The following is a 57671-nucleotide window of genomic DNA, read 5'->3' as shown; positions in this document are numbered from 1 at the left end:
CGACCACCGGCCGCTCCTTGGCGAAATAGAGCGGCACGACGGGGATTTTCTCGGCGAGGATGTAGTGCCACACGTCCCGCTCGGTCCAGTTGGACAGGGGAAAGACGCGCATCGACTCGCCCGGGTTGATGCGGGTGTTGAAGAGGTTCCACAGCTCCGGCCGCTGGCTGCGCGGCTCCCAGCCGTGCTGCGCGTTGCGGTGGGAGAAGATGCGCTCCTTGGCGCGGCTCTTCTCCTCGTCGCGGCGCGCCCCGCCGAAGGCGGCGTCGAAGCCATACTTATCGAGCGCCTGCTTCAGGCTTTCCGTCTTCATGACCTGGGTGTGCAGGGACGAGCCGGAGCGGAACGGGTCGATACCACGCGCCTTGCCCTCCGGATTGATGTGGACGATGAGCTCCCAGCCGAGCTCACGCGCCGTCTGGTCGCGGAAGGCGATCATCTCGCGGAACTTCCACGTCGTGTCCACATGCAGGAGCGGAAATGGCGGCTTGCCCGGGAAGAAGGCTTTGCGGGCGATGTGCAGCATCACCGACGAGTCCTTGCCGATGGAATAGAGCATCACCGGATTGCGGAACTCGGCCGCCACCTCCCGCATGATATGGATCGCCTCCGCCTCGAGGCGGGCAAGATGCGGCGTGAGGCCGGCGTGGGCCGCCTCGGCCCGGGCCGGTTCGAGGATGGAGAGAGCGGCGGCGTCGGAGCGATACATGGTCGTTGGCGTCCTTCGCGAAATCAGAGACGGCCGGCGGAGCTGCGGCGCCAGGGATGCCCGCCGGCAGTGGGCGGGGCAGCCTCGTCGCGGCTCGCGGGCTGATAGTGCAGGGAGACGAGGTTGATGCGGCCGTCGCGAAGCGCCGCAATCGTGCCCTCGTGCGTGATCTCGAGCGCATCGAAGCCACAGCGCAGCATGAAGCGTAGCTGGTCGCGCAGCACGTTGCCGATGGCCCGCAATTCGCCGCGATAGCCGAAGCGCTCACGCAGGATGCGCGCCGTCGAATAGTTGCGCCCGTCGGTGTACTTCGGGAAGGTCAGGACGACGAGCGACAGGCGGTTGATGTCGTCCTCCAGCCCGTCGAGCCCCTCCCCCGCCTCGATGACGACGCCGAGCGGCGCATTGCGCCCGGCGAGCCCGTCACGCTCGGCGATGAAGCGCGCCTTGGGCAGCGCCACCGGCCCCTCGGCCGGCAAGGCCTCGTCCGCGCCGAGGATGCGCCAGGGATCGTCCGCGACGAAGGAACCGTTCCTGTAGAGAGCCATCAGGCGCTCCTCCTCTCGACACCCGCCCTGGAGACGTGGATGCCGCATTCGATCTTGGCCGAACCGCGCCAGCGCCCGGCGCGCGGGTCCTCGCCAGCCACAACCGGCGTGGTGCAGGGCGCGCAGCCGATCGAAGGATAGCCGCGGCTGACGAGCGGATGGACCGGCAGGTCATGCGCGCGGAGATAGGCGCGCACCTCCTCCATGCCCCACGCGGCGAGTGGCGTGACCTTGATATGCGTCGCATCGGCCTCGAAGACCGGCATCGCCGTTCGCGTCGCGGCCTGGTAGCGCTTACGGCCCGTGATCCAGGCCTCGAACGGCGCGATCGCGCGCGCCAGAGGCTCGACCTTGCGCAGCCGGCAGCACTCATCGGCGTCGATGGCGAACATGGCGCCATAGGGGTCGAGCCGCTCCGTCGCCGCAGCATCGGGCCCGACGGTGCGCACATCGGTGAGGCCGAGCAGATCGACGAGTTCGTCGCGATAGGCGAGCGTCTCCGGGAACAGTCGGCCGGTATCGACGAAGGTCACTGGCAGGTCGCGGTCGATGGTCGCGGCCATGTGCAGCAGTACCGCCGATTCGGCGCCGAAACTCGACACGAGCGTGATGCTCCCGGGAAAGAGCTTGCGGATGGCGAGGCGCATGATGGCGAGCGCGCCGAGGTCGCCATGAGCGGCCTCGAGTTCGCTCGCCCGTGCAGCGAGCGCAGGCGCGGCGCTGCCGGGCGTCAACTCCTCAAGCGTCGGCATAGAGCGCCTCCCGGAACGGCGCTTCGCCGAGCCTGCGGAAGGCGGAGAGGAAGGTCTCCTGCGGCCCTTCGCGCAGCCTGAGATAGGTCTCGACGATGGTTTCCACCGCGCCGACGACCTCGTCCGACGAGAACCCCTTGCCGACGATCTCGCCGATCGAGCAGGTCTCGTCGCCCGAGCCGCCGAGCGTGATCTGGTAGAACTCCTCGCCCTTGCGGTCGACGCCGAGGATGCCGATGTGGCCGACGTGGTGATGGCCGCAGGCGTTGATGCAGCCGGAGATTTTGATCTTGAGCTCGCCAATCTCCTTCTGCCGCTCGATGTCGGCGAAGCGCTCCGCGATGCGCTGCGCGACGGGAATGGAGCGGGCGTTCGCCAGCGAGCAGTAGTCGAGCCCGGGGCAGGCGATGATGTCGGTGACGAGCCCGGCGTTCGGCGTCGCAAGGTCGGCCTCGGCGAGCGCCGCGTGGACGGCCGGGATGTCGTCGAGCCTGACGTGCGGCAGCACGAGGTTCTGCTCGTGGCTGACGCGCACCTCGTCGAAGCTGTAGCGCTCCGCGAGGTCGGCGATCAGTTCCATCTGCTCCGCCGTCGCATCCCCGGGCGGGGCACCGATGGCCTTCAGCGAAATGGTGACGATGCCGTAGCCCGGCACCCTGTGCGGAGCCACGTTGCGCTCGACGAAACGGGCGAAGCTGCGGCTGTCGGCTTTGGCCGCCTCGAAGGCGGAGGAGCGTGCGGGCAGCTCCGCGAAGGCCGGCGGCGCGAAATAGGCGCGGATGCGCGCGATCTCCTCCTGCGGCATCGTCAGGGCGCCGCGGGCGCGGATGTCCTCGTATTCGGCCTCGATATCGCGCGCGATCTCGTCGACGCCCGTCTCGTGCACGAGGATCTTGAGACGCGCCTTGTACTTGTTGTCGCGCCGGCCGTGCATGTTGTAGACGCGCAGGATCGCCTCGCAATAGCTGAGCAGTTCCGCCTCGGGCAGGAAGTCGCGCACCTTGCGGCCGATCATCGGCGTGCGACCGAGGCCACCGCCGACCCAGACGGCAAAGCCGGTCTCGCCGGCCTCGTTCCGCTTCACCTGCAGGCCGATGTCGTGCACCTGGATGGCAGCGCGGTCCGCCTCCGCCGCCACGACGGCGATCTTGAACTTGCGCGGCAGGAAGGTGAACTCCGGGTGCAGCGACGACCACTGCCGGAGGATCTCGGCATAGACGCGCGGATCGGCGATCTCGTCCGCGGCCGCGCCGGCGAAATGGTCCGCCGAGACGTTGCGAATGCAATTGCCCGAGGTCTGGATGGCGTGCATCTCGACCTCCGCGAGCTCCTTGAGGATCTCCGGCACCTCTTCGAGCTTGATCCAGTTGAACTGCAGGTTCTGACGCGTCGTGAAATGGCCGAAGCCGCGGTCGTAGCGCCGCGCGATATGGGCGAGCCGCCGGAGCTTGCGGGAATTCAGCGTGCCGTAGGGAATGGCGATGCGCAGCATGTAGGCGTGCAACTGCAGATAGACGCCGTTCATCAGCCGGAGCGGCTTGAACTCGTCTTCCGTCAGCTCGCCCGAGAGGCGGCGCGCCACCTGATCACGGAATTCCTCCACGCGCTCGGCCACGAACTGCCGGTCGAATTCGTCGTAGCGGTACATGGGACTGTCGTCTCCGGATGCGCAGGTTCAGGCGGCGATGACGGACGGATCTTCGCCCGGCATGACGATGGTGGGGCGCCGCGCGGCGCGGATGGCCTCGCGCAGCAGCACCGGCACGAGCCGACCGTCGTCGCTCTCGGTCATGGCAACGAGATAGACGTCGACCACGAGATTGCGGGCGCTGTCCGCCTCGCCTTGGGCGAGCAGGGCCTCGGCTGCCTCCTTCGTCTCGGCCACCTCGGCTTCGGCGATGTCGGTGGACCAGCGCCCGTCCACCGTGCGGAAGACCACGAGGCCGCTGTCGAGGGCATTGGCGGTCACGACCTTGGGACCGGCGCCCTTCGCATCCTTCTTCATCAGGCGCTCCTTCAGGCGGCGCCGGCGAGCGCCGGCTGCCTGCGGGGGATCGGTTCGGCGATGGGTTCGGCCCCCTTGAGTTCGCCATGGGCGAGCGTGGGGCCGACGAGAATGAGAACGGGACCGTCGACATCGGCCCGCGCAGAGAGCGCCGGCAGGTCGGCGAGCGTGCCGGCGAACAGCCGGCGCGTCATCCGCCCGGCGTTTTCCACGGCGACCACCGGCGTATCCGGCGCGACGCCGGCGGCGATGAAGCGCGCCTGCGTCTCCTCAGCCACCGTGCGTCCCATGTAGACGGCGACGGTGCCGCCGGCAGCGGCGATGGCCGGCCAGCCGGCCGGCTCGCCGCCCTCGGCGCCGTGGCCGGTGGCGAAGGTGAGCGAGGAGGCGACGCCGCGCAGCGTCAGCGAGACCTGCGCATCGGCGGCGGCCGCGAGCGCGGCGGTGACGCCGGGCACCACCTCGGCGCGGATGCCGGCGGCTCTGAGCGCGGCGAGCTCCTCGCCGGCCCGGCCGAAGACGAGCGGATCGCCCGCCTTGAGGCGCGCCACGCGCTTGCCCTGTCGGGCGAGGCGCACCATGAGAGCATCAATGTCCGACTGAGAAACGGAATGTCGCCCCTTGGCCTTTCCGACAGCGATGCGTTCGGCATCGCGCCGCCCCATGTCGACCACCTCCTGCGGCACGAGCCCGTCATGGACGATGACGTCGGCCTCGAGCAGCAAGCGCTGCGCCCGGAGGGTCAGCAGATCGGACGAACCGGGGCCGGCGCCGATGAGCCAGACGACGCCGTCTTCTGCAGCGCCGGCGGACAGGGCGCTGAGCGCGGCCCGGCGCGCCGCACCGAGATCGCCGGCGAGCGCGAGGCGCCCCGCCGGGCCGTCGAACAGGCGATTCCAGAACCTGAGGCGCGCGCTGTTGGTGGGAATGGCCGCCGTCACGGCCGCGCGCAACGCGCGGGCAAGCTCGCCCAGCCGGCCGAATTCCGGCGCCAGCATCGATTCGACGGCGGCGCGGATCCGCTGGGCGAGAACCGGCGCGAGCCCGTCCGTTGAGATGGCGACGGCCACGGGAGCGCGGTCGACGATGGCCGGCACGGCGAAATCCGACAGGTGCGGCCGGTCGACCACATTGACGGGCACGCCGGCGGCGCGGGCACGCGCGGCGAGGCGCGCATCCTCGCCCTCGTCTCCCGTGCCGATGAAGACGAGCGCCGCCTCAGCGAGATCGTCGGCAGCGAGAGTGCGGGCGCGGTGATCGATGCCATTCGTTTCGACGAACGCCGCAAGGGCCTGTTCCAGTGCCGGCGCGACGAGTCGCAGCCGCGCCTGCGACCGTCCGAGCAGCCGCAGCTTGGCAAAAGCCTCGTCTCCACCGCCGACAATCACGACCAGCCGGTCGCCGACATCGTAGGAGATCGGGAAGTAGCGCAGGCCGCCCACGAATTCACCGTTCTTTTGCGTGAATTTGATCTTTAAACACAATACCACGCGAAAATTGGATTAAAAATACAAATCTAACTTGTTATTTATCCCACTGCGAGGTCGTCGGAGCCGCGCCCGCCGCGCCGAGGCGCATGGCGGCAGGACCATCGCTGCCCGGCCGCGGCGCCCCATAGGCGAGCAGCAGGAAGACGAGCCAGGCACCGAGGATGATGACCGCATGGCGGAGCAACGAGAGCTGTTCGGGCGTGAGCACGATATTCCACATCCCAGTCTGATATTTGCCCGATCGTACAATTCTTTGCACTGTATGTGAATAGGACAATTTTACGTCAGAGATGAGTAGTATGTTTCTTAGAAAGGCACAAATCGTCCGGTTTAGCGGAATTTTTCGATTGACAGGCCGGTTGGCCGGATCGATAGTGCGCCCCGTGTCGGCTGCCCGTGCGGCCGCACCGCGGTGATTTGACCCATGCAGCTTGCGCCGCGTCACCAAACGCTAAAGCGCCACGAACGGTCTTCGTGGCTCGAGGATCGGAGATGACGATGACGCCTCTGGCGAAGTTCCATGACGAAGCGACACCCCGGCCCCGCCGGCGAATGTGTTGTCGCGCCATGATGGGCTGACGGACCCTTCCGCAGCCGGCCCGGTGCGGCCGTTTTCTGAAGCTACCTTTCTTTCATCAGCCGGAATCGCGCCTTCTCAGCCGATCCGCTCATCCGTGACCTTCCGGGTGCCTCGCCGGCTTGGCGGGACCGGCACGGACAACGCACGAGGACATCATGATCCGTTTCGCTCTCGACCGCCGCGCCTTCGGGGCGCTCGTCGCAGCCGGCCTCCTCCTTGGCTCCACGGCCCTCGCCGCCGCCGAGACCATCAAGCTCGGCGTCATCGGCGGCGACGAGGAGGAGATCGCGGAGGTCGCCAGGAAGGTCGCGGCCAAGGACGGCCTGACCATCGAGATCATCGCCTTCTCGGACTACACGCTGCCCAACGAGGCGCTCGACCGCGGCGACATCGACGCCAACGCCTTCCAGCACAAGCCCTATCTAGATGCACAGATCGCCGCCCGCGGCTACAAGATCGTGCCGGTCGGCTACACTATCGTCGAGCCGATCGGCTTCTATTCCGCAAAGCACAAGGACTTCGCCGCCCTGCCCGAGGGCGCCAAGATCGGCATCCCCAACGATCCGAGCAACGGCGGCCGTGCGCTGCACCTCCTCGCCGGCAACGGCCTCATCAAGCTCAAGGACGGCACGGGCCTGACGGCGACGCCGCTCGACATCGCCGAGAACCCGAAGAAGGTGAGCTTCGTCGAGACCGACGCCGCCCTCCTGCCGAAGCAGCTGCCGGATCTCGACGGCGCGGTCATCAACACCAACTACGCGCTCGGCGCCGGCTTGAACCCCACCGACGACGCGCTGGTGCAGGAGAGCCGGACCGACAATCCTTACGGCAATTTCGTCGCCGTGCGCGCCGCCGACAAGGACAAGCCCTTCGTCGCCAAGCTGGTCGCCGCCTACCAGTCCAAGGAGGTGGCCGACTTCCTCGCCGAGCGCTTCAAGGGCGCGGTGCTGCCGGCCTGGTGAGGCCGGGCGATCCTCGCCGAGCCGGACCGTCCCTCTCCGCGCAACGTTGGGAGAGGGGCTGCGGTCCCGCCGCTCGCATGCACCACGCCCCGGGAGAACGCCATGTTCCACGCCTACATCATCGAGGTGGGCGGCGAGGCGGCCGGCATCCTGGCGCGCGAGGGGGAGCGGTTCCGCTTTCACGCCACGGCGCGCGCCTACGCGCCGCTCAACGGCCGCATCTTCGCCGACCCGTGGACGGCCCAGCGCGCCGCCCGCCTCGCGCTGAAGGATGATCAACGGGGGGCTCGCGCCCGCGGCCGAATGACGGCATAAGGCGGCAAGGCTACCGCACGCCCCCGGAAAAGAGAATGACCGTGAACGCCCATGCCCCCATCACCGCCGACGCAGCGATCCCCCCGAGCGACGAGACGGAAGATGCCATCATCCGCTTCGAGGGGGTCGCCAAGTCCTTCCCGGCGCGCAAGAGTTCGGCCGCCGTACATGCGCTCGCCGGCATCGACCTTGCCGTGCCGCGCAGCTCCGTCGTCGGCGTCATCGGCCGCTCCGGCGCCGGCAAGTCGACGCTGATCCGCCTCGTCAACGGGCTCGAGAAGCCCACCGCCGGGCGCGTCATCGTCGACGGCACGGACGTTGCCGGGCTCGGCGAGGGCGCGCTGCGCTCCGTGCGCCGCTCGATCGGGATGGTGTTCCAGCACTTCAACCTCCTGTCGTCGCGCACGGTCTTCGACAACGTCGCCCTGCCGCTCGAGATCGCGGGCACCGACGCCGCGACGATCAAGGCGCGGGTCACGCCGCTGCTCGATCTCGTCGGCCTCGCCGACAAGCGCGGGCGCTATCCGGCCGAGCTCTCCGGCGGGCAGAAACAGCGCGTCGGCATCGCCCGCGCGCTCGCCACGCAGCCCAAGGTGCTCCTGTCCGACGAGGCGACCTCCGCGCTCGACCCCGAGACGACGCGCTCGATCCTCGACCTCCTCGGCACCATCAACCGCGAGCTCGGCCTCACCATCCTGCTCATCACCCACGAGATGGCGGTGATCCGCGCGATCGCGCAGCGCGTCGCGGTGCTCGACGCCGGCCGCATCGTCGAACAGGGCGACGTCTTCGACCTGTTCACCCGGCCGCAGCACGAGACGACGCGGAGCTTCCTCGCCGCCGAATCCGGCCGCGAGCTGCCGGCCTTCGTCGCCGACCAGATCCGGGACGAGCCGATCCCCGGCGGACAGGTGGTCGTGCGCATCGTCTTCCGCGGCCCCTTCGCCACCCATCCCGTGCTGTCGCAGGTGACGCGCGAGCTCGGCATCGACGTCAACATCCTCGGCGGCGCGGTCGATTCCATTGCCGGCCGTCCGTTCGGCACGCTCATCGTCGGGCTGCCGAACGACGGCACGTCGCTCGACAAGGCGCTCGCCTTCCTCAAGGAGCGCGATCTCGATACGGAGGTGCTCGGCCATGTCGCCTGAAATCGCCCGCCTCATCCTGCAGGCGACCGCCGATACGCTCTACATGGTGCTCGTCGCGACGGCGCTCGGCACGCTCTTCGGCCTGCCGCTCGGCGTCTTTCTCGCCACGAGCCGCCGCGGCGAGCTCCTGTCGGCGCCGTGGCTCAACGGGGCGCTCGGCTTCATCGTCAACGCCACGCGCTCGACGCCCTTCATCATCCTCGTCGTCGCCATCATTCCCTTCACGCGCCTCGTCGCCGGCACCTCAATCGGCACCACGGCGGCCATCGTGCCGCTGACGGTGGCGGCGACGCCCTTCATCGCCCGCCTGATCGAGGCGGCGGTGCGCGAGGTCGACCAAGGGCTTATCGAGGCGGCCCGCGCCATGGGTGCCTCGCCCCTGCAGATCGTCGCCAAGGTGCTCGTGCCCGAGGCACTGCCCGGCATCGTGCTGGGCCTCACCCTCGCCATCGTCAGCCTCATCGGCTACTCGGCCATCGTCGGCGTCGTCGGCGGCGGCGGGCTGGGCGACCTTGGCATCCGCTACGGCTACCAGCGCTTCATGCCCGAGGTGATGGCCTCCGTCGTCATCGTGCTCATCGTCCTCGTGCAGGGCGTGCAGAGCCTCGGTGATCGCCTGGCGCTCAGGCTCAACAAGCGCCTGCGCCACGCCTGATCTCGTTTCCGCAGTTCCACACCACTGGGGGTTATTCCTTATGTCCATCCGCATTCTCACCGCCGCCCTTGCCGCCGCCATCGGCCTCGGCGCGGCCTCCGCCCAGGCGGAGACGATCAAGATCGGCGTGACGCCCGGCCCGCACGCCCAGATCCTCGAGGCGGTGAAGCCCGTCGCCGCCAAGAAGGGCCTCGACATCGAGATCATCGAGTTCTCGGACTATGTCGTGCCTAACACCGCGCTCGACGCCGGCGAGCTGCAGGCCAACTCGTTCCAGAACCAGCCCTATCTCGACAACCAGGTGGCCGACCGCGGCTTCAAGATCGAGAGCGTCGGCCTCACGGTGAACTTCCCGCTCGGCATCTACTCGAAGAGGCACAAGTCGTGGGACGAGGTGCCGGACGGCGCCACCATCGCCATCCAGAACGACCCGACGAACGGCGGGCGCTCGCTCCTCCTCCTGCAGGACAAGGGCGTCATCAAGCTGAAGGACGGCGTCGGCTTCAAGCCCACCGTCGCCGACATCGTCGAGAATCCGAAGAAGCTGAAGTTCCTCGAGGTCGACGCCGCCCAGACGCCGCGCTCGCTCGACGACGTCGCCGCCGCGGCGGTCAACACGAACTATGCCGTCTCGGCGGGCCTCAAGCCGCAGGATGCCATCCTGCGCGAGGACGCCAAGGGTCCCTATGTCAACCTGATCGCCGTGCGCAGTGCCGACAAGGACAAGCCCTGGGTGAAGACGCTGCTCGAATCGTACCACTCACCGGAGGTGAAGGCCTTCGTCGAGGAGACCTTCAAGGGCGCCGTCCTGCCGAGCTGGTAAGCGCTGTCTTTTCCTCCCGAGCCTTGCCCCGGCCCCTGGCCGGGGCTTTTTTGTCCGGCGCCCTCGAAGGCGCAGGCGTTGCACCGTGCGCCGGGGGCTCTATCCTGCCGCGGGAAGGCAATGGGGAGGCAACACTTGTCGATCGCGCGGGTCCTGGCCTGGTCGCTCGCCTATTTCGTGCTGGCGTACTACGCGCAGATGTTCGCCGGCGGCGCCGACGGCATCGTGCCGGTCTGGCCGGCCATCGGCATCGCACTGTTCCTCGTCCTCCGGCACGGGCCGGCCGGCCTCCTGCCGGTGGCCATCGGCGGCGCGGCAACGGTCGCCAACGCCTATGCGGAGCCGCTGCGCCTCGCCGCCGAGCTCCTCCTTGTCGGGGCGACGATCGTCGGCGCCCTCGCCGCCCGCCATGCCTGCCGCCTGGCCGGCGGTGCCGACGACATGTTCGGCCGCACGCGGGACATGGTCGTCTTCCTCATTGCCGGCTGCCTCGTCATCTCCGCCGTCGCGGCCCTGATCGGCGTTCTCGTCCTCTACCTGACCGGCGCCTTCCCGGGCACAGAGCGCCTCGTCGACCTGCCGCCGCGCTTCATGACCTGGTTCATCTCGGACCTTGCCGGGACCGTGCTCGTCACGCCGCTGCTGATGGCCTGGAACGGCCGCGAGGAGTTCGGCCGGCCGTCACTCGTCAGCCTCGCCTGCTGGCTGGCGCTGATCGTCGCTGCCGTCGCCGCCTGGCTTGTCGACTTCACGCCCGATGTCGAGAATGCGGCCATGCTGCTCCTGTTCGGGCCGACGCTCGCCGCAGCGGCACTGACCACAAAGCCGCGCGCCTTCACGGCCATCGTCCTGTCCGGCGCGTTCATCGCCGTGACCGTGGTGGCGGACAATATCTACGCCGCGCAGCAGGGCCTGCGCCGGGAGACCGTGGCGCTGCTTCTCGTGCAGCTCTACCTCGTCTCCATCGTGGAGACGCATCTCGTGCTCTATGCCGCGATCACGGAGAGCCGCCGCTCCATTGCCGAGCGGGTCAACCTTTCCAAGCACTTCTCGCCCAACATGGTCGATCTCATCGCCCGACTCGGCCGCCCCTTCGAGAAGCCACACCGCCAGCCGGCAACCGTCCTGTTCTGTGACCTGCGCAAATTCACCCTCCTGTCGGAGGCGGAGGGCCCCGAGGCGACCATCGCCCTCCTCAGGGATTTCCACGCCACCATGACGGATATCGTCTTCCGCCACGAGGGGACGCTTGACCGCTATCTCGGCGACGGCCTCATGGCAGTGTTCGGCATGCCCGAGCCATCGCCCGACGATGCGCTGCGCGCGATCGCCTGCGCGCGCGAGATGCAGGACGGGCTCGCCGGCATCAACGAGCGGCGGCGCGCGCGCGGCGAGGCGCCGCTCGACATGGGCATCGGCCTGCATACGGGCGAGGTGATGCTCGGCGACATCGGCTCGGAGACGACACGGTCGGTGACCGTCATCGGCGACACGGTGAACGTGGCGAGCCGGCTGCAGAGCCTGAGCAAGGAAATCGATGCCGCCATCGTGCTGAGCACGGAGACGCGGGCGGCGGCGCTGAAGGCCTGCGATGGCGATGCGGACCCGCTGTCCGGCCTCGTCCATGTGGGCATCATGACGCTGCGCGGGCACAGCCGGCCCACCGATACCTGGTCGCTGCCGCGCTTGCGCCCGGCGGTGCCCGCCGCCTGAGGCGGCAGGCCCAATTGCCGGATCTCGCGCCCGTCAGTCCTTGGCGCGTTCCACGTAGGAGCCGTCCGCCGTCATGATGACGATGCGGGTGCCGGTGCCGATGTGCGGGGGCACCATGGTGCGCACGCCGTTCGACAGGATGGCCGGCTTGTAGGACGACGAGGCGGTCTGGCCCTTCACCGTCGGCTCCGTCTCGACGACCTCGAGTATCACGCGCTGCGGCAGGTCGATGGCAACGGCATTGCCTTCGTAGATGGAGATCATGCAGGCCATGCCCTCCTGCAGGTAGACGGCCTGATCGCCAACGACGTCCGCCGGCACGGGCAGCTGGTCGTACGTCTCGGGGTTCATGAAGATGTAGTTGTCGCCATCCTGATAGAGATAGGTGTGCTCGCGATCCTCGACATAAGCGCGCTCGACCTGCTCGGTCGTCTTGTAGCGCTGGCTCGTCTTGGTGCCGTCGGACAGGCGGCGCATGTCGATCTGCGTGGTCGGCGTGCCCTTGCCGGGAAAGAAGCTCTCGGCCGAAAGGACGACGTAGAGCTGACCGTCCACCTCAAGAATGTTGCCCTTGCGCACGGAACTGGCGATGACCTTCACTGAAGTAACCTCTGTTGTCGCTTGTCCTTGGGCAGCCCCGGTTCGAATATCCGACCAGCCCGCGAAACGTCGGCGCGCACCATAGAGCATCGGAGCGGAAAGTGGGAACCGCTTTTCGCTTCCCCCACGTCGCGCGGCTTCTCACGCTCGCCCGACCGCGCTAGAAGTCCCGCCATGCTCGACACGACCGCCTGGTGGCGCCCCCATTTCCATGCCGATCGCCGGCCGCTGCTGCTCACGCGCGGCCGCGTGAAAGAGGCCCTGCGCCGCCTGTTCGCCGACGAGGGCTTCACCGAGGTCGAAAGCGGCATCCTGCAGGTCTCACCGGGCAACGAGACGCACCTGCACGCCTTCGCCAGCGCCCTTCTCGGCGCCGATGGCGCGCCGCGCCCGCTCTACCTGCACACCTCGCCGGAATTCGGCTGCAAGAAGCTGCTGGCGGCGGGGGAGACGCGGATCTTCGATTTCGCCCGCGTCTTCCGCAACCGCGAGCGCAGCGACCTGCACCATCCCGAGTTCACCATGCTCGAATGGTACAGGGCCGAAACCGACTATCGCGCCATGATGGCGGACTGCGCCCGCCTCCTGCCGCGCGCCGCCGAGGCGGCGGGCGCCACGCGCCTCGCCTTCCGCGGCCGCGAGGCGGACCCCTTCGCCGAGCCGGAGGAACTCACCGTCGTCGAGGCCTTCGCGCGCCATGCCGACATCGATCTTGCCCCGACCCTCGGGCCGGACGGGGCGGACAACGACCGCGACCGGCTCGCCACGCTCGCCGGCGAGCGTGGCATCCGCGCCGCCGCCGACGACACCTGGTCGGACATCTTCAGCCGCATCCTGTCCGAGCGCATCGAGCCCGGGCTCGGCTGCGGCCGGCCGACCCTCCTCACCGACTATCCGGCAAGCGAGGCGGCCCTTGCCCGCCGCAAGCCGGATGACCCGCGCCTCGCCGAGCGCTTCGAGCTCTATGCCTGCGGCGTCGAGCTCGCCAATGCCTTCAGCGAGCTGACGGACCCACACGAGCAGCGCCGGCGCTTCGAGGCCGACATGGCCGAGAAGGAGCGCATCTACGGCGAGCGCTACCCCATCGACGAGGAGTTCCTTGCCGCGCTTGCCCTGATGCCGGCAGCGAGCGGCTGCGCGCTCGGCTTCGACCGGCTGGTGATGCTGCTCGCCGGCGCCCGGCGCATCGAGGACGTCATCTGGACACCGATGCCGCGCGAAGAGGAGAGCCGGCCATGACCGCTCCGTTCAGGCGCCCGCTCACGCGGGCCCGGCAACTCGTCGACGCCGGTCTTGCGCCCCCGGAGAAGCTCGAAGCGCTCGAGGCCGTCGCCGCGCGCTATGCCGTCTCCATCACACCGACCATGGCGGAACTGATCGACGCGGACGACCCCGACGATCCCATCGCGCGCCAATTCTTGCCCGATGCGGCCGAACTCGTCACAAGCCCCGAGGAGAGGGCCGATCCCATCGGTGACGAAGCCCACAGCCCCGTCGAGGGCATCGTCCACCGCTATCCCGACCGGGTGCTCCTGAAGCTCGTGCACGTCTGCCCGGTCTATTGCCGCTTCTGCTTCCGCCGCGAGATGGTGGGCCCCTCCGGCCACGGCACGCTCTCGGGCGACGCGCTCGCCGCGGCCCTCGCCTATATCCGCGACACCGAGGCGATCTGGGAGGTCATCCTGACCGGCGGCGACCCGCTCGTCGCCTCACCCCGCCGCCTGGGCGAGGTGATGCAGGCGCTGGCGGGCATCGATCATGTCAAGGTGGTGCGCTTCCACAGCCGGGTGCCCGTGGTGGAGCCCGGCCGCATCGACGATGCGCTGGTTGAAGCCCTCAAGGCGTCGGGCAAGGCGACCTATGTCGTCGTCCACGCCAACCACCCGCGCGAACTGGGTGATGAGGCATGCCGGGCCCTCGCCCGGCTGGTGGATGCCGGCATCGTGCTGCTCAGCCAGACGGTGCTGCTCGCGGGCGTCAACGACAATCCCGCCGTGCTCGGGGCCCTGATGCGCCGTTTGGTCGAGAACCGCATCAAGCCCTACTACCTGCACCACGGCGATCTCGCCCCGGGCACCAGCCATTTCCGGACGGGCATTGGCGAGGGGCAGGCCCTGATGCGGACCCTGCGCGGACGCTGGTCGGGCCTGTGCCAGCCCACCTATGTGCTCGACATTCCCGGCGGCCATGGCAAGGTGCCGATTGGCCCGTCCTATATCGAGACATCCCCTGACACAGAACGGCTCACCATCCGCGACACCGATGGTGGCAGGCACAGCTACCCGCCCGGAACGGATCAGGACGGGTAGAGCGGCAGGCCGGAAATCGCTGCGCCGTCTTCGCTCAGAACCACGTAGCGGAAGCCGGCCTGCCGTGCATGAGCAAGCACGAGCGCGAGGTCCGGAGCCGCTGCACACAGGTCGGCATCCTCGAGCGCTGTCACGGGAAGGGCATGCCCGTCCTTGACCGAAATGACGGACCACAGGCGCGGATCATAGTCGGCGATGCGCCGTCTCGTCTCGCCGCACAGGTGCAGGATGGAACAGACCAGCGTGCCCTTGCGGACCCGCTTGCGCCGGCCGGCCGGCCGGCTGCGTTCGTAGGCCGAAGTTGACGCAGAACCCATCATCGGCACCTCCCCTCATGAAACATCGAGAGGAAGCTCAGCACGCGCCGTGCCAGGCCGCCTGTGCGAGACCGCACCGGCATCCGGGTGGACGACGATGAAGGGGCCCGCCGTGTGCGGGCGATCACGCGCGCCGGCGGCGACCCATCCAGCCGACGATCATCGGCAGCGCGATGCCGATACCGAGGAAGCGGGCGAGGTGGTGCGACCCGACGAAGATCGGATCAAGCCCCATGATGAGCGCGAGCACCGTCATCGCCTCGAGCCCGCCGGGCGCGAAGGCGACCAGTGCCGTGCCGAAGGGCACATGGGCAAGGCCCGCCGCCGCGAAGGCGAAGACCGAGGCGACGATGATGGACAGGACGAAGGAGGCGAAGGCGGCCGGCATGCTGGCGACGAGCGCGTGCCGGTCGACCGAGCGGAAGCGCGCACCGATGAAACAGCCGAGCAGCACGAGGCCGAAGGTGGTGATGCTGGGCGGCATCAGCCCATCGACGATGGAGAGCGCATGCGCCGTGCCGCTGACCAGCGTGGCGCCGAGCAGCAGCGGCGCGGCCATGCGCAGCCGGCGCAGGACCTCGCCGACGCCCCAGCCGAGGAGGAGCACCGCGCCGAGCGACAGGGCGCTCATCGCCACGCCGCCGAAGACGATGCCGCCCTGCCCGCCCTCGAGCGCGAAGAGCACGCTCGGCAGGACGACGACGAGGACGGCGAGGCGGAAGGACTGGACGACCGCGATGGGGCCGACGCTGGCGTTCCTGTCGGCCGCGACGGCCATGACGGTGGACAATGCACCCGGCATGGAGGCGAGCAGCGCATCGAGCCGGTTCCACCGCGACAGCCGCACCAGCCACAGGCCGGATGTGATGACGACGGCCGCGACGCTCAGCGCCAGCAGCATGAGGCTCGCCGGATAGCGGGCGAAGGCGGCCATCGCTTCCGGCGTCGCGGCTGCCCCCATGGAGGTGCCCGCGAGCAGCATGGCCGCATCGGCGAGGCCGGGCGCCATCGGCACCGCGCGGCGGGCGGCGCACAGCAGTCCGACCGCGACGACGGAGCCGGACAGCCAGGCGGCCGGAACGTCGAGGAGATGGAAAACGAAGCCGCCGGCCGCCGCAACGAGGATCTGGCCAACCTGCCGAAGGCCGTTTCGCACCGTCTCGCGATCGCGCAGCATTCGCCCGTCCGTCTCCCTGTCTTCGGCGATGTCCCTTCAATGCACCGCCCGAACGGCTTCGCCAAGGGCGCCCGGCGCAGGGCGGCCCTGCCGGGGGCGAAGGACGCTCAGGTCAACGCGCGGGCGAGGCGGGCGACAGCCTCCTCGAGATCCTCCGCCTTGCGGGCGAAGCACAGGCGCAGGAAGCGCTCGCCGCCGGCGCCGAAGGCCGTGCCGGGCGCAAGGCCGACATTCGCCTCGTCGACGAGGCGGATGGCGAGGCGGCGCGTATCGTCCTCGCCGTCGACGCTGAAGAAGAGATAGAAGGCCCCGGTCGGCTCCGCGAAGCGCACGCGGCCCGTCGCGGAAAGGCCCCGGCAGACGATGTCGCGCCCGGCCCTCGCCCGCGCGATCTGGTGGGCGATGAAGCCCTCGCCCTGGTCGAGCGCGGCGATGCAGGCGCGCTGGATGAAAACGGCAACGCCGGAGGTCGCATATTGAATGAGATTCTCGATCACGTCGCCGAGGGCGGGCGGGGCCTCGAGCCAGCCGACGCGCCAGCCGGTCATCGCCCAGTTCTTCGAGAAGGTCTGCACGAAGACGATGCGGTCTTCCGCATCCATCACGTCACGGAAGGACGGCGCGCGCTCCGAGCCGTCATAGACGAAGCGGCCGTAGATCTCGTCGGCGATGATCCACAAGCCGTGCCGGCGTGCGAGCGCCAGGATGGCGGCGAGTTCCTCGCGGCTCGCGGTCCAGCCGGTCGGGTTGGCGGGGGAATTGACGCAGATGACCCGCGTCGCCGGTGTGATTGCGCCCGCCAGCCGGTCGAGATCCAGCGTCCAGCCGGCATTGCTGAGCTGCATCGGCACGGGGACAGGCGTCGCGCCGGCGATGCCGATGGCTGCCCCGAAATTCGGCCAGGCCGGCGTCGGCACGACAACCTCGTCGCCGCTGCCGACCAGCATGCGCACGGCGATCTGCAGCGCCTGCATGCCGGAGCCGGTGACATAGAAGCGCTCAGCCTCATAGGTCTTGCCGTAGAGGCGCGAGATGTAGCGTGCGAGAGCCTCGCGCAGCTCCGGAATGCCGCGCTGCCAGGTGTAGAAGGTCTCGCCCGCCACGAGCGAGCGTGTCGCCGCCTCGGCTATGAAGGCCGGCGTCGACATGTCGCCCTCGCCGACCCACAGGGGGATGAGGCCGGGGCGCGTGCGGCCGTGGTTGACGACGTCGACGATGCCGCTGGCGGGGGCCTCGCGGGCTTCGCGACGCAGGCTGGACAACAGGGAAAGATCAGTCACGAGGGTATGCTCGCCGGCAGTTTGGACTGCCGCGCTCCTACACCATCGCAGAGCCACGAGCCATGACTTGTGGCGATGAACCGATCAAACTTCATGAAGGATGCGCGGGCGACGGCCGCCGCACGCGCTCTCAGACACTCCGGCTCCTGAGAAGGTCGCGGATCTCGGTGAGCAGCTTGACGTCCGCCGGCGGCTCGGGGGCCGTCTCCGGCGCCTTCTCCTGCTGGCGCTTCAGCCGATTCATCGCCTTGACGACCATGAAGAGCACCCAGGCAATGATGACGAACTTGAGCGCGATGGTGAGAAAATTGCCCCAGGCGAGCACTGCTCCCTGCCTCCGCGCCTCCTCCAGCGAATTGGCCGTCACCTCGGATGCAAGCGGCAGGAAGTAGTTGGAGAAATCGAGCCCGCCGGTGATGGCGCCGACGATCGGCATGATGATATCGTCGACCATCGACGATACGATCGCGCCGAAGGCCGCGCCGATGATGACGCCTATGGCAAGGTCGACGACATTGCCCTTGAGCGCGAATTCCCTGAATTCCTTCAGCATCCTGCCCCTCCCTGCCGAAAGCGACGTGGTGTCGTGACGCGCCGCAGGTTACTCCAAGCACGGAGGCGATACACGGGCAAATTGCACATGCCGCCTCGTCGTCGACCCTGGCGGCTGCGCTTTAGTTCAATGGCCATCGCCGCGCGGCGGCGGTAGGCTTCCTGAAGGTCGCGCGGCGCGACCGGGTGTCGTTGGAGGCGTTGTCGGACATGCTCGCCGGCTGGGTGGTCGTTCTCGCAGCCCTCGTCTATCTGTGCGGTCTCTTCGCCGTCGCCCATGCGGGCGACACCTTCGCCCGAGGCGTGATGGACGGGCGTATGCGCGCCACCATCTACGCGCTCGCCCTCGCCGTCTATTGCACGAGCTGGACCTTCTTCGGTTCGGTCGGCCTCGCCGAGCGCTCGGGGCTCGATTTTCTCACCATCTATGTCGGGCCGATCCTCGTCATAGGGCTCGGCCATCGCCTTGTCGGACGCATCGTGCAACTCGCCAAGGCGCAGAACATCACCTCGATCGCCGACTTCGTGGCCGCGCGTTACGGCAAGAGCGACCGCGTTGCCGCGCTTGTCGCCGTCATCGCGGTGGTCGGGGCCGTGCCCTACATCGCCCTGCAGCTCAAGGCGGTGTCGTCCTCGCTCGAGGTCTTCCTCGCGGCGACGGAGGATCATGGGCTCGGCCGCTCGATCTTCGGCGACCTCGCCCTCCTCGTCGCCGGCGTGCTCGCCGCCTTTGCCGTCGCCTTCGGCACGCGCCAGATCGATGCGACGGAGCATCACGACGGCCTCGTCCTCGCCATCTCGCTCGAGAGTGTCGTCAAGCTATTCGCCTTCCTCGCCGTCGGTTTCTTCGTCACCTTCTGGATGTTCGACGGCCTCGGCGACCTGTGGCGGCGGGCGGGCGAGGCTGCCGACCCCGGCATTGTCGCGCGCACGTCCGAGCCGGTGAGCTTCCTCACGCTCACGCTGCTCGCCGCCGGCGCCGCCATCCTGCTGCCGCGCCAGTTCCACATGATGATCGTCGAGAACCGACATCCGGCCGACATCCGGCGTGCAGCCTGGATGTTCCCGCTCTATCTCGTGCTCATCAACCTCTTCGTCATTCCCATCGCGCTCGCCGGCGAGGTGATCTTCCCGCGCGGTTCCATCGACTACGACATGACGGTTCTGGCCCTGCCGCTGCACGACGGCGCGGTGCTGATGGCGCTCGTCGCCTTCATCGGCGGCCTCTCGGCCGCCACCGCCATGGTCATCGTCGATTCGGTAGCGCTCGCCATCATGATCTCGAACGATCTCGTCATGCCCCTCGTGCTGCGCCGGCGGGGCCGCCGCGGCGAGGACGAACGGACGGATGCCGGCGACCTCGGCCGCTTCGTCGTCATGGTCCGGCGCATCGCCATCGTCGCCGTCATCCTCTTCGCCTATGTCTATTATCGCGCCTCCGGCGAGGCGGCGCTTGCCGCCATCGGCCTCCTGTCCTTCGCCGCGGTGGCCCAGATCGGCCCGGCCTTCTTCGGTGGCCTCGTCTGGCGGCGCGGCACAGCGCTCGGCGCGAGCGCCGGCCTCGCCGCCGGCTTTGCCATCTGGGCCTATACGCTGCTGCTGCCGAGCCTCTCCGGCAGCGAGGGTTTCTGGCACGACGTCGTCCGCAACGGGCCCTTCGGGCTCGCCGCCCTGAAGCCCACGGCCCTTCTCGGCACCGACCTGCCGCAGCTGACACACGGCGTCGTCTGGAGCCTCGCCGTGAACCTCGCCGCCTATGTCGGCTTCTCGCTCATGCGCCCGGCCAATCCCATGGAGCGGCTGCAGGCCAACGTCTTCATCGCCCGCGACAGCGCCCCCATGGCCCAGGCCTTCCGCCTGCGCCGCTCGGCCGTTACCGTCGACGACCTGCGCTCCACCGTCGGACGCTATCTCGGCACGGAACGGACGGACGCTGCTTTCATGAGTTTCGCCGCCAGCCGTGGCGTCACTCCAAACGGCAACGCCGAGGCGGACATCCACCTCCTGCGCTTTGCCGAGCATTTGCTCGCCTCGGCCATCGGCGCGGCCTCCTCGCGCCTTGTGCTGTCGCTGCTGCTGCGCCGGCGCAACGTCTCCACCAAGGCGGCTCTCAAGCTGCTCGACGACGCCTCGGCGGCCATCCAGTACAATCGCGACCTGCTGCAGCATGCCCTCGACCACGCGCGCCAGGGCATCACGGTGCTCGACAAGGACCTGCGCCTGATGTGCTGGAACCGGGCCTTCCGCGAGCTCTACGACCTTCCGGAGGAACTCGTGCATGTGGGCGTCGGTCTCGAGGAGATCGTGCGCTTCAATGCCGAGCGCGGCTCCTACGGCAAGGGCAACCCCGATGACCTCATCGCCGCGCGCCTCGAGAGCTTCGTCAACGACACCGAGCCGGTCCGGCTGAGGCTCTATCCCTCCGGCAAGGTCATCGAGATCCGCTCCAACCACCTGCCCGACGGCGGCCTCGTCACTACCTACGCCGACATTACCGAAACCGTCGGCGCCGAGGAGGCGCTCGAGCGCGCCAACGAGACGCTGGAGCGGCGCGTGCGCGAGCGGACGGAAGAGCTCATGCGCCTCAATGAGGAGTTGCGCGGCGCCAAGGCCGCTGCCGACGAGGCCAATGCCTCCAAGACCCGCTTCCTCGCCGCCGCCAGCCACGATATCCTGCAGCCGCTCAACGCGGCGCGCCTCTATGCCACCTCGCTGGTCGAGCGCGACCGCAAGTCCGGAGACGCGGCGCTCGCCGAGAACATCGACGGCGCCCTCGACGCGGTGGAGGAGATCCTCACCGCCCTTCTCGACATCTCGCGCCTCGACACTGGCGCGCTCAAGGCCGAGCCGTCGCTCTTCCGCCTGGACGACATGTTCCGCGCCCTCCGGCGCGAGTTCGGCCCGATGGCGCGCGAGAAGGGCCTTGAACTTGCCTTCGTCGATACCTCGGGCACGGTCAGGACCGATCGGCGGCTTCTGCGCCGCCTCCTGCAGAACCTGATCTCCAACGCCATCAAATATACGCCGACCGGCAAGGTACTTGTCGGCTGCCGCCGGCGCGGCAACAGGCTGCGTATCGAGGTGTGGGATACGGGTCTTGGTATACCGGCCTCGAAACAGAAGGTCGTCTTTCGTGAGTTCCTGCGGCTCGAACAGGGCGCGCGCGAGGCGCGCGGCCTCGGTCTCGGCCTCTCCATCGTCGAGCGCATCGCCCGCGTGCTTGACCATCCGCTGTCGCTGCGCTCGATCCCTGGCCGCGGCTCCGTCTTCGCTGTCGAGGTCCCTCTCGTCACGGCCCTGCCGGCGGGTCAGGTCGCCACCGAGGTGGAGCCCGCGCCGGCCGCCCCGCTCGATGGCCTCGTCGTCCTTACCATCGACAACGAAAAGCAGATCACGCAGGGTATGCAGGTGCTGCTCGGCGGCTGGGGTTGCACCGTCCTGGCCGCGTCCGGCCTGAAGCAGGCCCAGGACGTGCTGCGTCGCAAGGGAGCCCGGCCGGACGTCATCATCGCCGACTACCACCTCGATGAGGGCGACGGCATCGAGGCGATCGTCGCCCTGCGCTGGAAGCTTGCGCGCGAGCTGCCGGCGGTACTGCTCACCGCCGACCGCTCGCCCTCCGTGCGCGCCGAGGCCGCCGCCAAGGACATCCACGTGCTGCACAAGCCGCTGAAGCCGGCGGCCCTGCGCGCACTGCTAACGCGCTGGAAGGCGCTCAGGATCGCCGCGGAATAGGGCTCAGACGTCGCTCGAGTAGGCCGGCCGCCCGCTCGCCAGCATGTCGGCGAGAAGGTCGAGCCGGTCTTGACCCCAGAACACCTCGCCGTCGATGACGTAGGACGGAGAACCGAAGACCTCCGCTGCGATGGCGTCCGCAATGTTGCCGGCATAGGTGGCCTTGGCCGACTCACCGTGGGCGCCCGCGAGCATCATCCCGGCATCGACGCCGACCTCCGTCGCGATCGCCGCCAGCACCGCCTCGTCGGCAAGATTCTCGTCTCGCGCCCACACACCGGCGAAGGCGCGCGCGGTGAAGGCGGCCGGATCGATGCCCGCCGCCTGCAGGGCGATGACGCAGCGGTCGGCGAGCGACACCTCGAAGGGCCAGAATGCCGGCTGGAGATTGAGCGGCACGCCCCGCTTCTCGCGCCAGCGCTGCAGCTCGACGAGCCGGTACCGCTGGCGCACGGGATGGCGCCTGGCGAGCGGCAGCCCGCCCGTCTCGGAAAAGACCTCGCCGAGGAAGACAGGCTTGTAGGTGACGGTGCATCCGTGCCGTTGAGCGGTGGCGAGAAAGGGCGCGTGGCCGAAATAGGCCCAGGGGCTGACGAGCGAGAAATAATAATCGATCTGGCGCATGCGGCGGGGCCTCCCGATTCCATTAGGGGACAGGTTAGCCGCCCGGCGCCTCGGTGCCAGCCCGCTTCGGCGCATCCCTGGCTGTGTGTTTCATCGCCGCCTCCGCAGCGAGGAAGGCCCGGACCTCCTCCGGCGGTTCGGGTGAGGCGGCATTGACGCCCACCGTTGCAAGCAACTGCGCCACGGGCACGAAGGCCTTGGCGCGGCGATCGTAGAGCCCGCCGCGCAGCAGCGCGACGGCCGCCACCATCTCCTCGCCGCGGCGGTTGCGCGCGATGAAGCGCTGCTCCATCACGAACCAGCTGTCGCCCCACGCAACGATGCGGCTGTCGAGCCGGAAGCGGCGGAACAGCCGCAGCTCGCGCCGGTAGCGGATGCTCGCCGCCGACAATACGGGCGTCCATTTGTTGGCGAGCACCGCCCGCCACAGCCCGCTGCGCAGGATGAGGTCCATGCGCCCGAGATCCATGAGCGTGAGATAGCGGCCGTTGTTCATGTGGCCGTTGGTGTCGAGATCAAGGAGCCCGACGTGAAACCACAGACGCGAGACGCCGTCGGGCACGGCGAGCCGGTCGCGGAACGGCGTCGCGAGGAGGAGCCAGAGAAGGCGCAACCAGAGGTTCATGGAAAATAGCCGCCGGGCTATGACACCTGCATCGCGGCGTCATGCCCGCGCTTGTCGCGGGCATCCACGCCTTTGCGGGTTGAGCAACGACGAGGCGTGGATGGCCGGAACACGCCCGGCATGACACGCCTACGACGCCTTCTCTTACGCTGCCTTCTTCCGGTCTGGCTTCTCGGCGGGTGCCGCATAGAAGCTCGTGCGCTCGCGGGCCATACGCATCAGGAGGCGGCAGGGTTTGAAGCGCTCACCGTGCTTCTTCGCCAGTGACTTGGCGAGATCGACGAAGGCCGCGACGCCCATGCCGTCGATGTAGGACAGCGTGCCGCCGGTGAACGGCGCGAAGCCGAAGCCGAGGATGGAGCCGACGTCCGCCTCGCGCGGATCGGTGATGACCTTCTCCTCGACCGCCCGCGCCGCCTCCAGCGCCTGCGCCACGAGGAAGCGCTGCTTCAGCTCCTCGATGTCGATGGCGTCGGGGTCGAGCTTCGTCTCCTGCAACTCGGCAAGGCCGGGCCACAGCCGCTTTTTGCCGCCTTCGGGATAGTCGTAGAAGCCCTTGCCGTTCTTGCGGCCGAGGCGGCCGCGCTTCTCTACCATCTCGACGAGAAGCTGCTCCTGCGCCGGGTCGATAGCCTCGGGCCCCACCTGCGCCTTCGTCGCCTTGAGGATCTTGAGCGCAAGATCGAGCGCCACCTCGTCGTTGAGCGACAGCGGGCCGACGGGCATGCCTGCCATGCGCGCCACGTTTTCGATCATGGCCGGCGGCACGCCCTCGACGAGCATCTGGTGTCCCTCGCGCACATAGGCCATGACGCAGCGGTTGGCGTAAAAGCCGCGCGCATCGTTGACGACGATGGGCGTCTTCCTGATGGCGCGCACGTAGTCGAGCGCCACGGCGAGCGCCCGGTCGCCCGTCTTCTTGCCGAGGATGACCTCCACCAGCATCATCTTCTCGACCGGCGAGAAGAAGTGGATGCCGACGAACTGCTTCGGCCGCTCCGAATTGGCGGCAAGCCCAGTAATGGGCAAGGTCGAGGTGTTGGAGGCGAAGATGGCGCGCGGGCGCATCGCCGCCTCCGCCTTGGCGATGACCTCGGCCTTGACCTTCGGGTCCTCGAATACCGCCTCGATGACGAGGTCGCAGTCCTTCAGGAGCCCGTAGTCGTCGCTCGCCGTGATGCGGGCGAGCAATGCCTCGCGGTCGGCCGTCTTGGCACGCCCCTTCATGATCTGGTCGGTCATCAGCTTGTGCGAATGGGCCTTGCCCCTCTCGGCGGCCTCCACGCTCTGGTCGATGAGCACGACCTCCATGCCGGCGAGCGCGGTGACATAGGCGATGCTTGCGCCCATGAAGCCGGCTCCTATGACGCCGACGCGGCGCAGCTTCGCCTGAGGCACGTCCGCCGGCCGACGCGCACCCTTGTTGAGCTCCTGCATGGAGACGAAGAGCGTGCGGATCATCGCCGCCGCCTCCTTCGAGCGCAGGATCTTAGCGAAATAGCGGCTCTCCACCTCGAGCGCGAGGTCCATCGGCAGTTGCAGGCCCTCGTAGACCGCCTGCAGGATCGCCTTCGCCGCCGGATAATTGTCGTGCGTCTCGCGCCGGTAGATGGCGTTGGCCGCCGGCCACACCTGCATGCCGGCGGGCGAATAGACGCGGCCGGAGGGGTTCTTGAAGCCCTTCTCGTCCCACGGCGCAACGGCGCTGCCGCCGGCACGCAGCCATTCCTTGGCTGTCTCGACGATCTTGTCGCGCGGCGCCACGGCGTGGACGAGGCCCATGTTGCGCGCCATCAGCGGGCGGATCTGCTCGCCCTTGAAGAGCATCTGCAGGGCATCGCCCGTCTGCATCAGCCGCGCCACGCGCTGCGTGCCGCCGGCACCGGGGAAGAGGCCGACCTTGACCTCCGGCAGGCCGACCCGCGTCGCGTCGACATCCGAGACCACGCGGAAGTGGCAGGCGAGCGCGAGCTCAAAGGCGCCGCCCAGGCACACGCCGTGGATCGCGGCCGCGAACGGCTTGCCGCAAGTCTCCAGCCGCCGATAGAGCTGCGAGAGCTTGCGCGATTCCGCAAAGAAATGGGCGATCGCCGCCTCTTCGCCTTTCGTCCTCGCGAGCTTCGCATATTCGGCGCCGAGACCTTGCAGCATGGTCAGGTCCGCGCCGCCGGAGAACGCTTCCTTGCCGGAGGTGATGATGCAGCCCTTGATGGCGGCATCGGCCGCCACCGTGTCGATGATGGCGGCGAGTTCCTCCATCACCTGAGGCGTGATGACGTTCATCGAGCGGCCGGGCATGTCCCAGGTCGCGACCGCGATGCCCTCGGCGTCGGTCTCGAAGCGGAAGTTCTCGAACTTCATCTTGTCCTCACACCCGTTCGATGATGGTGGCGGTGCCCATGCCGGCGCCGATGCACAGCGTCACCAGGGCAGTCTCCTTGCCGGTGCGCTCCAGTTCGTCGAGCACCGTGCCGAGGATCATGGCACCCGTGGCGCCGAGCGGGTGGCCCATGGCGATGGCGCCGCCGTTGACATTGACCTTGGCCGGATCGAGCGCAAAGGCCTGCATGTAGCGCAACACGACGGAGGCGAAGGCCTCGTTGATCTCGAAGAGGTCGATGTCGGCAATGGTCATGCCGGCACGCTTCAACACCTTCTTCGTCACATCCACCGGCCCGGTGAGCATCAACGCCGGCTCCGAGCCGATGTTGGCGAAGGCGCGGATACGCGCCCGCGGCTTCAGGCCGGCCGAGCGGCCCGCCTTGCGCGAACCGACGAGCACGGCCGCTGCCCCATCGACGATGCCGGACGAATTGCCGGCGTGGTGCACATGGTCGAGCGCCTCGACCTCGGGATGGGCATCGATGGCGACGGCTGAAAAGCCGCCCATGTCGGCCATCTGGACGAAGGAGGGCTTGAGCTGGCCGAGCGTCTGCATGTCCGTGCCCGGCCGCATGTGCTCGTCCTTGTCGAGGAGGACGATGCCGTTGACGTCGGTGACCGGCGCGACGGACTTCTTGAAATAACCCCTCTCCCAGGCCTTGGCAGCGCGCTTCTGGCTTTCCACCGCATAGGCGTCGCAATCGTCGCGGGTGAAGCCGTATTTGGTGGCGATGAGATCGGCCGAAACGCCCTGCGGCATGAAATAGGACTTCACGGCGATCTCCGGCTCGACCGGCCAGGCCCCGCCCGAGGCGCCGATACCGACGCGGCTCATGGATTCGACGCCGCCGCCCACCACAAGGTCGTGCTGGCCGGACATGACCTGCGCCGCGGCGAAGTTCACCGCATCAAGGCCGGAGGCGCAGAAGCGGTTGATCTGCACGCCCGGCACGTGGTGGCCGTAATCGGCATTGAGCGCCGCCGCGCGGGCGACGTCGCCGCCCGCCTCGCCGACGGGATCGACGCAGCCGAGCACCACGTCGTCGACGAGGCGCGTGTCGAGGTCGTTGCGCTCGCGCAGCGCCCTGAGCGCCGTCGTCGCGAGCTGCAGCGTCGTCACCTGGTGCAGCGCGCCGTCCGCCTTGCCGCGGCCGCGCGGCGTACGCAAATGGTCATAGATGTAAGCGTCAGGCATGAAGGCCTCCCGGCATTGGGCTCCCCTCCCCTTGGGGAGGAGCAGGGCTTGGGGTGGGACCGGCAGAGCCCGGCCTTCCCACCCCGCTCGCTTGGCTCACTGCGCCTCTCCGCGATGGGAGAGGCCGAACTCAGAACATCTCCGCCGGCATCGCCATCATCGTGTCGGCGCCGGAGGAGATCCGGGCAAGATGCACGGCGCTCTCCGGCATCGTCCGCTCCATGAAGAAGCGGCCGGCGAGCAGCTTCGCCTCCATGTCCGCCGCATCGCCGCCGTTCGCCTTCTTCGCGAGCGCAGTCCTGGCGATCTGCGCCCACATGTAGCCGAGGGCCACGAGCCCGAAGAGATGCATGTAGTCGTAGGACCCGGCGCCCGCATTGTCCGGCTTGGCCATGGCGTTGTTCATGAACCACATGGTCGCCTGCTGCAGGTGGCCGAGCGCGGCCTCGAGCGGCTTCACGTAGGGCGCCATGGCCTCGTCGCCGGCGTGCTGCTTCACGAAGCCGCCAACCTCATTGAAGAAGGCCATGACGGCCCGCCCGCCGTCGCGCGGCAGCTTGCGGCCGACGAGGTCGAGCGCCTGGATGCCGTTGGCACCCTCGTAGATCATGGCGATACGGGCATCGCGCACGAACTGCTCCATGCCCCATTCGGCGATGTAGCCGTGGCCGCCGAACATCTGCTGCGCCTTCACCGCATTGTCGAAACCGACATCGGTGAGGACGCCCTTGAGGACCGGCGTGAGCAGGCCGAGCTGGTCGTCCGCCGCCTGCTTCTCCGCCGCATCGCCAGAGCGATGCGCGACGTCGCTCTTAAGGGCCGTCCATAGCACGAGCGCCCGCGCCGCCTCGTTGAAGGCACGGATGGAGAGAAGGTTCCGCCGCACGTCCGGGTGGACGAGGATGGGGTCGGCCGGCTTGTCCGGATCCTTGGCGCCGGTGAGCGAGCGGCCCTGCAGGCGCTCGCGCGCATAGGCGACGGCGTTCTGGTAGGCGACCTCCGACTGGGCGAGGCCCTGGATGGCGACGCCGAGCCGCGCCTCGTTCATCATCACGAACATGGCGTTGAGGCCCTTGTTCTCGGTCCCGACGAGCCAGCCCCTGGCCCCATCGTAGTTCATGACGCAGGTGGCATTGCCGTGAATGCCCATCTTGTGCTCGATGGAGCCGCAGGACACGCCATTCGCCGCGCCGAGCGAGCCGTCACCTTTGACGAGCCGCTTCGGCACCACGAAGAGCGAGATGCCCTTGGTGCCCTCCGGCGCCCCCTCGATGCGGGCGAGCACCAGGTGGACGATATTTTCGGTGAGATCATGCTCGCCGGCCGAGATGAAGATCTTGGTGCCGGTGATGGCATAGGAGCCGTCGCCGTTCGGCACGGCCTTTGTCTTGATGAGCCCTAGGTCGGTGCCGCAATGCGGCTCGGTGAGGTTCATGGTGCCGGACCAGGCGCCGGCGATCATCTTGGGCAGATAGGTCTTCTTCTGTTCCTCTGTGCCGTGGGTCATCAGCGCCGCGATGGCGCCCATGGTCAGGCCCGGATACATGGCGAGCGCCATGTTGGCCGAGGAGGCGAATTCGTTCATCACCGCCGCGAGCGTATAGGGCAGGCCCTGGCCGCCGTAGTCCGGATCGGCCGCGAGCCCGATCCAGCCGCCCTCGGCGAAGGCGTCATAGGCCGCCTTGAAGCCCTTCGGCGTCGTCACGCGCCCGTCGTCGTGGCGGGTGCAGCCTTCGAGATCCCCGGTACGGTTGAGCGGCTGTAGCACCTCCTCGCAGAGCTTCGCGCCTTCCTGGAGAATGGCCGCGATCAGGTCCGGGCTCGCCTCGGCGAAACCCGGCAGATTGTTGTAGCGCTCGATCCCGAAGACGTCCTCGAGCAGGAAACGGACATTCTCGACTGGTGCCTTGTAGCTCGGCATTCCGTGGCTCCTCCCGCATTGCGCCCGCCCAGCATCCGCCAGCAGAGCGGGGGGCGGGGCACATCATGGTTCATATATAAACCATATCGGCGCCTGTCGAAAGGGCGTGCGTCGGGCCGCCTTCATTGCGCTGCCGTCCCGGCGCCCCACGCGCCCCGCGGACAGGCCGTACGCGCAATCCTGTCTGTTATGGTTAACGGCTTCTTTACCATAATCAGGAGAACTTGACCCACCGGCAGCATCGCGCAGGACGTGCCTGCGGCAGCGCAGTGGGATCACGATGGCACAGACCGCCCCCTGGAGTGTGAAGGGCATCGACCCGCAGGCGCGGGATGCGGCCAAGGAGGCGGCGCGCAAGGCGGGAATGACGCTCGGCGCATGGCTCAGCACCGTCATCGCCGACCAGGCGGCCGACGGCGACACCCGCGTGGCCGCATCGGGACACGATTCGCTCGCCGAGGTCAGCGAGCGGCTTGCCCGGTTTGCCCGCGAACGCATGCAAACCGCCGCCGCCCCGCGTCGTCCCGAGGCTGGCGCCGGCCTCGACATGCCGAGCCTCGACGAGATCGTGGCGCGCGTCAGTGAGCGCACCCTCGCCGAGACGCGGGGCGCCGCAGCCCGCACGGCCAGCGCACTCGACTCGATTGCCCGCTGGATGGAGCGCACTGAATCGCATGTCGCGCAAAGCACCCGCTCGATGGCCGAGCGGCAGGACGAGACGACCGGCGCCATTGGTAAGGCCCTTCTGGCCATCGGCCGGCGGCTCGACGACATCGAGCGGCATCTCACTGCCGACAGGACACCTGCTGCCGTCTCGCGCTGGTACGAAGACGCCGCCGCGCTCCGCGACGCGCTCGACGACGTCGGGGACCGGCTTGAGGCCGTCGCCGCCGGGGCGGGAAACGACGCTGGCGAAGAAGAGACCGTCGGCCCGCTGATAACCGAGGAGCAAACGGCCCGTCGGCGGCTCGAGGCGGCCGTCGCCGAGATCCGTCGTCGGCAGCGCGAACTCGACGACAGCCCAACCCTTGGCGAGCGCTTTGCCGCCATGAACCGGCGGCTCGACGAGCGGCCGCGCCGCAACCAGACGCCGATTGCACGGGAGGTCGGAACGCCTGGCCACGCCGCCCCCCGCCTCGAACAGGAGGCCGTTGTCGCCCGCCTGGAGGCGCTGTCGCGCAAGATCGACGAGGCCCTGCGACCAGTGGCGGCGATGCCGATCGGCGACGTCCTCGCCCGGCTCGACCGTCTGAACGAGCACCTGGAGCGCCCGAGCCCGGCTCCCGATCTCGCGCGCATCGAGGGCATGATCCACGCCTTGACGGCACGCATCGAGGAGGTGCGCGCAACCGAGACCGATAGCGCTGGCCTCGACGCACTCGAACGGCAGATCGGTCAGCTGGCCGAGCGGATCGATGCGGTGGGCGCGGCCCCGGCACTCGCCGAGCGGGAGCGCATCGCGCACGGCATGTCCTCGCTCGAAAGGACGATGGCCGACCTCCTCGCCGACCTGCGCCATCAGCTGCGTGAGGAGATGCGCGAGTTGCAGGACGGCACGGCCGAAGCCATCGAGCAGGTAGCTCGCCGCGCCGCCGAAGCGGCCCGCAGCGCCCTTCCCGATGCCTACGAGACCATGCCCGCCGAGATCGGCCAGCTCAAACGCGACTTGGCCGCACTGAGGACGACCCAGGCGAGCACCGACCTGAGGACACAAGATACGCTGGAAGCCGTGCACCAGACGCTGGAGCGGATCGTCGACCGCCTCGCCCTGCTGGAGGAAGACATGGCCGAGGGGCGGCCGGCGCCGGGCACCCTGCCGCGCCTGCCCGACGACGATCCGGCCGATTCGGCCGAGTTCGAAGACCTGCGCACCAGCCTCGACGCTTTGCTGAGGGCAAACCAGCCTTCCCACGGCCGGGAAGACGAGACCGATCGGCCGGCACCGCCGCCTACTCTCGATGCCGCCACGCCATCGGCCGCGTTTCTCGCGGCGCAGCCGACCCTGACGGCCGTGCCTTCGGAGAAGGAGACAGCGGCTGCCGCTCCGGCTTTCGACGAGGCGCCCACCGCGGCGGTCAAAGCAAGCTTCATCGCGGCCGCCCGGCGGGCCGCGCAGGCTGCGGCGGCGGAGACCGCCGCCGCGCTGCCCGATCCGGCCTTGCACGCCAACAAGGTCGAGGTCCTGTCCCGGTCCGAGGACGACCCCGCGCCCGCGCTCAGGGCCGAGCCGCGGCCGACGGCGGCTACGCGCCGTCAGACCGTCGCCTCCCCGGTCGCGCGGCTCAGGAACGGCGTCGCCGCCCGGCGCAAGCCCCTGCTGATCGGTCTCGCCGCCATCGTCATCGCCGTCGGCGCGGCGCAGGTGCTGGGTGGCCTCGCCGGCAAGCCCCACCCCGCTGGCGATGCGGAACCCGCCGCGGCCCGTGACGCCACGGCGCCCGCTGCCCGCGAGGAGGCCGAGGCGCGATCATCACCACCGGCACAGGCGGATGCTCCCTCCCCCGACGTCTTGAACCCCTTCGCCGCGAACCCGTTCGTCACCGACAGCGGCCCCGCGACGACGGGTTCCCTACCGGTAATTCCGGCCGTCCCTGACAGCGCCTCGCCGGCCCCCGCCCCGGACCGGAATTCGCGCCTCGAGGAGAGCCCACGGGCCCCCCTTTCCATCCCGCCGAGCAAGGTCGCCGACCTGCCGGCGGAGGGCCTGCCCGCCCCGTTGCGCAAGGCGGCGGCCGCGGGCGACGCCGCCGCCGTCTACGAGGTCGCCAGCCGCCTCGCGGAGGGTCGCGGAGTGCCGCGCGACATGGCCCAAGCCGCCCGGCTGTTCGAGGCGACGGCGACTGCCGGTCTCGTGCCGGCGCAATATCGTATCGCCAGCCACTACGAAAAGGGTATCGGCGTCCCGCGCGACGTCGGCACGGCGCGCATGTGGTACGAGAAGGCGGCTGCGGCCGGCAATGCACGGGCGATGCACAATCTCGGCGTGCTCTATGCCGAGGGCATCACCGGCAAACCGGATTACGAGACGGCCGTGCAATGGTTCCGCAAGGCAGCGGAGTTCGGCGTGCGCGACAGCCAGTTCAATCTCGCCGTTCTCCTGGCGCGCGGTCTCGGCACCGAGCGCGACCTCGTCGCCTCCTATACGTGGCTGTCGGTCCTCGCCCGCGACGGCGACAAGGATGCGGCCGCCAAGCGGGACGAACTCGCCCGCAGCTTGACGGCGAGCGAACTGGCCATCGGCAAGGAGGCTTTCGCGCGCTGGCAGGTCAAGGTGCCCGACCGCATCGCCAATGAAGTGCCCGCGGGCGGCTGGGAGCTGAGCACCGCTGCCCCCTCGCCGGGGGCGCCGAAACCGCCCGGGACGGTGTCACAACTCTGACGGCCCGTACGCGCTCACGGCAGCCTCCGGGCTGTGGCGACGGGACGGCACACGGGCTTGTGCATAACCGTGGCTGTCATGCCTTGGTTTTGACCCCACGTTAAGGGACGCTCCCTAGACTGACGAAGCAGCCGCGTGCCGACGGCCCGCGGCCGCTGTCGCATTCGACCGAGCGTCCGAGTACCGTGCCGTGCACATCTACCTGCCCATCGCCGAAATGTCCGTCAACATGTTCACCCTCCTCGCCATGGGCGCGGCGGTGGGCTTCATCTCGGGCATGTTCGGCGTCGGCGGCGGTTTCCTGATGACGCCGCTTCTGATCTTCCTCGGCATCCCGCCGGCGATCGCGGTCGCCACCCAGGCCTCGCAGATCACGGCTTCCTCGGTCACCGGTGCGCTCGGCTACTGGCGGCGCAAGGCGCTCGACTTCAAGCTCGGCGGCGTGCTGGTCGCGGGTGGCTTCGTCGGCACGCTGCTCGGGGTGTGGTTCTTCAACGTGATGAGCCGCCTCGGCCAGCTCGAATTCGTCATTGTCGTCAGCTACGTGACGCTCTTCGGCATCATCGGCTCGCTGATGCTGGCCGAAAGCCTCAAGACCATGTGGGCGACGCGCCGCGGCGTCGTCCCCCTCTCGCGTCGCTCGGGCGAGCATCCGTGGTATCTCGGCCTACCGTGGAAGATGCGTTTCCACCGCTCCAAGCTTTATGGCAGCGTCATCCCCATCGTCACGCTCGCCATACTCATCGGCTTCGCCGGAGCGGTGCTCGGCATTGGCGGCGGCTTCATTCTCGTTCCTGCGCTCATCTATCTCTTCCGCATCCCCGCCGCCGTGGTGGTCGGCACATCCCTCTTCCAGATCCTCTTCACGATGATGGCGGCGACGCTGCTGCACGCCTTCACCAACCAGTCGGTGGACGTGGTGCTGGCGATGCTGCTCATCATCGGCGGTGTCATGGGAGCGCAATTCGGCGCCCGCGCCGGCCAGAATCTCAAGGGCGAGTCCTTCCGCCTGCTCCTTGCCATTCTCGTCCTCGGGGTCGGTATCCGCTTTGCCATCGATCTCGTGGTGAGACCGCAGGAGCCCTTCTCGCTCGTCACCGTGGGGGCACGGCCATGACGGCGACGAGGTGGGCAAGAACGGCGATGCCCCGGCTGCTGTTCGCCGCGGCCGCTCTCGCAGCGGTCTGCGCATCGCTCGCGCCGGCGGCTGCCGAGACACTGATCCTGTCCCTGTCGACACACAGGGTCGCGATCACGTCCACCTACACGGGTTCGTCCATCGTTGTCTTCGGCGCCATCGAACGTGATGAGCGCACGGTGGCACGGGCCGCACCTTATGACGTCGTCATCACCGTGCGCGGCCCCCGGCGCACGACCATCGTGCGCGAGAAGGAGCGGGTCGGGCCGCTCTGGCTCAACACATCGCAGCGCCGCTTCGTCGACCTTCCGACTTATCTCGCCGTTCTCTCGTCGCGGCCGATCGACGAGATCGCGGGCGGGGCTTTTCTCACGCGCTACCGGCTCGGCCTCGATATGCAGATCGCGACGCCAGGCATGGAACATCTGGCGAGCGAGGAGCCGTTCCGGGAGGCCCTGCTGCGGCTCAAGAACGACCAGGGGCTGTTCACCGAGGAGCCGCGCGGCGTCACCTTCCTGACGCCGTCAATCTTCCGCGCGCCCATCACCCTGCCCGCTGTCGCCCCCACCGGCAATTACGACGTCGAGGTGGCTCTCTTCGTCGACGGGGCGCAACTCGCCCGGCAGACCACCAATTTCGAGGTGGTGAAAACCGGCTTCGAACAGGCGACGGTCACCCTCGCCCACGATCACGCCATATTCTACGGCCTCGGCGTCGTCGCCATGGCGGTGCTCTTCGGCTGGCTCGCGACGATCATCTTCCGGCGGGACTGACGAAGCTCAATCCGGCAGCAGCAGCGGCCAGCCGATGGCGTAGAGCCGTTGGCCGAGCACGTGGGCCGTGACGCCTTGGGGAAAGAGCGGCCGGAAGGCGGCATCGCGCAGGTTGAGCCCGCCCGTCAGAGCACCGAAAGCCGGCATGACGATGCGCCGCGCCCCCACAGCGAAGCAGCGGCGACGCAGGGAGCGGCCGGTGAGCCGCACCTTGGCCGCCGGATGCATGTGCCCGACGATCTCCGCCGTGCCGTCTTCGGCAGGCTCGTGCCGCAGCACCACGTCGGCGAGGCGCAGCTCCGCAGCGCTCTCGCCGCCAGCCGTGCGCGGCATCCGCGGATCGTGATTGCCTGTCACCCACAGCCAGTCGCGGCCGCGCTGCAGGGCGGCGAGCGCTTTGCGGTCGCGTGGATCGAGACGCGCGTGCGCATCCGCATCGTGGAAGCTGTCGCCGAGCGCGACGACGGCCCGAGGCGCATAGCGGGCGACGAGGCGCGCCACCGCGGCGAGCGTGGCGCGCGTGTCGTACGGCGGCAGGAAGATGCCATGGCTGGCGAAGGATGACGCCTTCTCGAGATGGAGGTCGGCGACGACGAGCAGCCCCTGGTCCGCGACGAAGAGCGCACCGGCGGGATCGGCGACAAGATCGAGCCGCCCGAGGCGCAGAACCTGCGCCGCGCCCGCTGTGCCGGTCTCGCCATCCATCGCGTTCACTGCATCGCCTCGTCCATCATCGCCGCCTCGGCCTCCGCCAGCATGTGCTCGGCGGCCTCGCCATAGACCATCTCGCGGCCGATCTCGAGCATCACCGCCACCGATAGCGGCGAGAGATGATCGAGCGGCGCATGCACGATTCGCCCCGCGACGCGCACCAGCATATCGCCGAGCCGGCGCACGTCGAGCAGCCCCGTTGCGGCATCGGCGCGCGCCGCGCGCAGGAGGACGTGGTCCGGCTCGTGCCGGCGCAGCACGTCATAGACGAGGTCGGTCGACATGGTGACTTGGCGGCCGGTCTTCTCCTGCCCAGGAAAGCGCCGTTCGATCATGCCGGCGATGATCGCGCAATGGCGGAAGGTGCGCTTCATCAGCGCCGATTCCGCCAGCCAGTCCTCGAGGTCGTCGCCCAGCATGTCCGGCGCGAAGAGATCGGCCAGCGACAGGCGCTGCTGTGTGACCGCGAGGCCGATGTCGGCAATGCCCCAGGTAGCGAGGCCGTAGTCGTTGGCGACGAAGCCGAGCGGCTTGAGGCGCGCCCGCTCCAGGCGCCGCGTCAGCAACATGCCGAGCGTCTGATGCGCGAGCCGCCCCTCGAAGGGATAGGCGACGAGATAGTGGCGCCCGGCGCGCGGGAAGGTCTCGACGAGCAGTTGCCCCGGCCGCGGCAGACGCGACTTCATCTTCTGTGCCCTCAGCCAGTTTGCCACTGGCCTCGGCAGGCGGTGCCAGTTGTCCGGGCTTGCGATCATCGTGCGCACGCGGCTCGCCAGGAAGCTCGACAGCGGGAACTTGCCGCCGGCATAGGACGGCACCTTCGGGTCCGTGCCCGCCGCCGTGCGCGAGGCGGTGACCTCGTTTTCATAGATGCCCTCGAAGCGCAGCACCTCGCCGGCGAAGACGAAGGTGTCGCCCGGCGTCAGCCCCTCCGCGAAATATTCCTCCACCTCGCCGAGCACCCGCCCGCCGCGCACGACGGTCATGCCGCCCGCCCGGCGCGGGCGGGCGAGGCGCACGCGCAGCATCGGCTCTTCGACGATGGTCCCGACGTTGAGCCGATACTGCTGGGCAACGCGCGGGGTGGTGACGCGCCACAGCCCGTCCTTACCCTTGACGATCCGCGCGAAGCGCTCGTAGCTCCTCAGCGCATAGCCGCCGGTGGCGACGAAGGCGAGGACATCGTCGAAATCCCGGCGCGGCAGGTCGGCATAGGGCGCAGCGCCGCGCACCTCCTCGTATAACGCATCGGCATCGAAGGGCCCGGCGCAGGCCCGGCCCAGCACGTGCTGGGCGAGTACGTCGAGGGCGCCGGTGCGCGCGTCCGGCGTATCCTGCGCCGCCTCCGCAACGGCGTCGAGCGCGGCCCGGCATTCCAGCACCTCAAAGCGATTGGCTGGCACCAGGAACGCCTTCGACGGCTCGTCGAGGCGATGGTTGGCGCGGCCGATCCGCTGCATCAGCCGGCTCGCGCCCTTCGGCGCGCCGACATTAATGACGAGATCGACGTCGCCCCAGTCGATGCCGAGGTCGAGCGTCGAGGTGCAGACCACTGCCTTGAGCCGCCCTTCGGCCATCGCCGCTTCGACGCGCCGGCGCTGGCCGGCGTCGAGCGAGCCGTGATGCAGCGCGATGGCGAGGCCATCGTCGTTCATCCGCCACAGCTCCTGGAAGACGAACTCGGCCTGCATGCGCGTGTTGACGAAGACGAGCGACAGGCGATGCTCCCGGATCGCCCGGTAGATCTCCTCCATGGCATGCAGCGCCGTGTGGCCCGCAAGCGGCGGCGCGAGCCGGCTCTCGAGGATGCCGATATGCGGCCGCGCGCCCTCCTTCACCGTGATGATGTCGGGTGAAGCCACCCCCTCGCGCTGCGGCACGAGATAGCGGGCGAGCACTTCCGGCTCGCGCACCGTCGCCGAGAGGCCGACCGTCGTCACCTGCGGCGCGAGCGCGAGCAGCCGCACGAGGCCAAGCGACAGGAGGTCGCCCCGCTTCGACGTCACGAGCGCGTGCAGTTCGTCGAGCACGATGCGCCGCAGGCCCGCGAAGAACGCCTCGGCCTCGCGATGCGCGATGAGCAGCGCGAGTTGCTCGGGCGTGGTGAGGAGGATATGCGCCGGGCGCTCGATCTGCCGCGCGCGCTTGTGGGCCGGCGTATCGCCGGTGCGCGTCTCGACCTTGACCGGCAGCCCCATCTCCGTGACCGGCGCCTCGAGGTTGCGCGCGATGTCGACGGCGAGCGCCTTGAGCGGCGAGATGTAGAGCGTGTGGAGGCCGGCCCGGTCCGGCGCCTCCGCGAGCTCGACCAGACTCGGCAGGAAGCCGGCGAGCGTCTTGCCGGCCCCCGTCGGGGCAACGAGCAGGGCCGAGCGCCCGGCCCGCGCGCTCGCGAGGAGATCGAGCTGGTGCGCACGCACGTGCCATCCGCGCCTGGCGAACCAGGCGGAGAAGGCAGGCGGCAGAGCAGCCGCGGCGGGCGACGGAAGATGCGGCGTCACCCCCAAGAGGTAGCGCCTCGTGCGCGATCCGTCATCCCGCGCCCACTGTCAAAGGGGCCGGACCGGCTTCTGCGCCGCGACGACGAAACCAGGCACCGGCCGGCCGCCGTCATGGCGCAGGACAGCGGGATCGCACGCCACGCCATCGAGTCCGACCGCGGCGAGCAGCGTCTCGACATGGCCGGTGCTGTGGGCGAAGCGCATGTCCTCGCCGAGCACGAAGCCAAGCGGCGCGTCACCGACGTCCTGCACGGTGAACAGGAAGAGACCGCCGTCGGCGAGCGCCCGGGCAGTCGCTTCGAAAACGGGTGCGAGGTCGCCGACATAGATGAACACGTCGGCCGCGAGCACGAGGTCGGCGCTGCCCGGTGCCTCGCCGTCGAGGAACGCGGTCAGTTCGGCGACCGCGAGCCGGTCGTAGCAGCCGCGCCGGCGCGCCCGCTCCACCATGCGCGGGGCGATATCGCAGCCGGCAAGCGTGACGGCATAAGGACGCACGGCCTCGCCCATAAGCCCCGTGCCGCAGCCGAGGTCGAGCGCCAGGCGGAAATGAGGCGGCCGGCCGGTCGCTCCGCAGATGCCACACAGCGTCTCGAGGATGAGATCGGGGCCGCGATAGGCCAGCTTCTCGACGAGATGACGGTCGAAATGCCCCGCATACTCGTCAAAGAGCGCCCGCACATAGCCGGCCGACATGGCGCCGGTCGGGGGCAGCGCACCGAGGCGGGCGAGGCGCAGCCCAGCACCGAGCTCGTCTTCAGGCGACAACCTGAGCGCCGTCGTGAAGGCATCGCGCGCCTCGTCCTTCCGGCCGAGCGCCGCCAGCGTTTCGCCGAGGCTGATCCAGGCCGGCGCCCAGTGCGGCGCAAGGCGCACAATCTCGCCGATGAGTTCGGCGGCCGCCTCCCAGTCCTTTTCCCGCATCAGGCTCTCGGCAAAGGTGTAGCGTCGATCGACGAGAAGGTCGCCGGAGGTCATCAGCTTCGTGGGCCGCATGGGGGTGGGGGTCATGAGGTTGGAGGCGGCGGAAAGAACGTCAGGCGGTCGTCTTCGTCAAGCCGAAAGTGACGGCACCCGGGACTCGCGGGCTTAACCGGTCCGGAGGAAGCACCTATCTTGCGTCCATGCAGGCGCGCGACATTCTTTCGCTCACTCCGGCCGGGCTCTATTGCCCCCTTGCGGACGTCCATATCGACCCGCTGCGGCCGGTGCCGCGCGCGCTGATCACCCACGGTCATTCCGACCACGCCCGCGCCGGCCACGGCGCCGTGCTCGCGACGGCGCAGACGCTCGCCATCATGGCGGCGCGCTATGGCGAGGGCTTCTGCGGCACCGCCCAGGCGGTGCGCTACGGCGAGGCGGTGACGCTCGGGCCCGTGCGCGTCACCTTCCTGCCGGCGGGTCACGTGCTCGGCTCGGCGCAGATCCTCATCGAGGCGAACGGCCTGCGCATTGTCATCTCCGGCGACTACAAGCGCGTGGGCGACCCCACCTGCGCACCCTTCGAGCCCGTGCGCTGCGACGTCTTCATCACGGAGGCGACCTTCGGCCTGCCGGTCTTCCGTCATCCCGATGTCGTCGGCGAGATCGACAAGCTGCTGCACTCCCTGACGCTCTTTCCCGAGCGGGCGCACCTCCTCGGCGCCTATCCTCTCGGCAAGGCGCAGCGGCTCATCGCCCTCCTGCGCCAGCGCGGCTACGACCGGCCCGTCTACCTGCACGGCGCCATGGAGCGGCTGATGCAGCTCTACGGCGAGCTCGGCATCGCCCTCGGCGACCTGCGCAAGGTCGAGCCCGGCAGTCGCGAGAGCCTCGGCGGCGCGGTCGTGCTGTGCCCGCCGGGCGCCCTACAGGACCTGTGGGCGCGGCGCTTCCCCGATCCGGTCGCCGCCTTCGCCTCGGGCTGGATGCGGGTGCGCGCTCGCGCCCGCCAGCGCGGCGTCGAGCTGCCGCTCGTCGTCTCCGACCATGCCGGCTGGGACGAATTGTGCGCCACGATCCGCGAGACCGGCGCCGGCGAGGTCTGGGTGACGCACGGCGAGGAGGAGGCGCTGGTGCACTGGTGCACGCGCGAGGGGCTCGCGGCACGTCCCCTCAACATGCTTGGCTACGGCGACGACGAGGCGGAGGCGGAAGCCGTCGCGGAGCCTTCGGCATGAACGACTTCGCAGAGTTGCTCGACCGCCTCGCCTTCGAGCCGCGCCGCAACGCCAAGCTGCGGCTGATGGAGGACTTCTTCCGCACGACGCCGGATCCCGAGCGCGGCTATGCCCTCGCCGCCCTCACGGGCGGGCTCTCCTTCCGCAACGCCAAGCCCGGTCTCGTGCGCGCGCTCATTGCCGAGCGCACCGATCCGGTGCTCTTCGCCCTCTCCTACGACTATGTCGGCGACCTGTCCGAAACCGTCGCTCTCATGTGGCCGCCGCCATCGCAGGCGGGCACTGGCCACAACGCCCCGCCGCCGCGCCTCGCCGACGTGGTCGAGGGCCTCTCGATGGCGGCGAAGACCGAACTGCCCGGCCTTCTCGCGCGCTGGCTCGATGCGCTCGACGAGACCGGGCGCTGGGCGCTGCTCAAGCTCATCACCGGGGCGCTGCGCATCGGCGTCTCCGCCCGCCTCGCCAAGACGGCCGTCGCCGGGCTCGGCAGGGTCGATCCCAATGCGGTCGAGGAATTGTGGCACGGCCTGACGCCGCCCTACGAGCCGCTCTTCGCCTGGCTCGAAGGTCGTGCGGATCGGCCGGAGGGGCTTGTGGTCGCCCCCTTCCGCCCGCCGATGCTGTCGCACCCGCTCGACGAGGAGGAGCTTTCGCGCCTCGACCCGGCCGAATTCTGCGCCGAATGGAAATGGGACGGCATCCGCATCGAGGCCGTGCGCGAGCTGACGCCGGAGGGCCGGCGCATCGTCCGGCTTTATTCCCGCACCGGCGAGGATATCACCGGCTCTTTTCCCGACCTGTGCGAGGCCCTCATCGCGGAGAACGCCTTCGTCGGAGCGCTCGACGGTGAGCTTCTCGTCCTGCGCGGGGGGCGCGTCGAGAGCTTCAATGTCCTGCAGCAGCGCCTCAACCGCAAGGCGATCACACCGCGCCTGATGCAGGAATTCCCCGCCCATATCCGCGCCTATGACCTGCTCGGCGAGGGCGAGGAGGATCTGCGCCCCCTGCCCTTCGCGGAGCGGCGCCGGCGGCTCGAGGCGCTCGTCGCGCGGCTCGCGGGCGGGCGCGTCGACCTCTCCCCCCTAGTACCCTTCGTTAGCTGGGAGGAACTGGTCGCGGCGCGTGCCCGGCCAGGCGAAGCCGGCGCCGGCATCGACGCCGAGGCCGTCGAGGGCGTCATGCTCAAACGCCGTGACAGCCCCTATGTCCCCGGCCGGCCCAAGGGCCTGTGGTACAAGTGGAAGCACGACCCGCACCTCGTCGACGCGGTGCTGATGTATGCCCAGCGCGGCCACGGCAAGCGCTCCTCCTACTATTCCGACTACACTTTCGGCCTCTGGCGCAGCGGGCCCGAGGGCGAGGAGCTCGTGCCCGTCGGCAAGGCCTATTTCGGCTTCACCGACGAGGAGCTGAAGGAACTCGACCGCTTCGTGCGGCGGGAGACGGTCAACCGCTTCGGCCCGGTGCGCGAGGTCGTCCACACGGGCGAGCGCGGCCTCGTGCTCGAGGTCGCCTTCGAGGGCGTCCAGCAGTCGACGCGCCACAAGTCCGGCGTCGCCATGCGCTTTCCGCGCATCAGCCGCATCCGCTGGGACAAGCCGCCGCGCGAGGCCGACCGGCTCGACTATCTCGCCGGTCTCCTGCCGCGCGGGGAAACGATGAAGACGAGGGCGGGGAAGACATGACGCAACGCGACGCCATCGAGACGACGCCCCTCGGCGCCGGGCCCGTGACGCGCCAGGCGAGCGCGCGCCTCGTGGTGCGCACGCGCGGGCCCGGCTTCACCGATATCACCCATGCCATCCGGCGGTGGCTCGCGACGAGCGGCATCGCCGACGGGCTCCTCACGGTCTTCTGCCGGCACACCTCCGCCTCGCTGACCATCCAGGAGAATGCCGACCCGGACGTGCGCACGGATCTCGCGACGGCCCTCGACCATCTCGCCCCGCGCGACCGGGCCTATGTGCACGCCATCGAGGGGCCGGACGACATGCCGGCCCATATCCGCACCATGCTGACCGACGCCTCGCTCGCCGTGCCCGTCGTCGCCGGGCGGCTGGCGCTCGGCACCTGGCAGGGCATCTATCTCATCGAGCACCGCGACCGTCCGCACGCGCGGGAGGTGCTCGTCACGGCGATCGGTGCCGCTCAGGACGATGCGAGCGCCTGACCGGCGGTGCCGCCCCGCCAGCGCGACAGCGCGAGGCCGAGCATCAGTAGGAGGACGGCCCAGGCCGCCGCCCACAGGGGCGCCGCTTCCCCGAGCCGCGCGGCGGGCCAGGCGAGTGCCGGCGTGCCGGCGATGAGGGCCGGCGCCAGCGCGGGCAGCTCGGCCGAGGCGACGATCGCCGCACCGCCGAGGATGGCGAGCGCGGCCGCCCAGCCCCGCCCGCCGGGCAGCAGCGCGAAGAGGAGCGCCGGCAGGAGAGCGCCGGCCGAGACACCGAGGACGAGGTTCACCGCCACCGCCGGCGCGACGTTGCCCGCGAGCGGAACGGCTGCCGCGGCGCCCCCCAACGCCGCGAGCACGGCGAGCCGCGCGATCACGGTCTTGCGGGCGGTGGAGGCCCGCGGCGCGCTGACCCGATAGACGTCGCGCGACAGGATGAGGCCGAGAAGGAAACCGAGGGCGGCGACGCCCGCCAGCATCGTCGACAGATGCGCGACGGCCGACATCTGCCTGAGCAGCCAGGAGCCTTCGAGCAGCGCCCCCGGAAGATAGACCGCGGCGGCGTCGGCGACGAGGACGACCGCCGCAAGCACCACCGCCGCCCGCAGCGAGACGCGGCCGGCAAGGCCCCTGCCCGGCAGGGCCCCGGAAAGGCAGGTCACGATGGGCAAAGCCGCGACGCCCAGCATCGCGACGAGGAAGGGCGCCAGCACGATCTCCTCCCCCGGCCCGGCCGCGAGCCAGGTCAGAAGCGGCGCGCCCGCCCGGGTAAAGGGCATCACGGTGTCCATCCCCGAGCGCAGGCTTGCGACGAAGGTGTGCCACCACGCCGCGGCAAGGGCCGCGGCCAGCAGTCCGGCAAAGCCCGCCACCAGCCCACCCTGGACGGCCAGCGTCGCGGCGACGGCCCTCAGCCCGCCCACCATGGCGACCACCGCGGCGAGGACGAAGAGAAGGCGCAAGGCGGCGGGATAGCCGACGGCGAGCGATTGCGCGAGGACGACGGCCGCATCCTGCAGCATCAGGGTGAGCGCGATGAAGGTGACGGGCACGAGGACGACGACAACGGCGAAGCGCGCCGGCGCGCCGAAGCGCCCGGCGAGGGTGCCGGCGGGCGTCGGGGCGGCGACATCGTGGAGGAAGGGAGCGAGGACCGCATGCAGCACGAGCCCGGCGACGGCGCCCCAGCGCAGGGCGGGTGCGTTGCCGGCGAGCACGAGGAGTGCCAGCACGACGACCGGCAGGGCGAGGGTCGCCACCGCCGCCGGCAGGCTGCGGTCGGCGGCATCGAAGGTGGCGAGGCTCATCGTCCGCGCCCCCAGACCGACGAGGAGGAACAGCATCAGCGGCAGGCTGAGCAGCACGGGGGTCAGGAGCGATTCGGGCACGCCGACCCGCTCGAGCAGCCACATCAGCCCGATCACGGACGCCATCGCCGCCGCGAGCAGAAGGCGCTGCGCCTGACCCACCGGCCTGCCGCCAGCCATCATGCCCCGAGCCTCCCGCTCCCGCTATTGTCCGCAGTATCTTGGTGTGACATGACGCACCGCTCATGGCAAACTCGTGCTCGGCTCAGTCCCGCAAGGTTCGGCGATTGTGCGGATTTTGCCTGACGGGTGCGGGACCGACGAACGCGGGGCTTGCCGTCTCGTCGCCCCGGGGCGAAAAATAGCACGGCAGAGCATGGGGTGGGCCGTGAGCGATTCCGCAGCACGCATCATCATAGCGGACGACCATCCGCTGTTCCGCGGCGCCTTGCGCCAGGCGCTGGCGGGGGTGGTCGCCGACGCGAGCATCGTCGAGGCCGGCTCCTTCGCCGACATGTGCGCCGCGCTCAATGCGGACGCCTCCGCCGATCTCGTGCTGCTCGACCTCGCCATGCCCGGCGTGCAGGGGTTCTCCGGGCTGATGTACCTGCGCGCCCAGCATCCGGACATCCCGGTCGTCATCGTCTCGGCCAACGACGAACCCTCGGTCATCCGCCGCTGCATCGATTTCGGCGCCGCCGGCTTCATCCCCAAGGCGCTCGACGCCGAGGACATGCGCACGGCCATCCGCACCGTGCTCGCCGGCGGCAACTGGACGCCAGCCGACATCGACCTCGCCGCCCCCGTCGACCGCGAGACGGGCGAGCTCGTCAAGCGCCTCGCCAGCCTCACGCCGCAGCAGGTGCGCGTGCTGATGATGCTGTCGGAGGGCCTGCTCAACAAGCAGATCGCCTATGAGCTCTCCGTGTCCGAGGCGACCGTCAAGGCCCATGTCTCGGCCATCCTGCAGAAGCTCGGCGTCGAGAGCCGCACGCAGGCGGTGATCGCCGCGGCCAAGATCGCCGCCGCCGGGCAGGTGCCCGCGCCGAGCGCGGCCTGATCTAGAGCGACGCCACAAAACCTTCCATCCGCGCCAGCGCCTCGCGCGTCAGGCCGATGTCGAAGCGCGTGAAGACATGGCAGCCGCCCGGCCAGACGGCGAGTTCGCTGCGGTTGCCGGCCGCCGCCCAGCGCCCTGCCATGAAGAGCGAATCGTCGATGAGCGGATCGCGCGTGCCGATGGTGAAGAGCGCCGGCGGCAGGCCGGAAAGATCGGCATGGATCGGCGAGACGTCGGGAGCGCGCACGTCCCCCTCCCGGCGCAGGAAGCTTTGCACGAAGAGGAAGATGTCGCGCGTGTTGAGGATGAGCTTCTCCTCCCCCCAGCGCCGGACGCTCGGCGTCAGCGCGAGGTCGTAGACGCCCGCGATGAGATTGGCGCCGGCAAAGGGCGTGAGGCCGTGCCGCTCCCTCAGGCGCAGCATCGTCACCACCGACAGGTGCGCCCCGGCGGAATCGCCGCCGATGATGAAGCGCTCGGTGCCGAAGCGCTCGCGCCCCTCGCGCACCAGCCACAGCGCCGCCGCCTCGCAATCGTCCGGCCCGGCCGGGTAGGGATGCTCGGGCGCGAGGCGATAGTCGACAGATACGGCGGCGAAGCCGAGCCGCTCGGCGAAAAATTCGAGGAAGGGGTCCTGCTCGTCGGCCGCGCCCAGCATCCACCCGCCGCCGTGGATGTGGAGGAAGACGCCCCGCGGCGTCTCGGGCGCGATGACGCGCAGGTGAAGCGGCCCGCTTGGCCCGTCGATGGTGACGACCTTCGCCCGCGGGCTCTTCGGCAGCGGCGGAAAGGGCCCGAGCCCCTTGGCGCGGTTCTCGCGCACCACGGCCGCGGGTGCGCTCCACTGGTCGGGCGCGCCGGTGAGTCGGGCGAGGATGTCCGCGTTGAGGGCGGCGGTTTCGGCATCGACGGCATCGGGATGGAAGAGGCGGGGATCGAGCATCGGGACCTTGCGCGCGAGGAAGGGATCGTCCATGTCACGTTGCATGCGACATGCGCGGCGGCCGGCAGGCGCCGATGCGAGGAAACCATGCGAGGCCAGCCCGGTCCAGAGCGAAGGGCCGGCCGCAGCACACAGGGGATTGGACGATGGCGAACGGCTCGCTTCAGCGTTTTCTCGGCGGCTCGCCCCTGTCGGTCCTGATCAAGCTCATTTTCCTGTCGGTTCTCGTCGGCGCCATCATGGCCTTCCTCGGCATCACGCCGCTCGGCCTCATCGACGGCATCGTCGACTTCATCCGCCGCGTCGTCGGCCGCGGCTTCGCCGCTCTCCATGAGGTTGGCCAATGGCTGCTGTACGGCGCCATCATCGTCGTGCCGGTCTGGCTGATCGTGCGACTGTTCGGCCGCCGCTAGGGGTGCGCCGGCCGTGAGCGGAGTCCGCGCCGTTCCCGCCATCGCCGCGCGCCGGTTCGAGGCCACCCATCGACACTTGGTGTTGCTGGCGCCGCCAACACGCAGGCACATGTGACGACGCAACCGCTCGGTCTCGCAACGGCGCTCGTCGGCGCCAGCAGCGTCGTGGCCGCAGCATCGGCCAGGGGCTCCCTCCCCTCACCTTGCCCGCGCGGCCCTCTCCTCCGGTGGCTGGCTGAACCGCTCAGGCCTTCAGGGCGAGGTCGGCCGCGTTTCGGCCGACAACAGCCGACAGGCTGTCTAGTTTCTCGCGCGCCAGCCGCGCGCGCAGCCCTGCCTTGATGTCGCGCACGAGGCCGGGCCCCTTGTAGACGAGGGCCGTGTAGAGTTGCAGCAGCGTGGCACCGGCAGTGATCTTCGTCCAGGCCGTCTCCGCCGAATCGATGCCCCCGACGCCAATGAGCGGGAAAGCTCCTTCAACGCGCTGGTAGGTGGCCGCGAGCATCGCCGTGGCGAGCGGAAAGAGCGGCTTGCCGGACAGGCCCCCAGCCTCCTGGCCGACCATCGTCTCCACGAGGCCGGGCGGGCGCGTCACCGTGGTGTTGGATACGATCAACCCGTCGATGCTGCGGCGGCGCGCCACCGAGACGACGGCATCGAGCTCCGGCAGCGTCAGGTCCGGCGCAATCTTGATGAGGACGGGCCGTCGCCCCTGCTCGCCGGCCACGGCATCCCGCATGTCGAGCACACGGGCGATGAGGTCATCGAGAGCTGCGGCATGTTGCAGGTCGCGCAGGCCGGGCGTGTTCGGCGAGGAGATGTTGACGGTGAAATAGGCGGCATGCGGCGCGAAGGCACGGATGCCGGCAACATAGTCGCTGATCCGGTCCTCGGTATCCTTGTTCGCCCCGATGTTGACGCCGACGACGCCGGGCCGTCCGCCACGGCGGCGAAGCCGCGCAACCCCGGCCGCGTGGCCCTCGTTGTTGAAACCGAGCCGGTTGATGACCGCCTCGTCCCGCACCAGGCGGAACAACCGCGGCCGACTGTTGCCCGGCTGCGGACGCGGCGTCATCGTGCCCACCTCGACGAAGCCGAAGCCGAGGCCGAGCGCCCCCTCGATCGCCTCGGCGTTCTTGTCGAAGCCCGCCGCCAGGCCAACGGGATTGGGAAATTCGAGCCCAAAGGCCCTCACGCTCAGCGCCGGCGCGTCGGGCTCGGGCGTCGCGGCCGAAGCCATCGAGAGCGCCCGGATCGCCAGGCGATGGCCGAGTTCCGGATCGAGGGCGAGCAGCGCCGGCCGCGCCAAGGATGCGAGGAGCGAGAACATTTACGGGTCGTCCGGAAACTGATGGAGCCCATCCGCGCCGAGCGGCAGCGGCCTGACCGAGCGGACCGCCGAAAGGGCAAGCGGCCCGTAGAGATGCGGAAAGAGGTCCCCGCCGCGCGATGGCTCCCAGCGCAGCGCCTCACCAAGGGCCGCTGCCTCGATGGCTACCAGCACGAGGTCATTCTGGCCGGCGAAGTGCTTCGCCGCCGTCTCGCGCATCTGCGCGGCCGTCGAGAAGTGAATGAAGCCGTCCGCGACATCGACGGGAGCGCCGGAAAACACACCGGCAGCCTCCGCTTCGGCCCACATCTGCCGCGGACAGATCTTGTATACCAACGCCACCGCCATGCTCCCGCGAGTGCCCACCCGCTGTAGGGGCTCGCGCTGCGAAGATCAATGCGCAGGCCCCTCCATTCAGGGGCTCTTGCGTCAAGAATTCGCACGAGACAAACGGGGCAATAAGTCCTATAGTTAGATTGTCATCCTAACGTGGCGGTGCCCCCGCTGCGCGATGCGCCATTCCCAAGGAGCGGGAGGTGGGCATGCTGTCGCACGAAGCGATCTGGAACGCGATCGACGCCCTGGCGTCCCGGCACGGCCTCAGCGCCTCGGGCCTTGCGCGCAAGGCCGGACTCGACCCGACGGCCTTCAACCGCTCCAAGCGTACCGGAGCGGACGGACGGCCGCGCTGGCCCTCGACGGAATCGATCGCCAAGGTGTTGGATGCGACTGGCGCGACGATCGACGACTTCCTGTCGGTCGTCCGCCATCAGGAACAGGTGCCTCACCGTACAATTCCGCTCATCGGCTTCGCCCAGGCCGGACGCGGCGGCTTCTTCGACGACGGTGGCTTCCCCGTCGGCTCCGGCTGGGACGAGGTGTCCTTTCCCGACGGCATCGACGAGAAGGTCTATGCGCTGGAAATCTCCGGCGATTCGATGCTGCCGCTCTACCGTGACGGTGACGTCATCATCGTATCGCCGACATCGAGCGTCCGACGCGGTGACCGGGTCGTCGTCAAGACGACCGATGGCGAGTTCATGGCCAAGGAGCTGAAGCGCCGCACCGCCCGCACGGTGGAGCTGCGCTCGCTCAACCCCGAGCACGAGGACCGCGCTCTTCCCCTTGGTGACATCGCCTGGATGGCTCGCATCATCTGGTCGAGCCAGTAGCCGGGGTCGGAAGCTTGCCGCAAAGGAGAAAGCCGCCGGATCACTCCGGCGGCTTTCTGTCAGCCGCGTCGTCTCCGCCATCATGCCCGCGCTGGCTGCAGGCATCGACGCCCTGCAGCCTGGAGCGACAGGCACAGTCGCCGCGGCCGCGACGAGCATCGGTGAGGCCGATAGAAGCGCTTCCCGCAGGGCCGGACAGCACAGGTCTGTCCGGACCCTGGCCGATCGTTACTCAGCCGCCGTCTCGGCGTCGGACTTACCCTTGGCCTCGAGGTCCTCGCCCGTCTCCTGGTCGACGACCTTCATCGACAGGCGCACCTTGCCGCGCTCGTCGAAGCCGAGCAGCTTGACCTTGACCTTCTGGCCTTCCTTGACGACGTCCGTCACCTTCTGCACGCGCTGCGGCGCGAGCTGCGAGATGTGGACGAGGCCGTCGCGCGAGCCGAAGAAGTTGACGAAGGCGCCGAAGTCCGTGGTCTTTACCACCGTACCCTCGTAGATGACGCCGACTTCCGGCTCGGCCGCGATGCCCTTGATCCAGTTGATCGCCGCGGTGATCGACTTGAGGTCGGACGAGGCGACCTTGACGGTGCCGTCGTCGGAGATGTCGACCTTGGCGCCGGTCTTCTCCACGATCTCGCGGATGACCTTGCCGCCCGAGCCGATGACCTCGCGGATCTTGTCCTGCGGGATCTTGATGGTCTCGATGCGCGGAGCGTACTGGCCGAGCTCGGCGCGGGCGCCCGAGAGCGCCTTGCCCATCTCGCCGAGGATGTGCATGCGCCCGGCCTTCGCCTGGTCGAGGGCGACGCGCATGATCTCCTCGGTGATGCCGGCGATCTTGATGTCCATCTGCAGCGCGGTCACGCCCTGGTCGGTGCCGGCCACCTTGAAGTCCATGTCGCCGAGGTGGTCCTCGTCGCCGAGGATGTCCGACAGCACCGCATAGCGCTCGCCCTCCAGGATCAGACCCATGGCGATGCCGGCCACCGGACGGCGCAGCGGAACGCCCGCGTCCATCAGCGACAGCGAGGCGCCGCACACCGTCGCCATCGACGAGGAGCCGTTCGACTCGGTGATCTCGGAGACCACGCGGATGGTGTAGGGGAACTCGTGATGCGGCGGCAGCATCGGGTGGATGGCGCGCCAAGCGAGCTTGCCGTGGCCGATCTCGCGACGCCCGGGCGAACCGATGCGGCCCGTTTCGCCCACGGAATAGGGCGGGAAGTTGTAGTGCAGCAGGAAGGTTTCCTTATAGGTGCCTTCCAGCGAGTCGATGAACTGCTCGTCATCGCCCGTGCCGAGCGTCGCGACCACCAGGGCCTGCGTCTCCCCGCGAGTGAACAGCGCCGAGCCGTGCGCGCGCGGCAGGAAGCCGGCCTGGGCAACGATCTGGCGCACGGTCGTGACGTCGCGGCCGTCGATGCGCGTGCCGGTATCGAGAATGTTCCAGCGCACGATCTTGGCCTGAACCTCCTTGAAGACGGCCTTGACCTTTTCGGCCTCGAAACGGGCCTCGCCCTCTTCGGGGCAAAGCGCGGCCATGACCTTGGCCTTGGCGGCGTCCACCGCGGCGTAGCGGTCCTGCTTTTCGACGATCTGGTAGGCAGCGCGCAGGTCCGCCTCGGCGATCTCGAGCACGGCCTTTTCCACATCCGAGACGTCCGCCGCCTCGAGGTTGCGCGGCTCCTTCGCGGCCTTCTCCGCAAGGCGGATGATGGCGTCGATCACCGGCTGGAAATGGGCGTGGCCGTGCATGACGGCACCCAGCATCACGTCTTCCGGCAGTTCCTTGGCTTCCGACTCCACCATCAGCACCGCATCGGCCGTGCCAGCAACGACGAGGTCGAGGTCGGAACCTTCCATCTCGGCGGAGGTCGGGTTGACCTTGTACTCGCCCCCGATATAGGCGACACGCGCCGCGCCCACGGGGCCCATGAAGGGCACGCCCGAAAGGGTCAGCGCCGCCGAGGCTGCCACCATCGAGACGATGTCGGGATCGTTCTCGAGGTCATGGCTCAGCACCGTGATGATGACCTGGGTGTCGCAGCGCCAGCCGTCGACGAAGAGCGGGCGGATCGGCCGGTCGATGAGGCGCGAGATCAGCGTCTCGCGCTCGCTCGGCCGGCCCTCGCGCTTGAAGTAGCCGCCCGGGATGCGGCCCGCTGCATAGGCCTTTTCCTGGTAGTTGACGGTGAGCGGCATGAAGTCGACGCCGGGCTTGGGCTCCTTCGCCGCCACCACGGTGGCGAGCACGGTGGTCTCGCCATAGGTCGCGAGCACGGCGCCGTCGGCCTGGCGGGCGACGCGGCCGGTCTCGAGGGTCAGCTTCTTGCCGGCCCAGTCCAGTTCCACGCGTTGGATATCGAACATGTCTTTTCTCTCATGGTCGGGCCATGTGGTCGACGCCATGAGCAAGACGGCGAGAGGCTGCCCGCCCCGCCGGCCCTGAAGGGCGCGAACGGCGGGAAGCGTCTGGCGATCCTGCCATGGTCGTCAGCCTGGCCGGTTCGCGGCCCCTCCCCATGGAAGGACCTGACGCAGAGCCGAAGGGTTGCATCGACATGCAACGGCCCTTCCAGCTCGAGGTGCTGCGCCCCGGGAGCGCCACACCAGTCTTCGGCCGCATCGCATGATGCGGCACCTGGCAAAATGCCCGGAGCGCGGACGCTCCGGGCAGAAGTCTCAGCGACGAAGGCCGAGACGCTCGATAAGGGTGCGGTAGCGGCCCTCATCCTTCTTCTTCAGGTAGTCGAGCAGCGAACGACGCTGCGACACGAGCTTGAGAAGGCCACGCCGGGAATGATTGTCCTTGGCGTGGACCTTGAAATGCTCCGTCAGGTTGACGATGCGCTCCGTGAGGATCGCAACCTGCACTTCCGGGGAGCCCGTATCGTTCGCCTCGCGGGCATATTCCTTGAGAAGCGCCTGCTTGCGCTCGGCCGTGATCGACATCGGTTCATCCTTTCGCTTGATGTCATCCATGCCGCCGCCGCTCTCGCGGGAGGCGGTTTGCCGCCGGCCGGGCCGGGATGTCGTCCAGCGCGGTCGGCATGCTGCGCGCGAAGACATGCCCCACGCGAAGCGGTCTCTATATACCCATTGGCGCGCCAAGGCCAGAGCGGCCGTCAGCGCGCCTGCGGCAGGTTGAAGATGCGCCGCGGATGCAGCTCCCCGTGCTCCAGATCCCCCAGCGCGATCAGCGCTCCGTGGGCGAAGACGGCGACACAGCCCTCGTCGAGCGGCGCATCGCGCCCGCGCAAGAGCACGGACTGGCCGCGCATCAGCCGGCCGGCGTCCGAGCGTGTGACCGTGACCTGCGGCAGGCCCCCAAGTCCGACAGCCACGGGCCTCAGACCCTTCTCGGCCCGGGCCGCATCGTCGAGCCCCTCGAGCTCGCGCAGGGCGTCGATGGAGATGCCGTCGGCCTCCTCGAAAGGGCCGACGCGCGTGCGCCGGAGCGTCGCGACATGGCCGAGGCAGCCGAGCGCCCGGCCGAGATCGCGGGCGATGGCCCTGACATATGTGCCCTTGCCGCATTCGGCGGCGAAGACGCTCGACTGCCCGTCATGCGCAACGAGGCTCAGGCGGTCGATCTGCACCGGGCGGGCCTGCAGTTCCACCACCTCGCCGTCGCGGGCAAGGTCGTAGGCCCGCTCGCCGTCGATCTTGATGGCGGAGAAACGCGGCGGCACCTGCATGACGGTGCCCGTGAAACGCGGCAGCAGCGCCTCGATGGCGGCGCGGTCGGGCCGCGCCTCGCTCGTCGCCACCACCGTGCCCTCGGCGTCGTCGGTGTCCGTCTCCGCGCCCCAGCTGACGGTAAAGGCATAGGCCTTGCGCCCGTCCATGACGAAAGGCACGGTCTTCGTCGCCTCGCCCAGTGCCACGGGCAGGAGCCCGGAGGCGAGCGGATCGAGCGTGCCGGCATGGCCGGCCTTCTTGGCGTTGAAGATGCGCTTGATGATGGCAACCGCGTGGGTCGAGGTCATGCCGACCGGCTTGTCGAGCACCACCCATCCGTGCACGTCGCGCTTCTTTGGCCGCGGTGGCCGCGGTCCACGCTGGCCCTCGCGCGGCTGAGGGCCGCCTTCCCCGGTGCCCGGCGCGACGCCGCCGCCCGGCCGTTCCTTGTCCTGGCTCATCGAGAGGTGATCCATGCCCGTCAGGCTTCGTCGTCGTCATTGTCGTCCGCCCCTTGGGGGCGGGCGATGTCGCGTCGGACCTTGTCGCTCTGCAGGAGCGTGTCGATCCGCCGCGCCTCGTCGAAGCTCTCGTCGAGACGAAAGCGCACGTCGGGCGCGAACTTGAGGTTGATGCGGCGTGCCAATTCACCGCGCAGGAAGCGGCGGTTGCGCTCGAGCGCAGCGAGCACCGGCTCCGCGTCCTGCCCGCCGAGTGGCATGACGAAAACCGTCGCCAGCTTGAGGTCCGGATTCATCCGCACCTCGGGCACGGTGATGACGTGCGAGGCGATCACCTCGTCCATTACCTCGCCGCGCGCGAGGATCTCGGCGATCGCGTGGCGCACCGCCTCGCCGACCCGCAGTTGCCGCTGGGACGGGCCGGCGCCCGTGTCGAAACGTGATTTGGCCATGTCTTCTCCCCGGGATCGGACCGGGTCCTGCAGCCTCGCGGCCGGTTGCAACAACACGCCCGCACCGCGGCCGAAGAAGGGGCCGCAGGTCGCGCGCCAATATCCGCCGGGAAGAGCCTCTGCCCTGCCCGGCGGACCTGCCTTCTATGCAGCCCTCACAGCGTGCGCTTGATTTCCTCGACGCGATAGCACTCGATGACGTCGCCCGCGCGCATGTCCTGGTAGTTCTCGAAGGCCATGCCGCATTCCTGGCCGGCAAGGACTTCTTTGGCGTCGTCCTTGAAGCGCTTGAGCTGGCTGAGCTTGCCCTCGTGGATGACGACATTGTCGCGGATGAGGCGCACGTTGGCCCCGCGCTGCACGACGCCGTCGGTGACGCGGCAGCCCGCGATCTTGCCGACCTTCGTGATGTTGAAGATCTCGAGGATCTGCGCATTGCCCAGCATGTGCTCGCGCAGCGTCGGCGCCAGCATGCCCGACATCGCCTGCTTCACGTCATCCACGAGGTCGTAGATGATGTTGTAGTAGCGAATCTCGATGCCGAGGCGGTCGGAAGCCTCGCGTGCTTCCTTGTGTGCACGCACGTTGAAGCCGATGACGGCTGCGCCCGAGGCCTCCGCCAGCGTCACGTCGCTCTCGGTGATGCCGCCGACGCCCGCATGAATGACGCGTGCCTGCACCTCCTCGTTGCCGATCTTCTCGAGGGCGCCGACGATGGCCTCAATCGATCCCTGCACGTCGCCCTTGACGACGAGCGGGAACTCCTTGCGGCCGGCGCCTTCCTTGAGGTCGCGCATCATGTCGGCGAGCGAGCGGGCCTGGCTGGCGCCGCGCGCCGCAAGGCGATCGCGCTTCAGGCGCTCGCGGTAGCCGGTGATCTCGCGGGCACGGGCCTCGGATTCGACCACCGCCACGCGATCGCCGGCCTCGGGCGTGCCATTGAAGCCGAGCACCTCGGCCGGCATGGACGGACCGGCCTCCTTGAGCTGCTCGCCATTGTCGGCGACAAGCGCGCGCACTTTGCCCCACTCGGCGCCGGCGACGACGATATCGCCGACCTTGAGCGTGCCGCGCTGCACGAGCACGGTGGCGACGGGGCCGCGGCCGCGATCGAGCTTCGCCTCGATGACGGTGCCTTCGGCCGCGCGTTCCGGATTGGCCTTGAGGTCGAGGATCTCGGCCTGCAACTGCAGTCCCTCGAGCAGCTTGTCGAGATTGGTGCCGGCCTTGGCCGACACCTCGAACTCGAGCGTCTCGCCGCCCATCGATTCCACCACCACCTCGTGCTGCAGCAGCTCCGTGCGCACGCGCTGGGGATTGGCGTCGGGCTTGTCGATCTTGTTGATCGCCACGATCAGCGGCACGCCGGCCGCCTTGGCATGGTTGATGGCCTCGACCGTCTGCGGCATGACACCATCATCGGCAGCGACCACGAGCACCACGATGTCCGTCACCTTGGCGCCGCGGGCGCGCATGGCGGTGAAGGCCGCGTGGCCGGGCGTGTCGATAAAGGTGATCTTGCCGCCCAGCGGCGAGGTCACCTGATAGGCGCCGATGTGCTGGGTGATGCCGCCGGCCTCGCCCGCCACCACATTGGCGTGGCGAATTGCGTCGAGCAGCGACGTCTTGCCGTGATCGACGTGGCCCATGATGGTGACGACCGGGGGGCGCGGCAGGAGCGTGCCCTCCGCGTCCGGCTCGTCGAAGAGACCCTCCTCGACATCCGCTTCGGAGACGCGCTTGACCGTGTGACCCATCTCTTCGGCGATGAGCTGCGCGGTGTCGGCATCGATCACGTCCGTGATCTTCATCATCTGCCCCTGCTTCATCAGCAGGCGGATGACGTCCACGCCCCGCTCCGACATGCGATTGGCGAGTTCCTGGATGGTGATCGTCTCTGGAAGGACGACCTCGCGGCTGATCTTCTCCTTCGGCTCGTTGTGGCCGTGACCCTTCATGCGCTGCAGGCGGCGGCGGAAGGCGGCGGCCGAGTGGGTGCGCTCCTCGTCGCCACCCGTCAACGCGGCGGTCACCGTCAGGCGGCCGCGGCGCCGCTCCTCGCCTCCGGCACGGCTCGGCTTGGGAGCGGGCGCCGGGGTCGGACGCGGCGCGGCACCGGGTGCCCGGCGCGGGGCGCGGCTCTCGCCATCGTCCTCGGCGCCGGCCCGACCGGCAGACGTCCCGGCGGGACGGCGCGGCGCCTCGGCCTGGGTCGCCAGACGCATCTCGCCGCGCGGGACGGCGGCGCGCGGCGCCTCAGCGGCAGCCGGGCGCTCGTCCGTCCCGAGCCGGCGGCGTGCCTCGTCCTCAGCCTTGCGCTTGCGCTCCTCGTCGAGACGGCGCCGCTCGTCTTCCTCACGCTTGCGCGCCTCGGCGGCCTCGCGCTCGCGACGCTCCTGCTCCTCACGCTCGGCGCGGCGGCGCGCCTCTTCCTCGGCGCGCTGGCGATCCTCGATCTCGCGACGCTTGGCGTCCTGCAGGGCCTGCAGGCGCGCATCGCGCTCGTCGTCGGTGAGGGAACGCAGCACGACGCCGGACGGACGCTGCCCCCCCGGACCACGCCCCTGCGCCGGCCGGCCGCCCTGCGGCTGAGCCGGGCGTGGGGCCGGCGCGGCGGGCGCCGCCTGCGGTTGAGCCGGCGCCGGCTGGTCGCCACCCGGCCCGATGACGCGACGCTTCACCTTCTCGACCACGACCGCCTTCGAGCGGCCGTGGGAAAAGCTCTGGCGCACCACGCCCTGTTCGACGGGGCGCTTCAGCGTGAGCGTCTTGGACGGCGTCACGCTCAGCGTCTTGTCGGTCGGGTTTTTCGTGTCACTCATTCGGCTCGAATCCTGCGCCTTCGTGTTTGTCCAAATCTCGTTCGCGCGGCGCGCCCGGGGCTTCCTCCCCGGGCGGCGTGCCGCCTTCTCCATTGCGGTAGCGCGCCAGCCGGCGCCACCGCGCAAGAAATCCCTCGCTGCCCGGCCCGGCAATCAGGGCAGCATGTATCACATGAGAGCGCCCCAATGCCAAATCCAAATCGTGGCCAGCAAAAACTTCGACCACGTCGACCTCTGCGGCGCGCTCGCCGAGCCCCCGGAAAAGCGCCTGCGCGATCTTGCGCCGCCCATCGGCCGCCGCCTCCGCGGCATGGATGATGGCCTTGACGCGTCCGGCCGCCGCCGCCTCCTCCACCTTGCCGAAGCCGGCGACCACGAGACCCGCCTTGTTGGCCAGGGCGAGCGCCTGCACGCTGTCACGCTGCAGGAGCCCCTCCACGTCGCCCGCCAGCGTCTGGGGCACCGTCACCTGAGCCTTGAGCCCCCTGGCGAAGGCCTTGCGGCGAACAGCTTCCTCGACCAGCGCACGACTGGCACCGACCCATACGCCCCGCCCAGGCAATTTGCGGCGCAAATCGGGCACGATCATGCCGTCCGGCGCCGCGACGAAGCGGATCATCTCGTCCGGATCGCGCTCGGCCCGCGTCACAATGCAGCGCCGGTGCGGCCCTTCGTCCCTGCTGCGCGGCACGTCCAACTCCTCAAGCGGCCGGCGGGAATCCCCGCCGGCACCCGCAGGATACCTCGCGTCAGCCTTCCTGTTCCTGCACCGGCGAGCCGCTGCCGTCGGCCTCACCTTCTGCCTCATCCTCGGCCGGGGGCTCGATCCAGCCCGCCTTGACACGCGCGGCCATGATCATGTCCTCGGCCTGCTGGCGCGAGACCTCGAAGTCATCGAGGATGCCCTTGTGGCGAGTCGTCTCGGAGCCGTTGCGCTCGGTCCAGCCGGCGAGTTCATCCGTGGCGCAGCCGGCCAGATCCTCGATCGACTTGATGCCGTTCTCGCCGAAGGCGACCAGCATCGCCGTCGTCACGCCGTCGATCTCGCGCAACTCGTCAGCGACGCCGAGCTCCCGGCGCCGGGCGTCGAGCTCGGCCTCGAGCCTGGCGAGATATTCCTCGGCACGGGTCTGGATCTCCTGCGCGGTCTCCTCGTCGAAGCCCTCGATGGTCGAAAGCTCAGGCAGCTCGACATAAGCGATCTCCTCGACCGAGCTGAAACCTTCCGAAGCGAGCAGTTGGCCAACGACCTCGTCGACGTCGAGCGCTTCCATGAACAGCTTGGTGCGCTCGACGAATTCTTTCTGACGGCGCTCCGATTCCTCGGCCTCGGTGAGGATGTCGATGTCCCAGCCGGTGAGTTGGGAGGCGAGGCGCACGTTCTGGCCGCGCCGGCCGATGGCGAGCGACAGTTGCTCGTCCGGCACCACGACCTCGATACGCTCGGAATCCTCGTCGAGCACCACCTTCACCACCTCGGCTGGCTGCAGCGCGTTGACGATGAAGGTCGCCGCGTCCTGCGACCAGGGGATGATGTCGATCTTCTCGCCCTGCAGCTCCTGCACCACGGCCTGCACGCGCGAGCCGCGCATGCCGACGCAGGCGCCGACGGGGTCAATGGAGCTGTCGCGCGAGATGACCGCGATCTTGGCGCGCGAGCCCGGATCGCGCGCCACGGCCCTCACCTCGACGATGCCGTCGTAGATCTCCGGCACCTCCTGGGCGAAGAGCTTCGCCATGAACTGCGGATGCGTGCGCGAGAGGAAGATCTGCGGCCCGCGCGTCTCGCGGCGCACATCGTAGAGATAGGCGCGGATGCGGTCGCCGGGGCGGAAGGTCTCGCGCGGGATCAGCTCATCGCGGCGCACGATGGCCTCGCCCCGGCCGAGGTCGACGATGACGTTGCCGTATTCGGCGCGCTTGACGGTGCCGTTGACGATCTCGCCGATGCGGTCCTTGTACTCCTCGTACTGCCGGTCGCGCTCCGCCTCGCGCACCTTCTGCACGATGACCTGCTTGGCCGACTGGGCGGCGATGCGGCCGAAGTCGAAGGGCGGCAGCGTGTCGGCGATCACGTCGCCGACCTGGGCGGCCGGATTGTGGCGACGGGCATCGTCGAGGCTGATCTGCGTCGCCATGTCCTCCACATCCTCGACCACCTGGAGGTGGCGCGCCAGCCTGAGCTCTCCCGTGCGCGGGTTGATCTCGGCGTGGATGTCCGTCTCGGCCCCGTAACGCGAGCGCGCCGCCTTGGCGATCGCATCCTCCATCGCCGCGAGCACGATGGTGCGATCGATCACCTTTTCCCGGGCAACCGCGTCCGCGATCTGCAAAAGCTCGAGCCTGTTGGCGCTGACGGCCATGTCCGTCACTCCTCCTCCTGATGCCCCGCCGCCCGGCATACCGCCCGGCCGGCAGGATGAAATGCGCTGCCGCAGCCCCGCTGCGGCTAGTGGGTTGCGTCCCCTGTGCCGTCGCCCGCATCCTCGCCGGCATCGTCGCCCGTCTGGGCAGCCTTGCCGCGACGCAGCGCCTCGGTGATCAGGGCGTCTGTGAGGACGAGCCGCGCCTCCGCGATATCGGCGAGGGCGAGCGTCACCTCGGGCTCCTCATCCGGCCTTGCGTCGCTGCGCCGCAGCCTGACGCCGCCGTCGGCCAACCCAAGAAGAATACCACGAAAACGCTTGCGGCCCGAAACCGGCAGGCTGGTTTCCACCTTGGCCTCGTGGCCGCTCCAGCGCTCGAAATCGGAGGCGCGCACCAGCGGCCGGTCAATGCC

At 69.2% G+C, this 57671-nt stretch carries 50 protein-coding genes (2 of these 50 cut by a window edge); 18 read left to right on the top strand and 32 right to left on the bottom strand.

The genetic code is table 11. The features are described 5' to 3' along the window. The 7 genes from cysD to ASC46_RS15655 all read right to left on the bottom strand — a co-directional run. Window positions 1-709 carry the 5' portion of a sulfate adenylyltransferase subunit CysD gene (gene cysD / locus ASC46_RS15685; RefSeq protein WP_245280582.1) on the bottom strand. Its footprint begins 257 nt before the window's first position, so 709 of the gene's 966 nt are visible here — the first part of the coding sequence; it begins with the start codon at window positions 707-709; its stop codon lies beyond the left edge, outside the window. A gap of 23 nt (window positions 710-732) precedes the next feature. Then, window positions 733-1257 (bottom strand): DUF934 domain-containing protein, encoded by a 525-nt coding sequence (locus ASC46_RS15680; RefSeq protein ID WP_055460236.1) that lies wholly within the window; start codon window positions 1255-1257, stop codon window positions 733-735. After that, on the bottom strand, window positions 1257-2009 hold the full coding sequence (locus ASC46_RS15675; RefSeq protein ID WP_055460235.1) for a phosphoadenylyl-sulfate reductase: 753 nt from the start codon (window positions 2007-2009) through the stop codon (window positions 1257-1259). Before ASC46_RS15675 ends, ASC46_RS15680 begins: the two co-directional genes overlap by 1 nt. Continuing rightward, the gene (locus ASC46_RS15670; RefSeq protein ID WP_055460234.1) at window positions 1996-3657 is read right to left on the bottom strand and encodes a nitrite/sulfite reductase; all 1662 of its coding nucleotides are present in this window, start codon (window positions 3655-3657) and stop codon (window positions 1996-1998) included. Before ASC46_RS15670 ends, ASC46_RS15675 begins: the two co-directional genes overlap by 14 nt. 27 nt (window positions 3658-3684) lie before the next feature. Beyond that, on the bottom strand, window positions 3685-4014 hold the full coding sequence (locus ASC46_RS15665; protein ID WP_055460233.1) for a DUF2849 domain-containing protein: 330 nt from the start codon (window positions 4012-4014) through the stop codon (window positions 3685-3687). An 11-nt stretch (window positions 4015-4025) separates the two neighbouring features. Further along, a complete protein-coding gene (gene cysG / locus ASC46_RS15660; protein WP_055460232.1) occupies window positions 4026-5456 on the bottom strand; it encodes a siroheme synthase CysG in 1431 nt (476 codons plus the stop codon). An 82-nt stretch (window positions 5457-5538) separates the two neighbouring features. Continuing rightward, complete coding sequence (locus ASC46_RS15655; protein WP_157672346.1) at window positions 5539-5712, bottom strand: hypothetical protein; 174 nt, start codon at window positions 5710-5712, stop codon at window positions 5539-5541. A gap of 527 nt (window positions 5713-6239) precedes the next feature. Between ASC46_RS15655 and ASC46_RS15650 the strand changes: the two genes are divergently transcribed. The 6 genes from ASC46_RS15650 to ASC46_RS15625 all read left to right on the top strand — a co-directional run bounded on the left by ASC46_RS15650 (window position 6240) and on the right by ASC46_RS15625 (window position 11700). Continuing rightward, on the top strand, window positions 6240-7046 hold the full coding sequence (locus ASC46_RS15650; protein ID WP_055460230.1) for a MetQ/NlpA family ABC transporter substrate-binding protein: 807 nt from the start codon (window positions 6240-6242) through the stop codon (window positions 7044-7046). A gap of 102 nt (window positions 7047-7148) precedes the next feature. Then, complete coding sequence (locus ASC46_RS15645) at window positions 7149-7361, top strand: hypothetical protein (RefSeq protein ID WP_055460229.1); 213 nt, start codon at window positions 7149-7151, stop codon at window positions 7359-7361. 35 nt (window positions 7362-7396) lie between these two features. Further along, window positions 7397-8509, top strand: coding sequence for a methionine ABC transporter ATP-binding protein (locus ASC46_RS15640; protein ID WP_055460228.1), 1113 nt, complete (start codon window positions 7397-7399; stop codon window positions 8507-8509). Next, entirely contained in the window at window positions 8499-9164 is a 666-nt protein-coding gene (locus tag ASC46_RS15635; RefSeq protein WP_055460227.1) for a methionine ABC transporter permease, read from the top strand. The genes ASC46_RS15640 and ASC46_RS15635 overlap by 11 nt, the downstream gene beginning before the upstream one ends. Before the next feature lie 40 nt (window positions 9165-9204). Beyond that, window positions 9205-9987 (top strand): MetQ/NlpA family ABC transporter substrate-binding protein, encoded by a 783-nt coding sequence (locus tag ASC46_RS15630; RefSeq protein ID WP_055460226.1) that lies wholly within the window; start codon window positions 9205-9207, stop codon window positions 9985-9987. A 135-nt stretch (window positions 9988-10122) separates the two neighbouring features. Next, window positions 10123-11700, top strand: a complete 1578-nt coding sequence (locus ASC46_RS15625; protein WP_055460225.1) for an adenylate/guanylate cyclase domain-containing protein — start codon at window positions 10123-10125, stop codon at window positions 11698-11700. Between the two features lie 33 nt (window positions 11701-11733). Here ASC46_RS15625 and efp read toward each other — a convergent pair whose 3' ends face one another. Next, complete coding sequence (gene efp, locus ASC46_RS15620; RefSeq protein ID WP_055460224.1) at window positions 11734-12300, bottom strand: elongation factor P; 567 nt, start codon at window positions 12298-12300, stop codon at window positions 11734-11736. 174 nt (window positions 12301-12474) lie between these two features. Here efp and epmA point away from each other — a divergent pair, with 174 nt between their 5' ends. Further along, a complete protein-coding gene (epmA, locus tag ASC46_RS15615; protein WP_055460223.1) occupies window positions 12475-13539 on the top strand; it encodes an EF-P lysine aminoacylase EpmA in 1065 nt (354 codons plus the stop codon). Beyond that, on the top strand, window positions 13536-14609 hold the full coding sequence (locus ASC46_RS15610) for a lysine-2,3-aminomutase-like protein (protein WP_055460222.1): 1074 nt from the start codon (window positions 13536-13538) through the stop codon (window positions 14607-14609). Before epmA ends, ASC46_RS15610 begins: the two co-directional genes overlap by 4 nt. Here the strand turns inward: ASC46_RS15610 and ASC46_RS15605 are convergent. The 4 genes from ASC46_RS15605 to mscL form a co-directional block, all read right to left on the bottom strand. Beyond that, window positions 14597-14929, bottom strand: a complete 333-nt coding sequence (locus tag ASC46_RS15605) for a DUF5983 family protein (RefSeq protein WP_055460221.1) — start codon at window positions 14927-14929, stop codon at window positions 14597-14599. The two genes, ASC46_RS15610 and ASC46_RS15605, sit on opposite strands and share 13 nt — an antisense overlap. A gap of 121 nt (window positions 14930-15050) precedes the next feature. Next, entirely contained in the window at window positions 15051-16103 is a 1053-nt protein-coding gene (locus ASC46_RS15600) for an AbrB family transcriptional regulator (RefSeq protein WP_055460220.1), read from the bottom strand. Between the two features lie 107 nt (window positions 16104-16210). Continuing rightward, window positions 16211-17383 (bottom strand): pyridoxal phosphate-dependent aminotransferase, encoded by a 1173-nt coding sequence (locus ASC46_RS15595; RefSeq protein ID WP_055460219.1) that lies wholly within the window; start codon window positions 17381-17383, stop codon window positions 16211-16213. Window positions 17384-17513: 130 nt separating this feature from the next. Continuing rightward, window positions 17514-17936, bottom strand: coding sequence for a large conductance mechanosensitive channel protein MscL (gene mscL, locus ASC46_RS15590; RefSeq protein WP_019400206.1), 423 nt, complete (start codon window positions 17934-17936; stop codon window positions 17514-17516). A gap of 209 nt (window positions 17937-18145) precedes the next feature. Here mscL and ASC46_RS15585 point away from each other — a divergent pair, with 209 nt between their 5' ends. Then, the gene (locus tag ASC46_RS15585; protein WP_055460218.1) at window positions 18146-21670 is read left to right on the top strand and encodes a hybrid sensor histidine kinase/response regulator; all 3525 of its coding nucleotides are present in this window, start codon (window positions 18146-18148) and stop codon (window positions 21668-21670) included. Window positions 21671-21673: 3 nt separating this feature from the next. Here ASC46_RS15585 and ASC46_RS15580 read toward each other — a convergent pair whose 3' ends face one another. From ASC46_RS15580 to ASC46_RS15560, 5 genes are all read right to left on the bottom strand, one after another. Further along, window positions 21674-22294 (bottom strand): 2-hydroxychromene-2-carboxylate isomerase, encoded by a 621-nt coding sequence (locus tag ASC46_RS15580; RefSeq protein ID WP_055460217.1) that lies wholly within the window; start codon window positions 22292-22294, stop codon window positions 21674-21676. Between the two features lie 34 nt (window positions 22295-22328). After that, on the bottom strand, window positions 22329-22919 hold the full coding sequence (locus ASC46_RS15575) for a thioesterase family protein (RefSeq protein WP_055460216.1): 591 nt from the start codon (window positions 22917-22919) through the stop codon (window positions 22329-22331). A gap of 144 nt (window positions 22920-23063) precedes the next feature. Further along, entirely contained in the window at window positions 23064-25280 is a 2217-nt protein-coding gene (locus tag ASC46_RS15570) for a 3-hydroxyacyl-CoA dehydrogenase NAD-binding domain-containing protein (protein WP_055460215.1), read from the bottom strand. Window positions 25281-25287: 7 nt separating this feature from the next. Then, window positions 25288-26496, bottom strand: a complete 1209-nt coding sequence (locus tag ASC46_RS15565; protein WP_055460214.1) for an acetyl-CoA C-acetyltransferase — start codon at window positions 26494-26496, stop codon at window positions 25288-25290. A 130-nt stretch (window positions 26497-26626) separates the two neighbouring features. After that, a complete protein-coding gene (locus ASC46_RS15560) occupies window positions 26627-28417 on the bottom strand; it encodes an acyl-CoA dehydrogenase C-terminal domain-containing protein (RefSeq protein WP_055460213.1) in 1791 nt (596 codons plus the stop codon). 280 nt (window positions 28418-28697) lie between these two features. Here ASC46_RS15560 and ASC46_RS15555 point away from each other — a divergent pair, with 280 nt between their 5' ends. The 3 genes from ASC46_RS15555 (at window position 28698) to ASC46_RS15545 (ending at window position 33707) form a co-directional block, all read left to right on the top strand. After that, entirely contained in the window at window positions 28698-31796 is a 3099-nt protein-coding gene (locus tag ASC46_RS15555; protein ID WP_141659700.1) for an SEL1-like repeat protein, read from the top strand. A gap of 190 nt (window positions 31797-31986) precedes the next feature. Next, window positions 31987-32913, top strand: coding sequence for a sulfite exporter TauE/SafE family protein (locus tag ASC46_RS15550; RefSeq protein ID WP_055460211.1), 927 nt, complete (start codon window positions 31987-31989; stop codon window positions 32911-32913). Beyond that, window positions 32910-33707, top strand: a complete 798-nt coding sequence (locus ASC46_RS15545) for a TIGR02186 family protein (RefSeq protein ID WP_055460210.1) — start codon at window positions 32910-32912, stop codon at window positions 33705-33707. Before ASC46_RS15550 ends, ASC46_RS15545 begins: the two co-directional genes overlap by 4 nt. Before the next feature lie 6 nt (window positions 33708-33713). Here ASC46_RS15545 and pdeM read toward each other — a convergent pair whose 3' ends face one another. Genes pdeM through ASC46_RS15530 form a run of 3 tightly spaced genes read right to left on the bottom strand, consistent with a single transcriptional unit; the run spans window position 33714 to window position 37915 of the window. Further along, window positions 33714-34412, bottom strand: coding sequence for a ligase-associated DNA damage response endonuclease PdeM (gene pdeM, locus ASC46_RS15540; protein WP_055460209.1), 699 nt, complete (start codon window positions 34410-34412; stop codon window positions 33714-33716). A gap of 5 nt (window positions 34413-34417) precedes the next feature. After that, window positions 34418-36919, bottom strand: coding sequence for a ligase-associated DNA damage response DEXH box helicase (locus ASC46_RS15535; RefSeq protein WP_055460208.1), 2502 nt, complete (start codon window positions 36917-36919; stop codon window positions 34418-34420). Between the two features lie 48 nt (window positions 36920-36967). Continuing rightward, window positions 36968-37915, bottom strand: a complete 948-nt coding sequence (locus tag ASC46_RS15530) for a methyltransferase (RefSeq protein WP_055460207.1) — start codon at window positions 37913-37915, stop codon at window positions 36968-36970. 128 nt (window positions 37916-38043) lie between these two features. Here ASC46_RS15530 and ASC46_RS15525 point away from each other — a divergent pair, with 128 nt between their 5' ends. The 3 genes from ASC46_RS15525 to ASC46_RS15515 are packed head-to-tail and all read left to right on the top strand — an operon-like array spanning window position 38044 to window position 41248. After that, complete coding sequence (locus tag ASC46_RS15525) at window positions 38044-39078, top strand: ligase-associated DNA damage response exonuclease (protein ID WP_055460206.1); 1035 nt, start codon at window positions 38044-38046, stop codon at window positions 39076-39078. Continuing rightward, a complete protein-coding gene (locus ASC46_RS15520; RefSeq protein WP_055460205.1) occupies window positions 39075-40763 on the top strand; it encodes a cisplatin damage response ATP-dependent DNA ligase in 1689 nt (562 codons plus the stop codon). The genes ASC46_RS15525 and ASC46_RS15520 overlap by 4 nt, the downstream gene beginning before the upstream one ends. Next, entirely contained in the window at window positions 40760-41248 is a 489-nt protein-coding gene (locus tag ASC46_RS15515; protein ID WP_055460204.1) for a secondary thiamine-phosphate synthase enzyme YjbQ, read from the top strand. Before ASC46_RS15520 ends, ASC46_RS15515 begins: the two co-directional genes overlap by 4 nt. On the opposite strand, the gene ASC46_RS15510 is transcribed toward ASC46_RS15515, so the two are convergent. Then, entirely contained in the window at window positions 41227-42738 is a 1512-nt protein-coding gene (locus ASC46_RS15510; protein ID WP_055460203.1) for a hypothetical protein, read from the bottom strand. The two genes, ASC46_RS15515 and ASC46_RS15510, sit on opposite strands and share 22 nt — an antisense overlap. Before the next feature lie 193 nt (window positions 42739-42931). Here ASC46_RS15510 and ASC46_RS15505 point away from each other — a divergent pair, with 193 nt between their 5' ends. Next, window positions 42932-43615: a response regulator gene (locus ASC46_RS15505; protein ID WP_019402562.1), complete on the top strand. Its 684-nt coding sequence runs from the start codon at window positions 42932-42934 to the stop codon at window positions 43613-43615. A 1-nt stretch (window position 43616) separates the two neighbouring features. Here ASC46_RS15505 and ASC46_RS15500 read toward each other — a convergent pair whose 3' ends face one another. Then, entirely contained in the window at window positions 43617-44558 is a 942-nt protein-coding gene (locus ASC46_RS15500; protein WP_055460268.1) for an alpha/beta hydrolase, read from the bottom strand. 146 nt (window positions 44559-44704) lie between these two features. Between ASC46_RS15500 and ASC46_RS15495 the strand changes: the two genes are divergently transcribed. Then, on the top strand, window positions 44705-44971 hold the full coding sequence (locus ASC46_RS15495; RefSeq protein ID WP_019402564.1) for a DUF6460 domain-containing protein: 267 nt from the start codon (window positions 44705-44707) through the stop codon (window positions 44969-44971). 244 nt (window positions 44972-45215) lie between these two features. Here the strand turns inward: ASC46_RS15495 and ASC46_RS15490 are convergent, their stop codons facing one another. Further along, window positions 45216-46301 (bottom strand): quinone-dependent dihydroorotate dehydrogenase, encoded by a 1086-nt coding sequence (locus tag ASC46_RS15490; RefSeq protein ID WP_055460202.1) that lies wholly within the window; start codon window positions 46299-46301, stop codon window positions 45216-45218. After that, window positions 46302-46643: a DUF952 domain-containing protein gene (locus ASC46_RS15485; protein ID WP_055460201.1), complete on the bottom strand. Its 342-nt coding sequence runs from the start codon at window positions 46641-46643 to the stop codon at window positions 46302-46304. It lies immediately after the preceding gene. Between the two features lie 200 nt (window positions 46644-46843). On the opposite strand from ASC46_RS15485, the gene ASC46_RS15480 reads away from it, so the two are divergent. Then, window positions 46844-47473 (top strand): S24 family peptidase, encoded by a 630-nt coding sequence (locus ASC46_RS15480; protein WP_055460267.1) that lies wholly within the window; start codon window positions 46844-46846, stop codon window positions 47471-47473. 228 nt (window positions 47474-47701) lie between these two features. Here the strand turns inward: ASC46_RS15480 and pnp are convergent, their stop codons facing one another. The 8 genes from pnp to rimP form a co-directional block, all read right to left on the bottom strand. After that, window positions 47702-49846 (bottom strand): polyribonucleotide nucleotidyltransferase, encoded by a 2145-nt coding sequence (pnp, locus tag ASC46_RS15475; protein WP_055460200.1) that lies wholly within the window; start codon window positions 49844-49846, stop codon window positions 47702-47704. Between the two features lie 312 nt (window positions 49847-50158). After that, on the bottom strand, window positions 50159-50428 hold the full coding sequence (rpsO, locus tag ASC46_RS15470; RefSeq protein WP_055460266.1) for a 30S ribosomal protein S15: 270 nt from the start codon (window positions 50426-50428) through the stop codon (window positions 50159-50161). A gap of 173 nt (window positions 50429-50601) precedes the next feature. Beyond that, on the bottom strand, window positions 50602-51633 hold the full coding sequence (gene truB / locus ASC46_RS15465) for a tRNA pseudouridine(55) synthase TruB (protein ID WP_082464862.1): 1032 nt from the start codon (window positions 51631-51633) through the stop codon (window positions 50602-50604). A 5-nt stretch (window positions 51634-51638) separates the two neighbouring features. Then, complete coding sequence (gene rbfA / locus ASC46_RS15460) at window positions 51639-52070, bottom strand: 30S ribosome-binding factor RbfA (RefSeq protein ID WP_055460199.1); 432 nt, start codon at window positions 52068-52070, stop codon at window positions 51639-51641. Window positions 52071-52225: 155 nt separating this feature from the next. Further along, complete coding sequence (gene infB / locus ASC46_RS15455) at window positions 52226-54892, bottom strand: translation initiation factor IF-2 (RefSeq protein WP_055460198.1); 2667 nt, start codon at window positions 54890-54892, stop codon at window positions 52226-52228. Next, window positions 54885-55589 (bottom strand): RNA-binding protein, encoded by a 705-nt coding sequence (locus ASC46_RS15450; protein WP_055460197.1) that lies wholly within the window; start codon window positions 55587-55589, stop codon window positions 54885-54887. The genes infB and ASC46_RS15450 overlap by 8 nt, the downstream gene beginning before the upstream one ends. A 52-nt stretch (window positions 55590-55641) precedes the next feature. Then, on the bottom strand, window positions 55642-57255 hold the full coding sequence (nusA, locus tag ASC46_RS15445; protein WP_055460196.1) for a transcription termination factor NusA: 1614 nt from the start codon (window positions 57253-57255) through the stop codon (window positions 55642-55644). An 86-nt stretch (window positions 57256-57341) separates the two neighbouring features. Next, window positions 57342-57671: the 3' portion of a ribosome maturation factor RimP gene (gene rimP / locus ASC46_RS15440; protein ID WP_055460195.1), read on the bottom strand. The gene runs 270 nt beyond the window's last position; the window shows 330 of its 600 coding nt (coding positions 271-600); its start codon lies off the right edge, out of view; it ends in the stop codon at window positions 57342-57344.

This window comes from Chelatococcus sambhunathii, assembly GCF_001418005.1.
GTDB lineage: Bacteria > Pseudomonadota > Alphaproteobacteria > Rhizobiales > Beijerinckiaceae > Chelatococcus_A > Chelatococcus_A sambhunathii.
The sequence above is the reverse complement of the archived record's forward strand: the minus strand, read 5'-3'. Positions and strand labels throughout refer to the sequence as shown.

Coding starts and splice junctions, on each gene's coding strand:
- ASC46_RS15650 (WP_055460230.1), top strand. CDS start 6,240: ATGATCCGTTTCGCTCTCGACCGCCGCGCCTTCGGGGCGCTCGTCGCA.
- ASC46_RS15560 (WP_055460213.1), bottom strand. CDS start 28,417: ATGCCGAGCTACAAGGCACCAGTCGAGAATGTCCGTTTCCTGCTCGAG.
- rbfA (WP_055460199.1), bottom strand. CDS start 52,070: ATGGCCAAATCACGTTTCGACACGGGCGCCGGCCCGTCCCAGCGGCAA.
- ASC46_RS15645 (WP_055460229.1), top strand. CDS start 7,149: ATGTTCCACGCCTACATCATCGAGGTGGGCGGCGAGGCGGCCGGCATC.
- truB (WP_082464862.1), bottom strand. CDS start 51,633: ATGGATCACCTCTCGATGAGCCAGGACAAGGAACGGCCGGGCGGCGGC.
- pnp (WP_055460200.1), bottom strand. CDS start 49,846: ATGTTCGATATCCAACGCGTGGAACTGGACTGGGCCGGCAAGAAGCTG.
- ASC46_RS15505 (WP_019402562.1), top strand. CDS start 42,932: ATGGGGTGGGCCGTGAGCGATTCCGCAGCACGCATCATCATAGCGGAC.
- ASC46_RS15665 (WP_055460233.1), bottom strand. CDS start 4,014: ATGAAGAAGGATGCGAAGGGCGCCGGTCCCAAGGTCGTGACCGCCAAT.
- ASC46_RS15495 (WP_019402564.1), top strand. CDS start 44,705: ATGGCGAACGGCTCGCTTCAGCGTTTTCTCGGCGGCTCGCCCCTGTCG.
- ASC46_RS15635 (WP_055460227.1), top strand. CDS start 8,499: ATGTCGCCTGAAATCGCCCGCCTCATCCTGCAGGCGACCGCCGATACG.
- ASC46_RS15575 (WP_055460216.1), bottom strand. CDS start 22,919: ATGAACCTCTGGTTGCGCCTTCTCTGGCTCCTCCTCGCGACGCCGTTC.
- pdeM (WP_055460209.1), bottom strand. CDS start 34,412: ATGGATGGCGAGACCGGCACAGCGGGCGCGGCGCAGGTTCTGCGCCTC.
- ASC46_RS15610 (WP_055460222.1), top strand. CDS start 13,536: ATGACCGCTCCGTTCAGGCGCCCGCTCACGCGGGCCCGGCAACTCGTC.
- ASC46_RS15545 (WP_055460210.1), top strand. CDS start 32,910: ATGACGGCGACGAGGTGGGCAAGAACGGCGATGCCCCGGCTGCTGTTC.
- ASC46_RS15600 (WP_055460220.1), bottom strand. CDS start 16,103: ATGCTGCGCGATCGCGAGACGGTGCGAAACGGCCTTCGGCAGGTTGGC.
- nusA (WP_055460196.1), bottom strand. CDS start 57,255: ATGGCCGTCAGCGCCAACAGGCTCGAGCTTTTGCAGATCGCGGACGCG.
- epmA (WP_055460223.1), top strand. CDS start 12,475: ATGCTCGACACGACCGCCTGGTGGCGCCCCCATTTCCATGCCGATCGC.
- rpsO (WP_055460266.1), bottom strand. CDS start 50,428: ATGTCGATCACGGCCGAGCGCAAGCAGGCGCTTCTCAAGGAATATGCC.
- ASC46_RS15500 (WP_055460268.1), bottom strand. CDS start 44,558: ATGCTCGATCCCCGCCTCTTCCATCCCGATGCCGTCGATGCCGAAACC.
- ASC46_RS15570 (WP_055460215.1), bottom strand. CDS start 25,280: ATGAAGTTCGAGAACTTCCGCTTCGAGACCGACGCCGAGGGCATCGCG.
- ASC46_RS15555 (WP_141659700.1), top strand. CDS start 28,698: ATGGCACAGACCGCCCCCTGGAGTGTGAAGGGCATCGACCCGCAGGCG.
- ASC46_RS15640 (WP_055460228.1), top strand. CDS start 7,397: ATGACCGTGAACGCCCATGCCCCCATCACCGCCGACGCAGCGATCCCC.
- ASC46_RS15680 (WP_055460236.1), bottom strand. CDS start 1,257: ATGGCTCTCTACAGGAACGGTTCCTTCGTCGCGGACGATCCCTGGCGC.
- ASC46_RS15585 (WP_055460218.1), top strand. CDS start 18,146: ATGCTCGCCGGCTGGGTGGTCGTTCTCGCAGCCCTCGTCTATCTGTGC.
- ASC46_RS15675 (WP_055460235.1), bottom strand. CDS start 2,009: ATGCCGACGCTTGAGGAGTTGACGCCCGGCAGCGCCGCGCCTGCGCTC.
- ASC46_RS15510 (WP_055460203.1), bottom strand. CDS start 42,738: ATGATGGCTGGCGGCAGGCCGGTGGGTCAGGCGCAGCGCCTTCTGCTC.
- ASC46_RS15605 (WP_055460221.1), bottom strand. CDS start 14,929: ATGATGGGTTCTGCGTCAACTTCGGCCTACGAACGCAGCCGGCCGGCC.
- ASC46_RS15565 (WP_055460214.1), bottom strand. CDS start 26,496: ATGCCTGACGCTTACATCTATGACCATTTGCGTACGCCGCGCGGCCGC.
- ASC46_RS15515 (WP_055460204.1), top strand. CDS start 40,760: ATGACGCAACGCGACGCCATCGAGACGACGCCCCTCGGCGCCGGGCCC.
- ASC46_RS15480 (WP_055460267.1), top strand. CDS start 46,844: ATGCTGTCGCACGAAGCGATCTGGAACGCGATCGACGCCCTGGCGTCC.
- ASC46_RS15530 (WP_055460207.1), bottom strand. CDS start 37,915: ATGCGGCCCACGAAGCTGATGACCTCCGGCGACCTTCTCGTCGATCGA.
- ASC46_RS15630 (WP_055460226.1), top strand. CDS start 9,205: ATGTCCATCCGCATTCTCACCGCCGCCCTTGCCGCCGCCATCGGCCTC.
- ASC46_RS15580 (WP_055460217.1), bottom strand. CDS start 22,294: ATGCGCCAGATCGATTATTATTTCTCGCTCGTCAGCCCCTGGGCCTAT.
- mscL (WP_019400206.1), bottom strand. CDS start 17,936: ATGCTGAAGGAATTCAGGGAATTCGCGCTCAAGGGCAATGTCGTCGAC.
- ASC46_RS15525 (WP_055460206.1), top strand. CDS start 38,044: ATGCAGGCGCGCGACATTCTTTCGCTCACTCCGGCCGGGCTCTATTGC.
- ASC46_RS15520 (WP_055460205.1), top strand. CDS start 39,075: ATGAACGACTTCGCAGAGTTGCTCGACCGCCTCGCCTTCGAGCCGCGC.
- ASC46_RS15670 (WP_055460234.1), bottom strand. CDS start 3,657: ATGTACCGCTACGACGAATTCGACCGGCAGTTCGTGGCCGAGCGCGTG.
- infB (WP_055460198.1), bottom strand. CDS start 54,892: ATGAGTGACACGAAAAACCCGACCGACAAGACGCTGAGCGTGACGCCG.
- ASC46_RS15490 (WP_055460202.1), bottom strand. CDS start 46,301: ATGTTCTCGCTCCTCGCATCCTTGGCGCGGCCGGCGCTGCTCGCCCTC.